Annotated in this window: 44 protein-coding genes, 2 tRNA genes and 1 pseudogene (1 of these 47 only partly in view); 20 read left to right on the forward strand and 27 right to left on the reverse strand. The window is 68.0% G+C overall.

Going from position 1 to position 53,763, the window contains the following annotated elements; translation table 11 throughout:
• The 8 genes from A9976_RS10925 to A9976_RS10960 all read right to left on the reverse strand — a co-directional run.
• Positions 1–1,123: the 5' portion of an alginate O-acetyltransferase AlgX-related protein gene (locus A9976_RS10925; RefSeq protein ID WP_183019026.1), read on the reverse strand. It extends 11 nt beyond the left edge of the window; the window shows 1,123 of its 1,134 coding nt (coding positions 1–1,123); its start codon is at positions 1,121–1,123; its stop codon lies beyond the left edge, outside the window.
• Positions 1,124–1,127: 4 nt separating this feature from the next.
• Positions 1,128–2,162 carry an alginate O-acetyltransferase AlgX-related protein gene (locus A9976_RS10930; RefSeq protein ID WP_183019027.1) on the reverse strand — a complete coding sequence of 345 codons (1,035 nt, stop codon included), beginning with the start codon at positions 2,160–2,162 and terminating at the stop codon, positions 1,128–1,130.
• A 54-nt stretch (positions 2,163–2,216) separates the two neighbouring features.
• Positions 2,217–5,087 (reverse strand): NfrA family protein, encoded by a 2,871-nt coding sequence (locus A9976_RS10935; protein WP_183019028.1) that lies wholly within the window; start codon positions 5,085–5,087, stop codon positions 2,217–2,219.
• Entirely contained in the window at positions 5,084–6,805 is a 1,722-nt protein-coding gene (locus tag A9976_RS10940) for a glycosyl transferase family protein (RefSeq protein WP_183019029.1), read from the reverse strand. Before A9976_RS10940 ends, A9976_RS10935 begins: the two co-directional genes overlap by 4 nt.
• A 42-nt stretch (positions 6,806–6,847) precedes the next feature.
• The gene (locus tag A9976_RS10945) at positions 6,848–9,073 is read right to left on the reverse strand and encodes a hypothetical protein (protein WP_183019030.1); all 2,226 of its coding nucleotides are present in this window, start codon (positions 9,071–9,073) and stop codon (positions 6,848–6,850) included.
• 79 nt (positions 9,074–9,152) lie between these two features.
• The gene (gene wecB, locus A9976_RS10950; RefSeq protein WP_183019031.1) at positions 9,153–10,355 is read right to left on the reverse strand and encodes a non-hydrolyzing UDP-N-acetylglucosamine 2-epimerase; all 1,203 of its coding nucleotides are present in this window, start codon (positions 10,353–10,355) and stop codon (positions 9,153–9,155) included.
• Between the two features lie 81 nt (positions 10,356–10,436).
• On the reverse strand, positions 10,437–10,601 hold the full coding sequence (locus A9976_RS10955) for a hypothetical protein (protein WP_183019032.1): 165 nt from the start codon (positions 10,599–10,601) through the stop codon (positions 10,437–10,439).
• Positions 10,602–10,974: 373 nt separating this feature from the next.
• A tRNA-Ser gene (locus A9976_RS10960) sits at positions 10,975–11,064 on the reverse strand.
• A gap of 485 nt (positions 11,065–11,549) precedes the next feature.
• On the opposite strand from A9976_RS10960, the gene A9976_RS10965 reads away from it, so the two are divergent.
• Complete coding sequence (locus tag A9976_RS10965; protein WP_183019033.1) at positions 11,550–12,593, forward strand: hypothetical protein; 1,044 nt, start codon at positions 11,550–11,552, stop codon at positions 12,591–12,593.
• Between the two features lie 70 nt (positions 12,594–12,663).
• Here A9976_RS10965 and A9976_RS10970 read toward each other — a convergent pair whose 3' ends face one another.
• Positions 12,664–13,881: an MFS transporter gene (locus A9976_RS10970; RefSeq protein ID WP_183019034.1), complete on the reverse strand. Its 1,218-nt coding sequence runs from the start codon at positions 13,879–13,881 to the stop codon at positions 12,664–12,666.
• A 106-nt stretch (positions 13,882–13,987) separates the two neighbouring features.
• On the opposite strand from A9976_RS10970, the gene A9976_RS10975 reads away from it, so the two are divergent.
• The 4 genes from A9976_RS10975 (at position 13,988) to A9976_RS10990 (ending at position 19,153) form a co-directional block, all read left to right on the forward strand.
• Positions 13,988–14,944, forward strand: coding sequence for a LysR family transcriptional regulator (locus A9976_RS10975; RefSeq protein WP_183019035.1), 957 nt, complete (start codon positions 13,988–13,990; stop codon positions 14,942–14,944).
• 120 nt (positions 14,945–15,064) lie between these two features.
• A complete protein-coding gene (locus tag A9976_RS10980; protein WP_183019036.1) occupies positions 15,065–15,613 on the forward strand; it encodes an RNA polymerase sigma factor in 549 nt (182 codons plus the stop codon).
• Positions 15,603–16,562: a FecR family protein gene (locus A9976_RS10985; protein ID WP_183019037.1), complete on the forward strand. Its 960-nt coding sequence runs from the start codon at positions 15,603–15,605 to the stop codon at positions 16,560–16,562. Before A9976_RS10980 ends, A9976_RS10985 begins: the two co-directional genes overlap by 11 nt.
• A gap of 212 nt (positions 16,563–16,774) precedes the next feature.
• Entirely contained in the window at positions 16,775–19,153 is a 2,379-nt protein-coding gene (locus A9976_RS10990) for a TonB-dependent siderophore receptor (protein WP_183019038.1), read from the forward strand.
• A gap of 80 nt (positions 19,154–19,233) precedes the next feature.
• Here A9976_RS10990 and A9976_RS10995 read toward each other — a convergent pair whose 3' ends face one another.
• Positions 19,234–19,497: a hypothetical protein gene (locus A9976_RS10995; protein WP_063327954.1), complete on the reverse strand. Its 264-nt coding sequence runs from the start codon at positions 19,495–19,497 to the stop codon at positions 19,234–19,236.
• Between the two features lie 206 nt (positions 19,498–19,703).
• Here A9976_RS10995 and A9976_RS11000 point away from each other — a divergent pair, with 206 nt between their 5' ends.
• Together A9976_RS11000 and A9976_RS11005 are read left to right on the forward strand one after the other, a co-directional pair.
• Positions 19,704–19,997 (forward strand): DUF2789 domain-containing protein, encoded by a 294-nt coding sequence (locus A9976_RS11000; RefSeq protein ID WP_183019039.1) that lies wholly within the window; start codon positions 19,704–19,706, stop codon positions 19,995–19,997.
• An 86-nt stretch (positions 19,998–20,083) separates the two neighbouring features.
• Positions 20,084–22,030, forward strand: a complete 1,947-nt coding sequence (locus A9976_RS11005; RefSeq protein WP_183019040.1) for a PAS domain-containing sensor histidine kinase — start codon at positions 20,084–20,086, stop codon at positions 22,028–22,030.
• Positions 22,031–22,034: 4 nt separating this feature from the next.
• Here A9976_RS11005 and A9976_RS11010 read toward each other — a convergent pair whose 3' ends face one another.
• The 3 genes from A9976_RS11010 to A9976_RS11015 form a co-directional block, all read right to left on the reverse strand.
• Positions 22,035–23,138, reverse strand: a complete 1,104-nt coding sequence (locus tag A9976_RS11010) for a GGDEF domain-containing protein (protein ID WP_259649177.1) — start codon at positions 23,136–23,138, stop codon at positions 22,035–22,037.
• Positions 23,139–23,367: 229 nt separating this feature from the next.
• Positions 23,368–23,490: a hypothetical protein gene (locus A9976_RS31375; RefSeq protein WP_013803059.1), complete on the reverse strand. Its 123-nt coding sequence runs from the start codon at positions 23,488–23,490 to the stop codon at positions 23,368–23,370.
• A 108-nt stretch (positions 23,491–23,598) separates the two neighbouring features.
• Positions 23,599–25,548 carry a sigma-54-dependent Fis family transcriptional regulator gene (locus tag A9976_RS11015; RefSeq protein ID WP_183019042.1) on the reverse strand — a complete coding sequence of 650 codons (1,950 nt, stop codon included), beginning with the start codon at positions 25,546–25,548 and terminating at the stop codon, positions 23,599–23,601.
• 320 nt (positions 25,549–25,868) lie between these two features.
• On the opposite strand from A9976_RS11015, the gene A9976_RS11020 reads away from it, so the two are divergent.
• Together A9976_RS11020 and A9976_RS11025 are read left to right on the forward strand one after the other, a co-directional pair.
• Positions 25,869–27,671: an NAD(P)/FAD-dependent oxidoreductase gene (locus A9976_RS11020; protein WP_183019043.1), complete on the forward strand. Its 1,803-nt coding sequence runs from the start codon at positions 25,869–25,871 to the stop codon at positions 27,669–27,671.
• Positions 27,672–27,740: 69 nt separating this feature from the next.
• Positions 27,741–28,808: a 2,3-butanediol dehydrogenase gene (locus tag A9976_RS11025; RefSeq protein WP_183019044.1), complete on the forward strand. Its 1,068-nt coding sequence runs from the start codon at positions 27,741–27,743 to the stop codon at positions 28,806–28,808.
• 128 nt (positions 28,809–28,936) lie between these two features.
• Here the strand turns inward: A9976_RS11025 and A9976_RS11030 are convergent.
• Both A9976_RS11030 and A9976_RS11035 read right to left on the reverse strand, forming a co-directional pair.
• Positions 28,937–29,026 (reverse strand) — tRNA-Ser (locus A9976_RS11030).
• 13 nt (positions 29,027–29,039) lie between these two features.
• The gene (locus tag A9976_RS11035) at positions 29,040–30,017 is read right to left on the reverse strand and encodes a LysR substrate-binding domain-containing protein (RefSeq protein WP_183019045.1); all 978 of its coding nucleotides are present in this window, start codon (positions 30,015–30,017) and stop codon (positions 29,040–29,042) included.
• Positions 30,018–30,190: 173 nt separating this feature from the next.
• Between A9976_RS11035 and A9976_RS11040 the strand changes: the two genes are divergently transcribed.
• On the forward strand, positions 30,191–30,595 hold the full coding sequence (locus A9976_RS11040; protein WP_183019046.1) for a tautomerase family protein: 405 nt from the start codon (positions 30,191–30,193) through the stop codon (positions 30,593–30,595).
• A gap of 45 nt (positions 30,596–30,640) precedes the next feature.
• Here the strand turns inward: A9976_RS11040 and A9976_RS11045 are convergent, their stop codons facing one another.
• Together A9976_RS11045 and A9976_RS11050 are read right to left on the reverse strand one after the other, a co-directional pair.
• Complete coding sequence (locus A9976_RS11045) at positions 30,641–31,558, reverse strand: SPFH domain-containing protein (RefSeq protein WP_183019047.1); 918 nt, start codon at positions 31,556–31,558, stop codon at positions 30,641–30,643.
• 100 nt (positions 31,559–31,658) lie between these two features.
• Positions 31,659–32,084, reverse strand: a complete 426-nt coding sequence (locus tag A9976_RS11050; RefSeq protein WP_183019048.1) for an NfeD family protein — start codon at positions 32,082–32,084, stop codon at positions 31,659–31,661.
• Between the two features lie 150 nt (positions 32,085–32,234).
• On the opposite strand from A9976_RS11050, the gene A9976_RS11055 reads away from it, so the two are divergent.
• Entirely contained in the window at positions 32,235–34,826 is a 2,592-nt protein-coding gene (locus A9976_RS11055) for an arginine/lysine/ornithine decarboxylase (RefSeq protein WP_183019049.1), read from the forward strand.
• Between the two features lie 96 nt (positions 34,827–34,922).
• Here A9976_RS11055 and A9976_RS11060 read toward each other — a convergent pair whose 3' ends face one another.
• The 3 genes from A9976_RS11060 to A9976_RS11070 form a co-directional block, all read right to left on the reverse strand.
• Entirely contained in the window at positions 34,923–35,978 is a 1,056-nt protein-coding gene (locus A9976_RS11060) for a tripartite tricarboxylate transporter substrate binding protein (protein ID WP_183019050.1), read from the reverse strand.
• A 145-nt stretch (positions 35,979–36,123) separates the two neighbouring features.
• Entirely contained in the window at positions 36,124–37,380 is a 1,257-nt protein-coding gene (locus tag A9976_RS11065; RefSeq protein WP_183019051.1) for a CaiB/BaiF CoA-transferase family protein, read from the reverse strand.
• Positions 37,381–37,419: 39 nt separating this feature from the next.
• Positions 37,420–38,373 (reverse strand): hydroxymethylglutaryl-CoA lyase, encoded by a 954-nt coding sequence (locus A9976_RS11070; RefSeq protein WP_183019052.1) that lies wholly within the window; start codon positions 38,371–38,373, stop codon positions 37,420–37,422.
• A gap of 158 nt (positions 38,374–38,531) precedes the next feature.
• Between A9976_RS11070 and A9976_RS11075 the strand changes: the two genes are divergently transcribed.
• Positions 38,532–39,263, forward strand: coding sequence for an IclR family transcriptional regulator (locus A9976_RS11075; protein ID WP_183019053.1), 732 nt, complete (start codon positions 38,532–38,534; stop codon positions 39,261–39,263).
• Between the two features lie 24 nt (positions 39,264–39,287).
• Here the strand turns inward: A9976_RS11075 and A9976_RS11080 are convergent, their stop codons facing one another.
• The 4 genes from A9976_RS11080 to fabI all read right to left on the reverse strand — a co-directional run bounded on the left by A9976_RS11080 (position 39,288) and on the right by fabI (position 42,470).
• On the reverse strand, positions 39,288–40,208 hold the full coding sequence (locus A9976_RS11080) for a ZIP family metal transporter (RefSeq protein WP_183019054.1): 921 nt from the start codon (positions 40,206–40,208) through the stop codon (positions 39,288–39,290).
• Between the two features lie 35 nt (positions 40,209–40,243).
• Positions 40,244–40,879, reverse strand: a complete 636-nt coding sequence (locus A9976_RS11085; protein WP_183019055.1) for a superoxide dismutase — start codon at positions 40,877–40,879, stop codon at positions 40,244–40,246.
• Positions 40,880–40,941: 62 nt separating this feature from the next.
• A complete protein-coding gene (locus A9976_RS11090; protein WP_259649178.1) occupies positions 40,942–41,394 on the reverse strand; it encodes a hypothetical protein in 453 nt (150 codons plus the stop codon).
• A gap of 275 nt (positions 41,395–41,669) precedes the next feature.
• Positions 41,670–42,470: an enoyl-ACP reductase FabI gene (fabI, locus tag A9976_RS11095; protein ID WP_012204820.1), complete on the reverse strand. Its 801-nt coding sequence runs from the start codon at positions 42,468–42,470 to the stop codon at positions 41,670–41,672.
• A gap of 124 nt (positions 42,471–42,594) precedes the next feature.
• Here fabI and A9976_RS11100 point away from each other — a divergent pair, with 124 nt between their 5' ends.
• The 4 genes from A9976_RS11100 to A9976_RS11115 all read left to right on the forward strand — a co-directional run bounded on the left by A9976_RS11100 (position 42,595) and on the right by A9976_RS11115 (position 48,493).
• Positions 42,595–44,412 (forward strand): extracellular solute-binding protein, encoded by a 1,818-nt coding sequence (locus A9976_RS11100; protein WP_183019057.1) that lies wholly within the window; start codon positions 42,595–42,597, stop codon positions 44,410–44,412.
• A gap of 96 nt (positions 44,413–44,508) precedes the next feature.
• Positions 44,509–45,537, forward strand: coding sequence for a microcin C ABC transporter permease YejB (locus A9976_RS11105; RefSeq protein WP_183019058.1), 1,029 nt, complete (start codon positions 44,509–44,511; stop codon positions 45,535–45,537).
• A 143-nt stretch (positions 45,538–45,680) separates the two neighbouring features.
• Entirely contained in the window at positions 45,681–46,808 is a 1,128-nt protein-coding gene (locus A9976_RS11110; protein ID WP_259649179.1) for an ABC transporter permease, read from the forward strand.
• Positions 46,805–48,493, forward strand: coding sequence for an ABC transporter ATP-binding protein (locus tag A9976_RS11115; protein WP_183019060.1), 1,689 nt, complete (start codon positions 46,805–46,807; stop codon positions 48,491–48,493). Before A9976_RS11110 ends, A9976_RS11115 begins: the two co-directional genes overlap by 4 nt.
• A gap of 18 nt (positions 48,494–48,511) precedes the next feature.
• On the opposite strand, the gene A9976_RS11120 is transcribed toward A9976_RS11115, so the two are convergent.
• Positions 48,512–49,138 carry a lipocalin family protein gene (locus tag A9976_RS11120; RefSeq protein WP_183019061.1) on the reverse strand — a complete coding sequence of 209 codons (627 nt, stop codon included), beginning with the start codon at positions 49,136–49,138 and terminating at the stop codon, positions 48,512–48,514.
• Positions 49,139–49,383: 245 nt separating this feature from the next.
• Between A9976_RS11120 and A9976_RS11125 the strand changes: the two genes are divergently transcribed.
• Positions 49,384–49,545 (forward strand): hypothetical protein, encoded by a 162-nt coding sequence (locus tag A9976_RS11125; RefSeq protein WP_012204826.1) that lies wholly within the window; start codon positions 49,384–49,386, stop codon positions 49,543–49,545.
• Between the two features lie 88 nt (positions 49,546–49,633).
• On the opposite strand, the gene A9976_RS11130 is transcribed toward A9976_RS11125, so the two are convergent.
• Positions 49,634–49,969, reverse strand: a complete 336-nt coding sequence (locus A9976_RS11130) for a chaperone modulator CbpM (protein ID WP_183019062.1) — start codon at positions 49,967–49,969, stop codon at positions 49,634–49,636.
• Positions 49,966–50,961: a DnaJ C-terminal domain-containing protein gene (locus A9976_RS11135; protein WP_183019063.1), complete on the reverse strand. Its 996-nt coding sequence runs from the start codon at positions 50,959–50,961 to the stop codon at positions 49,966–49,968. The genes A9976_RS11130 and A9976_RS11135 overlap by 4 nt, the downstream gene beginning before the upstream one ends.
• 168 nt (positions 50,962–51,129) lie before the next feature.
• Here A9976_RS11135 and A9976_RS11140 point away from each other — a divergent pair, with 168 nt between their 5' ends.
• The 3 genes and pseudogenes from A9976_RS11140 to A9976_RS11150 all read left to right on the forward strand — a co-directional run.
• The gene (locus A9976_RS11140; protein WP_183019064.1) at positions 51,130–51,966 is read left to right on the forward strand and encodes a c-type cytochrome; all 837 of its coding nucleotides are present in this window, start codon (positions 51,130–51,132) and stop codon (positions 51,964–51,966) included.
• Positions 51,963–53,306, forward strand: a complete 1,344-nt coding sequence (locus A9976_RS11145; protein ID WP_183019065.1) for a cytochrome c — start codon at positions 51,963–51,965, stop codon at positions 53,304–53,306. Before A9976_RS11140 ends, A9976_RS11145 begins: the two co-directional genes overlap by 4 nt.
• Positions 53,307–53,315: 9 nt before the next feature.
• Positions 53,316–53,621, forward strand: a pseudogene (locus A9976_RS11150) (thioredoxin family protein); the annotation flags it as partial.
• Positions 53,622–53,763 lie beyond the last annotated feature (142 nt).

Consider the following 53,763-nt stretch of genomic DNA (forward strand, 5'->3'; position numbering starts at 1 on the left):
GGGAGGCGGCGTCCATCTCCTTGAGCGCCGCTTTTTCATCGTCCGTCAGGGGCAGGGACAGGGTGTTTTCCGAGAACTCCCAGATCACCAGCCGCAGGCTGGCCGGCCAGGAGGCGCGGCGCTTGAGCGCTGCCACCATGGCACCGCTGAACTGGCCGCCATCCATGCTGAGGTTCCAGACTTCCTGGCCCAGCGCGCGGCCCAGCTGCGGCGCGAAATTGCTGCGCAGTCCGTTGGAGCTGCCGGCCAGCAGCACCTGCACGGGCGGCGTCTCGTCCAGCAGGCCGCCGCCGCGCACGGGGGCAATGGTCTGCGGGCGCACCTGGTCGCGCCGTGGGCGCCAGCCGGCCGGGGCATCGGCCAGGCCGGCCAGGGCCAGCAGGTCGCCGGGCAGCGGCTGCAGCGGCCCGGGCGCTGATTCCTCGAAGGCCTGGGCACCGCGCTGCCCGCCCAGCAGCGGCAGCGCGGCCTGGGCCACGGCCAGGGCGGCGGTGCGCGCGCCCTCGGCATTCATGTGCACGTCGGTGCGAAAGAAAACGGGTTGCGCCTGCTCCTGTACCTGCAGGGCGGGACGCAGATCCGCGAAGGCAATGCCGTCGGCCTGCAGGCGCTGCTGCCACAGGTCCAGGCGCTGCAGCATCACGGGTGCCACGGGCAGGCCGCACAGATGGGCGGCCTCGATGCGCGACTTGTCGGGCACGGCCACCACCAGGGTGGCAATGCCTTTGTCCTGCAACTGCCGGGTCCAGTGGCGCAGCAGGCGCTGGCGCGCCTCGAAGGGCGCGGCGCCCGTGCCGGGCTGGGGCCGCAGGCCGTCGCGGTAGAACATCCACTGCGGGCAGCCCAGGGCCACCTGCGCTCCCGTATCGCCCAGCAGGCGATAGCGCAGCGCGGCTTGGCCGGTTTCCAGCGAGGACTGCGCAGGCAGGCGCAGGCCCTTGTTCAGCGCCGCGCCCGCGCGGCCATCCAGCCAGGCGGTCAGTTGCAGCTCGCCGGCCTTGGGGCCTTGGCGGGCCAGCGTCCAGCCGCCCCAGGCCAGGCCCGACAGCAGCAGGGCGCCCCAGATCCAGGCGTTGCGCCGGTGTCCTTTGTCGGTTTGCAGTTCTTGCGCGGTGGGGTCCACGGTGTCAGCCCTTGAGCGCGGCCCGCAGCCGCTCCAGCCAGGTGGCGTTGGGCATGAGCGAGGCGTTGTCCCACTGGCCGGCCGCGTTGGGGCCGTAGCTGTAGGTGGGCTCGAACATCTGCCACACCAGCACCTGGGGCTTGTGGGACTTGAAGGCCGGCGACTCCAGGTACTCCAGCAGCATGGTCCACTGGCCCACGTTGCCGGGCTTCCAGTTCAGCGAGACCGGGCGGTCCAGCAGGTTGGAGAGCTTTTGCGGAAAGCCGAAGTAGGGCTGGACCATGCTGTGGCCGGTGACATGGACGGGGGCGGGCTCATCGTCGAGCAGGCCCTTGGCCGGAGCCTGGCGGCGCACGGTGTAGACCTCGCGGCCGATCTGCTTGCGCTCCTCGGCAGTCAGAAACAGCTCGGCCAGGTCGCCATAGCGGCGCTCGGTGACGGTGTCGCCCAGGGCCAGGCCGCTGCCGGCGCTGCCGGCCAGCTGGGGCACCTCGCCCTGGACCATGCGGGCGGTGGCCTCGGCCGTGGCGTCGGCTGCCGCCTGGGTCCAGTGCTGGTCGGTGCGGTAGAACACGTCCTTGCCGCTGTCGCGCACGGTGCGCAGCACGGCCTCGTCGTCAAAGCTGGGAAGGCCGGCGGCCTGCAGCGCCTGCAGCACCTGCTTGTAGCGGCCCTGGACATCGGCGCTCATGGCCTTGCCGTCGGGCATCTTGTCGGCATAGAAGCGCACCTTGTCGGGCAGCAGCAGCACCTGCAGCTTCACGCCGCGCGCGGCCAGCAGGTTGCGCGCCTCGGTGATCAGCCGCGTGGATTCCGTGATGCCGGCGCGGTCCACCTGGGTCAGGCTGCCCCAGCCCGGAAACAGCCAGCCGTCCTTGCCCCTGAGAACGATGGAGGAGCTGTCCTGTGCCTGTGCCGTACCCTGCGCTGCCAGCGCGCCCAGCACCAGGGCGCAGCCAGCCAGCCCGCGTGCGGCGCGCGCCATGCCCGAGCGCAGTCCGTGCAGGGCGGGGCGGGGTGCTTGCTTGGTCGAATCCATGGGAGCTTTCTCCTTTTCTCTTGTCTGTGTGGTGGCGGCGGCGGGGCAGGGCTTTCAATAGGACAGCGTCAGCGTCATGAACAGGCCCTTGGCGCGGTCGGCCTGGCCGCCGCCGATGTTGAAGCGGTACTGCATGGACCAGTCCAGATAGGACTGGGCCGTGCTGTAGTGGCTTTCGCGGAACCATTGGCGCAGGCTGACGCCCACGCCGGCGCTGGCCGACCAGCTGCTGCCATTGCCTTGCAGGGCCAGCGTCTGCCCCTGCTGGGCGGCCAACTGGGCTGCGGTGGGCGTGGCGCCCGGGGCGGCCTGCAGGGAGCGCACATCGACGCGGTTCCTCTGCTTGATCCAGTCGGCCGCGACCACGCCGAACGGAAAGATCACCAGCCCCTGGTTGATGCCATCGGCACGGAAGCTGCGGCCGATGCGGGCCTCGGTGGAGAAGAACCATTGCTCGCGCTTGTAGCGGCCCGAGCCGTCGCCCACCAGGGCGCCATTGGTCTGGTCGGTCAACGTGAAGCGCGAGGCCATGCTCTGGTTGGCATAGCCGGCCTGGCTGTAGCCCTCCATGGTGAACCAGCTGGAGCGGTCCGTGCGCCGGCCCGTTCCCTCGTAGAAGCCGTGGGTGACATAGGCCAGCCAGCCGCCCTGGCCCGCGCCCGCGCTGTATTTGGCCGATATCGGGTTGCCCAGCGCCGGTCCCGTGGGGTTGAGCGGATCGCGCCCGCTCATCAGGCAGCGCAGCTGGGGCGATTCAGGCGTGATGAAGCCCGAGCGCGTGGCCGTGCCCAGGTTGAACTGGCGCTCTATGCCGAAGGTCAGCGCGTACTTGGTGGACGGCGTGAAGCGCATGCCCAGTGATCCCGTGGTGGTGGGCAGGCCAGAGATGCCCCGGTTGTCGCCCGCCTGCACGTTGATGGGCAGGCCGGTACAGGGGTCGATGGCGCTCTGGCCCAGCGTGGTGCCGCCGCCGTCATGCAAGGTGCTGCCCAGTCGCCCGTAGACATCGAAGATGCGGGTGGACGAGTTCAGGAAGTTGGACGGGCGCCAGTAGGCTTCGGCCGTGCCGAAGACCGCATCGCCCGCCTGCGTGAGGATGCCGTCCGAGAACGCGCGCCCCGCAGGCCGCGCACCCCGGTAGCCCATGGAGACGATGGCGCCCCATTCGCGCGCGTAGCCGGAGACGGCGCTGCGTGCGTTTTCGCGCTGGCCGGGCGTGAGTTTGGCGGTGCCGGCGTCGTCCAGGTCGATGGCTTCCTTGAAGGTGCGCACGGCGCCCCGGCTGTCGCCGGTGCCGGCCAGCGCATAGCCTTCGTCCAGCATGGCGCCCGCTGGCGCCTCGCCCGTGGCGCGGGCGGCGCGAAAGTCCTGCAGCGCCTTGGCCGGTTCTTCCAGGCGTGAGTACAGGTAGCCGCGCTGCATCAGCAACTGGGCATCGTCGGGGGCCAGCGACAGGGATTTGTCCAGCCGCAGCAGGGCCTGGCCCTGCTGGTCGCGGTTGCCGGCTGCCAGCGTGGTGGTCAGCAGCTTTTGCAACTGCGGGTTGTCGGGGTCCTGTTCCACCGCCATGCGTGCCTGGTCGATGGCGGCCTTGTAGTCCTGGCGTGCGTAGGCTGCATAGGCCTGTGCGCTGGGGCCGCCCGCACCCTGGGCGTCGGAGGGCTGCAGCTCGCAAACCGTGCCATAGGGCGTGTCGCGGCAGTCCTGCAGCGGGGGCGGGTAGTCGGCCATGGCCAGGGTCTGCGAGGCGCCGCGCGTATCGGCCACCATGGGCGTGTCGCGGCCGGGGCGCAGGTCATCGGCTTGCTTGAGGCGGCGGGCCACGGCTTCATCCTGTGCCGGCATGGGCGCCAGCAGTGCGCGGGCGCGCGCCGCGTCGCCAGCGGCCAGGGCTGCGTCGGCCGCGATCAGGCGCAGGTTGGCGGACTGCTTGTCGTCCAGCCAGTCCTGCTTGAGCACGGCGTCGAAGTCCTCGTTGGCCTGCGCGGTCTTGCCCTGGCGCTGGCGGATGTAGCCACGCATGCCCAGCGCGGCCGTGTCCTCGTTGTCCTGCGCCAGCGCCTCGTCTGCGGCTTTTTCCGCATCGGGCAATTGCTCGGCCAGCAGCAGCGAGGTGATCAGCAGCAGGCGGTGCGATGCCGTTCCCGGCGCCAGCGCCACCGCTTCGCGCGCAAAGGGCACGGCCTGCGCCGGGTTGTTGGCGATCAGCGCCTGGTAGGCCTTTTGCGCCGGCAGCACGGCCTGGCTGCGGCGCAGGGTCTGGCGCTTGGCCACCAGGTCGCTTTTGTTGGGAGGGTCCAGGGCCAGGGCGGCGTCTGCGGCCTCGATGGCGGCGCCCAGCTGCTCCTGCGCCTCCAGCGCGCCTATCCACAGCAGCGCCCACTGGCCCTGGCTGGGGTCCAGGCGAAAGGCCTGCTCGGCCCTGCGTGCGCTGTCCGCGTAGCTCTTGGCGTTGTAGTCGGTGTAGGCCTGCGTGGCGATGGGAAAAGCCTTGTTGTAGGCCTCGGAAGCCGTGGCCCCGGCGGGCCCGCCCGCCGCCGCCCCGCCTGCGGCCGCCGCCCGCACATTGGCTTCGGCCTGCTGCAGCGTGGCCTCGTCCAGCCCGGCGGCACGGGCCGAGGCGATGGCCTTGAGCGCTTCCTCGTTCTTGCCCTGCTTTTGCAGCGAGTAGACCAGCAGCATGCGCAGGCGCAGCAGGTCGGGGCGCAGCTGTACGGCCGATGCGGCGGCGGACGCGGCCCGCGCAAAGCGGCCGGCCTGGTAGTGGGCATAGGCCTGGTTGGCCAGTTGCCACGCGCGCCCCCTGAGGGGCGCCTCGGCCTTGACGGCCGCCACGGCCTGCGGCCAGGCCGGCGGCGTGCTCCAGCCGGCGCCCAGCAGCGCGGCCAGCGTGAGAGGGCGAACGAGGGGAGCGAGATGCTTCATGTGCCGGCCCTTGGAGTGCTTGGAATGCCTTGTGCGGGAATGTCGGGATGCACCGTGGGGTCGGTGGGCTCCCCCTGCTGGAAGCTGATGGCCTCGTGCAGCGTGGCTTCGTCCAGCCAGCCCTGCTCCATGAGAATGGCGCCCAGCGGGCGGCGTTCGCGCCGCTGGATCTCCAGCGCGCTGGCCAGCCGGGTTTCGTCGATGGCCTGCCAGGACAGCAGCAGCTCGCCCAGGCGCTGGCGCTGGTGGCTCAGCTGGTCGGTGGAGGGGAAGTCGTGCATGGTCTTGTCCCAGGCCAGCCGCTTGCCCGTGACCAGGTGGACGATGAACAGTTTCCAGGCGCGCGCTGCCGCCATGGCATTGATGAAGTTGCCGATGACCATGCGCGGGATGGACAGCAAGGCGTGCTCCCAGCCGTACAGGCGAGAGACGAACCAGGCGCGCTGCACCACTCGCAGCAGCAGGGCGATGACGTTGACGCTCATCAGCGTCACCAGCCAGCCATTGGGAGCGAACAGGGACGGGTAGTACACCGTCCACCAGCCCATGTGGTCGGCCAGCAGGAAGAGCAGAAAGTTCAGCAGCAGCAGATAGGCGAGGATGGCCACGAAGGAGGTCACCAGCCCCTTGCGGTCCCGGAACAGCAGGTACTTGGTGGACAGCGGTCCGGCCCAGCCGACCTGGCTCCAGCCCTGCAGGCCGATGCCCAGCGTCCAGCGCGCCTTTTGCCTGTAGGCGGTCTTGAAGGTGTTGGGAAAGAACTCGCGTATGCCCAGCGGCATGGTCAGCGTGGAGACCTTTTCCTTGCCCAGGCCGAACAGCGGCTTGCGCCGTATCACGTAGTCCACGGGGAACTTGCCGAAGATCTGCTTCATGCCCCGGCGTGCCAGCCGTGCGCCGATGTCGTAGTCCTCGGTCAGCGTGTCGGTGTTGAAGGGCTGGTTGTGGGTCTCGGCGGCCAGCTCCTCCATCGCCTTGCGCGAAAAGCAGGTGCCCACGCCGGCCGAGGGCACCATGTGCGACATGCTCTCGCGCACCACCAGGTCCTTGGTGTGCCATTCGGCGAATTCGTCCATGTAGGTGCCGGCCACCAGCTCGTACCACTCGCGCTCCAGCGAGGTCACGGGCAGCTGGATGAAGTCCATGCGCGGCAGCAGGTAGTTGTAGTATTTGAGCTCCAGCGGATGCAGCACGTCCTCGCTGTCGTGCAGGATCACGCCGGCAAAGGGCTCGGGCTGCAGCGTGTTCTGCTGGAAGATGGCCTGCACGATCCAGTTGAGGCAGTCGGCCTTGCAGGTGGGGCCGTCGTGGGGCACCTCCACGCGGATCAGTTGGCGGTAGCGCCGGCGCATGCGCTCGACCTCGTTCTTGGTGCGTTCGTCGTTGCGGTAGGTGCCGACGAAGATCATGTAGTTCTTGTAGTCCAGCGTGCCCACCATGCTCTCCAGCATGGGCGCGATCACGTCGTACTCCAGCCAGGCCGGCACCATGATGGCCAGCGGCTTTTCCTCGACCTCCAGCAGCTGCTGCGTCTTCAGCGGCTGGTAGCGCCGCTTCACGGTCAGCGCGCGCCAGGCTTCGCGCACCCAGTACCAGGCGTCGATGAACAGGTCGTCGATGCTGGACAGCAGGATGACGACGGCCACCACGGCGCTGACGATCTCCAGCGCGTGGTAGTAGTCGGCCACCAGGTAGGGCCAGTAGAGGGAAGAGATCATGGCGATCGCCTCATGCCGTCGTCGTCGTGGCCCAGGCCGGGCTCAGTGCTTGGACTGCTTGCTGCGCGCCACCGCCCAGGCCAGCACCACCAGCAGCAGCACCACGAACAGCGCGATGGCGATGCCCGGCACGCTCCAGGACAGGAAGTTGCGCCATTCGTGGAAGGCGCTTTCGTGCGGGCCGGACGGAATGCCGGTTTCGGGATTGCTGCTGTCCACCCAGGCCAGCGGGCCGTCGCCGCCGATCACGGCGATGTTGCCGCGATTGAGCAGGAAGGGCTCGCCCAGGCCGCCCGTCCATTCGCCGATGGCATGCCACAGAATGCCCTGCTGGCCGCCTGCTGTGACCACTTCGGCCGAGGACAATTGCTTGAGTCCCTTGATGTCCAGCCAGTCCACCGACTTGCCGCGAATGCGCAACTGCTGCCGGTCCGTCACCGTCACCAGGGGCTTGGCGCCGTCCACCGGCACTTCCATGGCGACAAAGGGCCTGGAGGGCCTGGCCGTTGCATCGGCCTGGGCCACGACCAGCTCGGCCTGCGAAGCCGACAGGCCGCTGGCGGCCGCCAGGTTGGCCATGCGCTCCAGCGCGGCCGGCGCCGCCGACAGATAGCTGGCCGGCACCAGCAACTGCGACTTGGCGCCCAGCAGCGGCAGCAGGCCGATGAAGCTGCCGTTGGGCTCGGCCTTGCCGGGCGTCACGTAGCTGATGGCCGGCAGCACGCTGGCGGGGTAGGGCTGGGGAATCTCGTTGCAGTCGGCCGAGTAGGGCTGGCGCTGCACGGACACCCGCAAGGTGTTGTTGATGCCCAGCGCATAGCCGGGCACACGGGCGCTCAGGCGTTCGGGCTGGCCGTTGGCCTCCAGCTGGCGGGCCGACAGCAGCATGCCGTTCCAGAACAGCGTGGCCACGGGGCGCGTGGCCGAGGCGCCGGGGGCGGCGGCCAAGTACAGCGTGATCTCGCCCGGCATCTGGCCCTGCGAGGCCACGGCGCTCAGCGGGAAGTTCATCGTCCAGTCGCCGCGCGACAGCACGTCGAAGCTGTCGGGGCTGCCGCCCAGGCTGGACAGGCGTATGCCCTTGGCCTCGTCCCATTGCGGGGGCTGGGCCGCGGCCACGGTCACGTTGTCGCTGACCAGCAGGCGCTGCAGGGCGGCCTCTTGCAGGCCGGCCACGCGCGCACCCGCGTCGGCGGCCACGGCCAGCACCATCTGGCGGCCCATGGGCAGGGCGCGCAACTGCTGCGAGGCCAGCGCCTCGTTGGCCAGCGGTGCGCGCCGGGCGCGCCATTGCTGCAGGGCCTGGCCCGCATCGGGGTCGGCCGCCAGCTGGGCCTGCAGGGCCGCGAAGGCGGAGGTCAGGCGCTGCTGCAGTGCCTTGTCGGCCACCACGATGTCTCCGCTGACCTGGGCGGCGCCCAGCATGAGCAGCGCGCCCAGTTCGGCCTCACTGGCCAGCTTGTGCCGGGGCTCGGCGCCGCGCAGTGCGGCAAAGGCGGGCACGCCGGCCAGGGCGGCGGGAACCTCCAGGCCGCGCAGGTCGAGCGTTTCCCCCACGGCGGGCAATGCGTTCACCGTCATGCGCCTGTTGTTGCGCTGCAGGCTGGCGCCAATGCGCCAGGCGCTGTCGAACGAGGCCTGCTCCAGCTGCCGGCCCGCCACCAGCACGGTGGTGCGCACGGGCAGGGTGTTCCAGACATCTTCGATGCTGCGCACATCGCGCGGGTCCACGCGGTAGCTCAGCCGTGTCTGCGGCGAGATGGTCAGGGAGTTGGCCAGGGAATGGTTGTCATCGCATCGCACCTGTCCGTTGCGACTGCGCCAGTTCACGCCCAGCCGCACGAAATCGCTGGCGCGGGCCTGCTGGGCGACGGGCAGCGTGCGCTGCAGCATGCCGTCGCCATCGGGCACGGTCTGCGACACGGCGGGCGTGCCGTTGAGCGAGATCACCACGGTCGAGACACCGGGCTCGCCCTTGAGGTAGCGGCTATCGAAGGCAATGCTGGCATCGCCCAGCGGCAGGCCGCGCGGCACGGGCAGGTAGAAGTCCTGGGTGGCCGTGCCGGCCAGCACCACGGGATCGACGATGCCCAGCTCCTTGAGCGTGACGCTGCGCTGCAGCCCGTCGCTGGCGCCCAGCTGGCGTATGGCGTCACCCAGCGCCGAGGCCGATGCCGTCTGCGCGAACAGGGCGCCCAGTCCCAGCAGCGAACCCAGCGCCCAGCGGGCCCTGGTGCGGGAAAGCGATTGGCGGATGGTCGGTTGCATGGGGGCCTCTTTTCTCACTTCGGTGCTCGATTCGTAATGCGCTTCGTGGACGTGGTGCGCGGGGTGGTGCGTGCGTGGTTCAGGCCGGCGCCATTCCCTTGGTCACGGCCGCCGCGATGCCCGGGACGGCCGCGCCGCCTGTGTGGCCGGCGGCAAACTCGTCGAAGGGCTGTCCCAGCAGGGCATGCACGATGCGCTGCGAGGCCTGGCCATCGCCATAGGGATTGATGCGGCGCGCAAACGAGGCGTGGTGCCCCTCATCGGCCAGCAGCCGGTTGACCTCGGCCACGATGCGCGCGCGCTGCGTGCCCACCAGCAGCACGGTGCCGGCCGATACGGCCTCGGGCCGCTCGGTCACGTCGCGCATCACCAGCACGGGCTTGCCCAGGTAGGGCGCCTCTTCCTGCACGCCACCGGAGTCGGTCAGGATGATGTGGGCGCGCTGCATGAACCAGACGAAGTCCACATAGTCCAGCGGATCGATGAGGCGGATGTTGTCCATGCCGCCCAGCGTGCGCATGACCACTTCGCGCACGGCGGGGTTGAAGTGCACGGGGTAGACGATGAGCAGGTCCGGATGGCGCTGCGCCAGCTCGGCCAGCGCAGCGCAGATGTTCTGGAAGCCTTCGCCGAAATTCTCGCGCCGGTGTCCCGTGACCAGCAGCAGCGGGCGCTGCGCATCCACCCAGGGATGGCGCTGGGCAATGGCGCGGGCCAGCTCGGGCTGGGCATCGAGCCGGTCGCACAGCGTGGCCAGCGCATCGATGACGGTGTTGCCCGTCACGGCGATGCGGCCCTGCAGGTTCTCGCCCAGCAGGTTGGCGCGCGACGTCGGCGTGGGCGCAAACATCCACTGGCTGACCACATCGACCACGCGGCGGTTCATCTCTTCGGGAAAGGGCTGGGCCAGATCGCCGGTGCGCAGGCCGGCTTCCACGTGGCCCACCGGAATGCGGCGGTGAAACGCCGCCAGCGCGCAGGCCGTGGCCGTGCTGGTGTCGCCGTGCACCAGCACGTAGTCGGGCCTTTCCTGCTCCAGCACGCCATCGGCACCTGCCACCACGCGGGAGAACAGGCCGTTGAGCGTCTGGCTGGGCTGCATGACGGCGAGATCGTGCTGCGCCCGCAGGCCGAACAGATCCATCACCTGGTCCAGCATCTGCCGGTGCTGGCCGGTGACGCACACCACGCTCTCGATGCCCCGCGTCTGCGACAGGGCCGTGACCAGTGGCGCCATCTTGATGGCCTCGGGACGGGTCCCGAAAAACGAAAGAATCTTCATGCCAACCCCTTTTGCGTTTTCCCGTGCTCTTCGCTTGTGCGTTCTTGTGCTGCGCTGTACCCGGCAGGGACGGGACCCGTCTCAGCCCGAAGACGGGCCGGGCAGGCTGCAAAGCGGTGTGAAATATACGGCGGGTTTTTGGAATTCTCGATCGATTGGGTGCAGTCGATTGAAAACTATCGTCAATTGAGAGAAATTGACGGAAGTTAAGAGGACTTGAGGGAGCTTGATGACCTTGCTTTCCATTGGGAACCTCCGTCGAATCTCAAGCGCCGCAAGCCATGCGCGCCATGGGGCTGGATGCACTTTCGCGCTCCGGTGCTGTTGCACAAAGCTGCGCGCCTGGGTGCTTTGTTGCAGCTAGTACATCACCGAAACAAGGGTGTGCTTGTCAGACGCTTGCCTATTGCTGCCAACTGCTGCCTATTGCAAGCCCTGCCGCGGGTCTGCGCAAGGCTTGGAGCGGGCGCCTGTCCTGTCGCTTTCCCTGATGTGCGGCCGGTGCGCGAGGCAGGGGCAGGGGTGGGCGCGGCGGGCGCAAGCCTGGGCATGAACCTTGCCGCAAGCAGGCCCGGAAACGAAAACGGGCCCCGTGTAGGGGCCCGTTTTGCTGGGTGCATGGCGGAGAGGGCGGGATTCGAACCCGCGGTGGGGATTAGCCCACACACGCTTTCCAGGCGTGCGACTTAAACCGCTCATCCACCTCTCCGAAGCCAGCGATTGTAGCAGTGATTTCGGGTGGCCTCGGTAAGAAGCTGGAACCGGCTGCGATGGGGGGCGCCCGGGTGCGCCTCGCAGGTGCAACCGGGCAAGGCAGTGCCCGGTCGTTCAGCGGGGAGTCAATTGGGGTGGTGAATGGTTGCAATATCGTGAAATCCGGCGGGCTTGTGATGCGGGTCCATCAAGAAACTACTCTGTGCACACTATTGGCACTTGGCAAACCATGGCGTATCCGCATTGATTCAGCTTTTCCTCAGCCCGTGCATTCGATGGATGCAGATGCCGGGGGCCGCCATGTATACAAGAAGGTATTTTCCTTGCGCTGTGGAATTGGGGTAAATTTCATGTAAGTCATTGATATGATTGATTTTTGTGCAAATGAATTTATCTCCGGCTGATCCCTCCCGTATTGCGGCGTATCGACAGCCCAGCCCCAATCCATAGAAACCCGCTATCACCATGGCTCACCATTCAATGCGCTCCGATTTTCCCAGCGGCGGGGCGCTGCCATGGCGGGCACCGGCCTTCAGCCTTGTGGCTGTGCTGGGCGCCGCGGCGGCGCTCGCTGCCGGGCCGCAGCGGCAGGTGCTGGAAAGCCTGCCTTCGGGCACGGCCAAGGGAGCGCCTGCCTATGAGTTGTCGCTGCCCGCCTGCGCGGCGGCGCCTTGTCCCTTTGAGCTGAGGCTGGTGCGTGCCGGTGTGCAGCAGGGCCAGCCAGCGGCGCTGTCCTGGCCTGCGTCCAGGGGGCCGGCGCAATTGGCGCAGCCCGATCCGCTGTACGGCGTGGGTGATCCGCTGTCTGCGGCAGCAGGGGTCCAGCACCTCGAGCGCGTGTGGACGACTGGAGAGGAAGAAGACACCGTCACCGCTGCCGTGCGCAGCTTGCGCCTGCCCGCAGTGCAGGGCGGCTCGCGTGCGCTGCTGGTCACGCAGATGGGGGGCTTTGACCACCCCAAGCGCCGCCATGCGCTGTATGTCGCCACCGCCCAGGGCCCGCACCTGGCCTGGCAGTACGACGAGCCCCAGGGCAACTACCAAAGCTGGGTGCTGGCGCCCACGGGCCGGATTCCGGTGTTGCTGGTGCGCTATGCATCACCGCAGGACGATGCGCCCGACCAGATCGAGACCCGCAGCCTGCGCTGGAACAAGGGCCGGCAGGTGTTTGCCGAGCAGGCCTCGGCACCACCGGCCGCCGTGCAGGCCGTGGTGGCGGCGCGCTATGCCAGCGTGGCCGCAGCGCGTGCCGCACGCGCGCAGCAGTCCGACTGCCTGGGCGCCTATTCGGTCGTGCGCACACGCCCCGCAGGCGCTGCGCCCCACCACGCCCTGGTGCAGGTGGCGGCGGATATGGCGCAGGCGCATGCCGAATCACTGCGGCTGCGTGCCTGCTCGGCCAGTCTGCAGCCGCGCACCGTGCCATTGGTGCACCTGCTGCCGGATGCCGGCCTGAAGCCCGGCAACAAACCCGACCGCAAACCCGACCGCAAACCCGACCGCAAACCCGAGCCCGCCCGCTGAGCCGGTGCTGCGGCCCACATCGACAACCGGAAAGAGGGGAGCTACATGCCTGCCAACGGCCCGCAGAAGTTCAGCGGTTGCGGCCCGCCAGCCGCACGGCCAGTGCTGCCGCCGAAGCCGCGCAGGCCAGGGCCACCACCCCGCTCCAGCCCCACTGTCCCAGGGCCAGGGTGCCCAGCGCCGAGCCCGAGGCCATGCCGATGAACACGCCCGTGAACAGCAGCGCATTGAGCCGGCTGCGGGCAGCCGGGTCCAGGCCATACACCAGGGTCTGGTGCGCCACCAGCGTCGCCTGGATGCCGAAGTCGAAACCGATGGCGCTGGCCACCAGCAGCGGCAGCCGGGCCGCAGCCGGCAGCCAGGGCGACAGTGCCAGCAGGGCAAACGACGCCAGGGCCAGGCCTGCACCCAGGCAGGTCACGCGCTGCGGACCGCTGCGGTCGGCCAGCCGGCCTGCCAGCGGCGCGGCCAGCGCACCGGCGGCGCCCGCCAGGCCCAGAGCGCCGGCTGCGGCGCTGCCCATGTGGAACTGCTGGTGCAGCATCACGGCCAGCGTGGACCAGAAGGCGCTGAAGGCCACCGACAGCAGGCCCTGGGCCAGGGCCGCACGGCGCAGCGCGGGCTGGCCGCGCCACAGCTGCACCATGGAGCCCAGCAGCGCGCCATAGCCCAGTTGCGTGGTGGGCCTGAAACTGGGCAGCCCGCGCCACAGGGCTGCCCCCAGCACAGCCATGGCAGCGGCTGCCAGCAGGTAGACGCTGCGCCAGCCGCCATGCTCGGCCAGCAGCCCGCTGACCACGCGCGACAGCAAAATGCCCAGCAGCAGCCCCGTCATCACCGTGCCCACCACCTTGCCACGCTGGTGCTCGGGCGCCAGCGTGGCGGCGGCCGGCACCACATCCTGCGCCAGGGTGGCGGCCAGGCCCACGGCCAGGCTGGCGGCCAGCAGCGGCGCCAGGCCCGGGGCCAGCCCGCTGGCCAGCAGGGCCAGCATCAGCGCGGCGGTCTTGGCCAGGATGATGCGCCGGCGGTCCATGCGGTCGCCCAGCGGGGCCAGCAGCAAAATGCCCAGCGCATAGCCCAGCTGGGTCAGCGTGGGCACGAAGCCCACGGCGCGCTCGCCCGCGTCCAGGTCGGGGCCGAGCACGCCCAGCATGGGCTGGCTGTAGTAGAGCGAGGCCACGCCCACGCCCGCCGTGGTCGCCATCAGCAGCACCAGCGAGCGGGGCACGCCGGACGCCTTTTCGCCGTTGGCCGCTTGGTTATGCGTAGATTGAATGCAAGACATGTTGATCCGCCGATACGGCGTGTTTGAGAAGCGATGGCCGTAGTGTGGTGCGATGCAGCAACCCACGGTAGTGGCTGCGTCCGCAGAATCGATATACGCTTTGCGTATGACAATCGCCGACCTCTCCCTGCCTTCGGGCGCAGACCGCATCGAACTGCTGCAGACCTTTGTGCGCATCGTCGAAAGCGGCAGTCTCTCGGCCGCCGCGCAGCAGATGTCCACCACCCAGCCCACGGTCAGCCGGCGTCTGCAGACGCTGGAGCGTGCGCTGGGCCTGCGCCTGCTGCGGCGCTCCACCCACGCCATGGCGCTGACCGACGACGGCGAGCGCTGCCTGGCGCACGCACGCGAACTGCTCGATACATGGCGGGCGCTGGAGTCCGACCTGCGCGGCGCCCAGGACACGCCGCGCGGCCTGCTGCGCGTGGTCGCGCCCCACGCCTTCGGCCAGGACCAGCTCATGGCGCCGCTGCTGCAGTTCCTGGGCCGCCATCCGGCCGTCAAGGTCGAGTGGCTGCTGCATGACCGCCAGCCGGACTTCATTGCCGAGGGCATCGACTGCGCCGTGCAGGTGGGCGCCGTGGTCGATCCATCGGTGGTCGCGCTGCGCGTGGCCGAGGTGCCGCGCATTGCCGTGGCCGCGCCTGCCTTGCTGGGGCAGGGCAGCGTGCCCCAGCACCCGCGCGAGCTGCATGGGCTGCCCTGGATTGCGCTGCGCACTTTCTACCAGCGCGAGCTGGAACTGCACCGCGTGGGCGATGAGCGGGTGTGCAAATCCTGGCGCCTGCAGTTCGAGCCCCGGCTCAGCACCGACAGCCTTTATGCGCTGCGCAACGCTGCCCTGGGCGGGCTGGGTGCGGCCCTGGCATCGGCCTGGATCGTGCGCGACGATCTGGAGGCGGGCCGCCTGGTGCACCTGGCCCCGGACTGGCAGGCCGCGCCGCTGCCCGTGCACCTGGTGTATCCGCCGGCGCGCCACCAGCCGGCGCGGCTGCGCGCCTTCATCGCGGCCATGCGGGAGGTCATGCCGGGACTCACCGGAATGCGCGCGCCGCTGCCCTGAGCCGTTCGCCCGCCGCTGTTGCGGCGGCGCGTCACCGCCCGGTTTGCCAACGGTAAGCATGGCAACTGCATAGGATAATAAGAATCATTTGCGATCTTCTTCGCGATTGGCTTTTCCTCCATGCCGTCCCCCTCCACGCTACAACCGCCCGCCGAGCCCCTGCTGGCCCAGCTGGTGCAGCACTATGACGAACTGGTCGGTTTCCTGCGCCACCGCTTCGGCGATGAATGCCAGCCCCGTGAAATCGTCAACGAGCTGTGCCTGCGGTTGATGGAGCGGCCCGTTCCCCAGGGCATTGCCAACCCTCTGGCCTTTCTGCGCCATCTGGCGCGCGACCTGGCCATAGACCGCCATCGGGCCCAGGCGCGCCGGCCCGAAACGCCCTTCGATGGCGCCGAGCTGGAAGAGCGCCTTGCCCCCACCGCAGCCATGCCGCTGTCCCCGCCCGAGCTGGCCGTGGCCGCCGCCCAGCGCCAGCGCGCGCTGCTGGTGGCCATAGAGCAGCTGCCCCAGGCCAGCCGCGAGGCCTTCATCCTCACCAAGCTCTACGGCATGCCGCAGGAAGAGGCCGCACAGCGCATGGGCATCTCGCGCGGCATGGTGGCCCGCCATCTGGCGCGTGCACTGCGCGATGTGCAGCCCGTGCTCACGGCCGACCATGCCGCCTGAGATCACGCGCAGCACAGGCGGCACGCGCAGCGCGCGCCAGGGTGCTTCTGCGCAGTCTTCGGGGCGCAGCGCCCATCTTCCTGTCGATGACGCCCTGGCCCCCTTTGCCGACATGCTGCGCCGGCACCTGCCCACGCCCGAGGAAATCGAGCAGGCCGCCGCCCAGCGCCAGAAACTGCGCCAGCGCAGGGCGCTGCGCGCAGGCACGGCTGCGGCCCTGGCGGCGCTGGCGCTGCTGCTCTGGGTCGACCCCGCGCTGCAGCGCCAGACCCTGGCCACGGCCATGGGCCAGCGCCAGAGCTGGCAACTGGCCGATGGCAGCGAGGTGCGGCTGAACACCGGCTCGCGCGTGCAAGTGGCGCAGCACCTGCGCTCTCGCCGCCTGGTGCTGGACCAGGGGGAGGCGTCCTTCGAGGTATCCCATGCCTTCTGGCACGGCTGGCTGCCCTGGCTGCAGCGGCCCTTCACCGTGCAGGCCGGCGGCGTGGTGGTGCAGGACATCGGCACCGTGTTCGGCGTGCACCGCCATGACGATGGTGCCGACATCACCGTGCTGCAGGGCAGGGTGCGCGTGCATTCCATGGATGGTGGCGGCGCGCCCGTGCAGCTGTCCACCGGCCAGCACCTGCGCACGCGCGCCGGCCGGCCGCTGCCGCAGCTCGTGCTGGCAGAGGCGGGCGACGGCGCCGCTGCCCTGGCCGCCCTGGCCTGGCGGGAGGGCCGCCTGGTGCTGGACGGCACGCCGCTGTCCGAGGCCGTGGCGCAGATGCAGCGCTACCGCAGCGCACCCATCGTGCTGGCCGACCGGCATGCGGCGCAGCTGCGCATCTCGGGGCAGTTCGACCTGGACCGTATCGACCAGTTGCTGGACCTGCTGCCCCGCCTTGCCCCCGTGCAGGTGCGGCATGAGGACGACGGCCGCGTGCTGATCTCCACGCGCCACAGGTAGGCGCAGGTAGGCGCAGGTAGGCCGCCCGGCAGTTGTCCCTGCAGCCGCTGGCCTGATCCAGAAATTTTCCGTGGCCATGTGTACAAACCTGCGCGCCGCAGCGGCTTACAGGCAGACCGGCATTGCGCCCGGGGCCGATCAGGCCCTGGAGGGGCCTGCCGCCACCGCCGTACCCCGTATTCCGTACCCAACGCCTCAGGAGAGATGTCGCCATGAACCCTTCCGCTACCGTCACCGGCCTGCCGCGCCTTCGCATGGCGGCCCTGGCCGCCGCACTGTGCATTGCCGGCCTGGCCCATGCCCAGCCCCTGGCCGTGGACCTGCCGGCCCAGCCGCTGGCCCAGTCGCTGAACGCGCTGGCGCGCCAAAGCGGCGCCCAGATCATCTTCCTCACCGATGTGGCCCAGGGCCTGCAGGCGCCCGCGCTGCGCGGCACGCTGGAAGTGCGCGAGGCCCTGCAGCGCCTGCTGGCCGGCAGCGGCCTGCAGGTGCGTGCGCAGGATGAGCGCACCTTCACCGTGGAGCGCAGCGGCGGCCCGGCTGCCGGCTCCGGCGCGGCGGGCGCCGTCATGGCAGAAGTGCGCGTGCTGGCCTCGCGCGCGGAGGACACGGCCTACTACGCCCCCTCGGCCGCCAGTGGCACCAAGACCGAGGCGCCGCTGCGCGACGTGCCCCAGACCATCAATGTGATCCCCCAGCAGGTCATGCGCGACCAGGCCGCCACCTCGCTGCAGGACACGCTGCGCAACGTGGCCGGCGTCGGCCTGTCGCACGGCGACGGCCAGCGCGACCAGGTCAGCATCCGCGGCTTCACCAGCATCGGCGACCAGTTCGTGGATGGCTTCCGCGACGATGCGCTGTATTTCCGCGACCTCTCCAACATCGAGCGCGTGGAAGTCGTCAAGGGCCCGGCCGCCGTGCTCTATGGCCGGGGTTCCTCGGGCGGCCTGGTCAACCGCGTGACCAAGAAGCCGGGCGTCAATGTCTCCGACGTGGCCGTCAGCGTGGGAAGCTGGGCCGACAAGCGTGCCGAATTCGACGTGGGCCGCGCGCCCGAGGGCAGCGACTGGTCCTGGCGCGTCACCGGCGCCGCCGAAGACGCCAACAGCTACCGCAGCCAGCAGTTCCTCAAGCGCGAGACCATCGCCCCCTCCGTCATGTGGAAGCCGGACGGCAACACCTCGCTGACGCTGCAGGCCGAGCTGCTGCGCGACAAGCGCGTCACCGACTTCGGCATTCCCGCCTACCGCGGCCGCCCCGTGGATGTGGCGCCCGGCACCTACTACGGCTCGGCCAATGCGCGCGATGCGGACACCTCCGAATCCACCGTGGGCTCCTTCACCGCCACCTTCAACCACCGTTTCTCGGACACGCTGCGCGTGCGCAACGCGCTGCGCTACTACCACTACGAGCTGGACCGCCAGAACACCTTGCCGGCCGGCACCACCAACGAGGCGGCCGGCACCGTGGCGCTGACCCGCTCGGGCGTGGACCGCAACGAGCACGGCATCTTCAACCAGACCGAGCTGATCCAGAATTTCAGCACCGGCAGCGTGCAGCATGAAGTGCTCTACGGCCTGGAGCTGGGCCAGCAGAACAAGGATGCGCTGTCCTACAGCGGCGGCACCCTGGCCAACGTGAACCTCTGGAACCCCGTGCTGCCCGTGGCCCCGCTCAACGGCGGCGGCACCTTGAGCGGCAGCACGCTCAACCGCTACCTCACGCGGGCCCTGTACCTGCAGGACCAGGTCACGCTGTCGCCGCAGTGGAAGCTGCTGGTGGGCCTGCGCCATGACCGCTTCGGCCAGGAAACCGACAACCGCCTGGCCGGCCAGAGCGACTTCAACCGCACGGACTCCACCTGGAGCCCACGCGCCGGCCTGGTGTGGCAGCCCGATGCCGTGCAGTCCTATTACCTGTCGGTCAGCCGCTCCTACCAGCCTTCGGCCGAGATGTTTGCGCTGTCGGCCATCAATGCCGCCATCAAACCGGAAAGCACCACCAACTATGAAGTGGGCGGCAAATGGGACCTGATGGACGGCAAGGCCATGGCGACGGCATCGCTGTTCCAGCTGGAGCGCACCGACATCAAGACCACCAACCCGGCCCAGCCCACCCAACTGATTCCCATCGGCACGCAGCGCACGCGCGGCCTGGAGCTGTCGCTGTCCGGCGAACTGCGCCCCGGCACCCAGGCCACCTTCAGCTACGCCTACCTGGATGCCGTGGTCACCGAATCCACCACCGTGGACGCCGGCCAGCCCGTGCAGGGCAAGCGAGCCACCATCACGCCCAGGAACTCCCTGTCTGTCTGGCTGACCCAGCGCCTGGGCGATGCCTGGACCGTGGGCGGCGGCCTCAACTACGTGGGCGACCGCTTTGCCAACCCCGGCAACACCGTCACGCTGCCCGCCTACACGGTGGTGGACGCCATGGCCCAGTACCGCATCGGCCGTGCCACCACGGTGCAGCTGAACCTGCGCAACCTGTTCGACCGCCGCTACATCGTCTCGGCCCACGGCACCAGCCCCAACCTGAACCTGCCGGGTGCGCCGCGCAATGTGATGGTGACGCTGCGGCACAGCTTCTGAGGCCGCGCCGGCAGCGCCGGCCTCTGCAAAAAGACAAAGGCCCACGCAAGTGGGCCTTTGTCCATCTGGGGCGTTGCCGTTTACTCGGTCGCCTTCTTCAGCGATTCCTTGGCGTTGTCTGCCGACTGCTTGGAGCGCTTCTTGTGGTAGTCCGACTTGACGTTGTTCACGGCCTTGCCGACCGGCCCGCTGTCCTTGGCCTTGGCGTCGGCCTGCTTTTCCTTCACCTTGTGGTCCGCGGCGTCGGCGGCTTCGGAGGCGGCCTTTCCCACCTGGGCATGGGCGGGCGACAGGCCTGCGGCGAAGGCAAGGGAAATGGCGGTGGCAAGCAGCAGTTTTTTCATGGAATAGGTGTCCTGTGATGAGGTGGCTGCATGGTGCGCCAGTCCGCTGGTGCCGCCTTGTAGGAGCAGGGCTGTGCTGCGCGCGGGCACTGCGGCCCAAGCGCAGAAGGGCTTCCGACGGCAGCTTGCTTCGGTGTCCGACATGGGGCTGCCGGCCGAGCTTCTAGCCTTGGAGCAACCCACGCCACACCCAAGAAGGACACACCATGATCACAGCCGAACCCACCATGACCAACCTCTTCGATCAGCTGGGACTGGACTCCAGCCCGGAGGGCATCCGTCAGTTCATTCTTTCGCACCGCCTCGAGAAAAACACGCTGCTGGTGGACGCTCCGTTCTGGACCGATGCGCAACGCGCCCTGTTCTCGCAGCAGTGGCATGCCGACGCGACCTGGGCGCTGGTGGTGGACCAGCTCAGCGAGGCCTTGCATTCCGAGCCCGACCTGGACGCCGTGCCTGTCCCAGCGGCTTCCGAGCACGAGCAGGAAGCGCGTCCCTGATCCTGTGATGCAACCGCTTGCGATGAATCCGTGCTGCTTACAATTTTCGCGGCGCATTCAACCCATTTGCCTACGGAGTCGCTCACATGCTGACCTCGAATGGTCTGGCGTCTGCCTCTCCAGGCTCCGACGCTCTCTTGCCCCTTGACCCGGGCCACGCCGTTCTGGATGCGTTTCCCGATGCCGTCTTTGTCGTTGGGCTCGATGGTCGCCTGGCCCACTGCAACCGCCAGGCCCGCAGCCTGCTGGACCACTCGGGAGATGCGCTGGAGGGCTGCGTTTTCGAGGAGCGTTTCGTTGCCCAGGCTGCGCGTGCAGGCTGGGCAAGCCGCCAGTGGGAGCCGGCCCAGGCCGCACAGCCCCGGCAGGCCAACTGCTGGCCGCTGCTGACCTGTTCAGGGCACGAGCGGCCCGTGGCTTCGAGCGCATCGCGCATACGGCTGCTGGACGGCAGCCCGGCGTTGCTTTTGTGCGTGCGCGAGGCCGATGCGCACCGGCCTGCAGCGCCGCCGTCCTCCCCGCCGTCCTCCCCGTTGCCCAGCCCGCTTTCCAGCGCCGAGCGCAGCTTTGCCTTGCTGGTGCAAAGCGTGACCGACTATGCGATCTACATGCTCGACCCCGAAGGCCGCATCGTGAGCTGGAACCTGGGCGCCAAGCGCATCAAGGGCTATGAAGAGGACGAGGTCCTCAACACCCATTTCTCGCGCTTTTACACGCCGGAAGACCGGCAGGCCGGCCTGCCGCAGGCGGGGCTGCGCACGGCGGTCAGCGCGGGCCGCATGGAGGCCGAAGGCCTGCGCGTGCGCAAGGATGGTTCGCGCTTCTGGGCCTCGGTGGTCATCGATGCCATCTACGATGACGGCCGGCTGACCGGCTTTGCCAAGGTCACCCGCGATGTGACCGAGCGCAAGGCTGCCGAGGCCCAGCTGCGCCAGGCCTTGAAAATGGAGGCCATTGGCCGCTTCACGGGTGGCGTGGCCCATGACTTCAACAACCTGCTGATGGCGGTGCTCAGCAGCCTGGAGCTGCTGCGCAAGCGCATGCCGCCCGACGAGCGGCTGCGCGCGCTGGTGGAGACCGCCACGCGCGGCGCCCAGCGTGGCGCCTCGCTGACCCAGCGCATGATGGCTTTTGCGAGGCAGCAGGAATTGAAGACGGAGGCCGTGGATGTCGCCGTGCTGCTGACCGGCCTGCAAGGCCTGCTGCAGCAGGCAGCGGGCCCGCATATCTTTCTCAAGATGGCCCTGGCCGCCAACCTGCCGCGCATCCTCACCGACCCCGGCCAGTTCGAGAGCAGCCTCCTCAATCTGGTGGGCAATTCGCGCGATGCCATGCCGGGCGGCGGTGTCATCAAGATCACGGCTGCCGTGGAAACGACGCTGCCGCGCCAGCTTGCGGGCCTTGCCGCAGGCTCGTATGTCTGCGTGCGCGTGGAGGACACCGGCGAGGGCATGGACGAGCAGACGCTGTCCCGCGTGGTCGAGCCCTTCTTCACCACCAAGGGCGTGGGCAAGGGCACCGGCCTGGGCCTGGCCATGGTGGACGGGCTGGTGGCCCAATCCGGCGGCAAGCTCGTGCTGCACAGCACACCGGGCAACGGCACCACGGTGGAGATGTGGATGCCCGTCTCCAAGGACGAGAGCACGGCCTGCCACCTGGGCTCCCAGCGCATGCAGGACGTGGGGCCCATGCACGTGCTGCTGGTGGACGACGACCCGCTGGTGCTGGCCAACGCCTCGGCCCTGCTGGAGGACCTGGGCCACCATGTCACGGCCCTCAGCGCCGGGCAGGAGGCCGTCGACCTGCTCGCCCGCCAGGCACGCTTTGACGTGGTCATCTCCGACTACGCCATGCCGGGCATGAATGGCGTCGAGCTGGCCGAACACATTGCGCAGCGGTACCCGGGCTTGAATTTCATCCTGGCCAGCGGCTTTGCAGACATCCCGGCGCTGCCCCCTGGAATGGCGCGGCTGGCCAAGCCGTATTCGCAGGAAGATCTGAGCCAGTTGCTGCATCAGTTGGTGAGGGCGTGAGCCTTCAGCCGACATGAACCCGGTTGCGGCCCTTCGCCTTGGCGGCGTACAGGGCCGCATCCGCCTGCGATATCAGTTCATCCACCGTGGTGTCGCCGGGCTGGATGGTGGTCACTCCGATGCTGACGGTGCAATGCGGCATATCCGAGGACGCGGGCGATGCGTCCAGCGCGGCCCGCATGCGTTCTGCCAGGGCGCTGGCACCTTCGGCATCGGTCTCGGGAAGCAGCACGATGAATTCCTCGCCGCCGTAACGCCCGAGCCGGTCCGCCGATCGCAGTTGCGATTGCATGAGTCTGACGAAATGGGACAGAACGCGGTCTCCCGTCAAATGCCCATGCCCGTCGTTGATGCGCTTGAAGTGGTCGATATCGAGCATCAACAGTGAAAAGGGCTTGCCATAGCGGTTCCAGCGGGCCAGTTCCTCGGAGCAGGCCGCCAGTGTCGATCGACGCGTCTGCGCCCCTGTCAGTGCGTCGTGCGTGGCCAGGTACTCGAACTCGGCGCGCACCCGTTCACCGGCCATCAGCAAGGCACCGATGCTCACCAGCAGGACCGAGAAGCTGAAAGTGGCAATGTAGAGGGTCTGGACCGTGGACTGCGCAAACCTGTGGGTATCCGCCTGATCCAGCCAAAGGGTGGAAACGGCCCGGCCCATCAGCACCAGGGCCTGCACCCACAGCACTGCGGCGGTGAAGCGTGTGGCGAATCCCTTGCCATGCTGCCCCAGCAGGCGTGCGTGCTCGATGACGATGGCGGCCAGGCAACCGCTGAAAATCAGCACGCGCACGCGGTAGTCCGGGTAGACATGGGTGAGCAGGGCCAGCAGCACCAGGACTCCGGCAATCACCGCGGTCCATTTGCGTGCCGAAGAGGGGCGGCCCAGCGAACGCTCGCTTCCAAGCAGGAAGAGGGTGACGCCCGCCAGCAGCAGCCCGTTGCCGACAGAAGCCACCAGTGCGGTCGGCAGTACGCCATCCAGACCGTAGAAGAGGGTGGAGGCCGCACACAGCAAGGGTGCCGCACCCCAAAGGCCCATGCCTCTTATCGATGGCGGGTAGGTCCGGCGCAGACCCAGGAGCACAACACCCATGACCATGCCGATCATTCCCGCCATGACGGCCAGGGAGCGAAGGTCAAGATGGGGCATCGAGCTCCTCTGGCTTGTGTGTGCGCCTGCGTGGGGTGCCTGTGGGTCTTGGGGCGCGCGGGCTGGGCGATCGGCTCCCCGTCCACGCTGGTCTGTTGCGATTCTAGTGGTGTGCCGAACGGCCGCGATGCCGTCCGCGGGTCAAGGCAACGGCGCCGCGCATGCCGGGCGCGGCGATCTGTCTGGCTCAGACACCTGCCTTCTCGAACAGCCGGCGCAATACCTGCATGGGCAGGAACCTGACCTTTCGCCGTTTCAGTTCCCGCCGGAACAGGCGCTCGCGTTCAATGAAGTTGATCTTGGGTTTCATCTTGTTTTGGGGCTGCAATGGACGAAGCGCAACAATCTACTGGCGAACGCCACCGCTGCTGTAACACCGTGTCAGCGATGCGGCGGGCTTTCCGGTTGCCGCTCGGCCCTATGGCCCGCGCCATTGGGCATGCCGCACGCCAAGCTGCAGCTGCTGGATGCGGCGGTGGATGGTGGAGCGGCTGACGCCGAGCTGGCGTGCGGCCTCTGAGACGTTGCCCTGGCATTGGGCAAGCAGTTGCTCCAGCGCCTGTGCGGCGGGCTCGCTGGTGTTGTGGGCCAGGGTGGCGGTGCAGGGCGGGGTGCCGTGCAGCGCATCGGGCAGGTGGTCGGGCTCGATGCTGCCGTCGCCATCGTGCCCGCACAGGGCTGCGGCGTAGCGCAGCGCGTTGTGCAGCTCGCGCAGGTTGCCGGGCCAGGCGTGCGCGGCCAGCAGGGCGCGGGCCGCATCGCCCAGGTGCAGATGGCTGGCCAGTGTGGCCAGCATCTGGTCGGCAATGGCCTGCAGGTCGCTGCGCTGGCGCAGCGCGGGCAGGTGCAGCTCGGCGGCGTTGAGGCGGTAGAGCAGGTCTTCGCGGAAGCTTGCGCGCCGCACCAGCTCTGCCAGCGGCCGGTGCGAGGCGGAGATGAAGCGCACGGACACCGCGCGTGGCGCGCGGGCGCCCAGCGGGGTGATTTCGGATTCGGACAGGACACGCAGCAGCTTGGCCTGCAGGGCCAGTGGCATGTCGCCGATCTCGTCGAGGAACAGCGTGCCTTCGTGCGCCGCTGCGATCAGCCCTTCGCGGCCCTTGCTGGCGCCGCCGGTCCAGGTGCCGGGCAGGTAGCCGAACAGCTCGCTTTCCAGCAGTGCCTCGGGAATGGCTGCGCAGTTGATGGCGACGAAGGCACCGCTGCGGCCGCTGCAGGCATGCAGCGCGCGGGCCAGGTATTCCTTGCCTGCGCCGGTCTCCCCCTGCACCAGGATGGGCAGCGTTTGCGGTGCGAGCCGTGCGGCCTTGCGCAGCAGCGTCTGCAGCTTGGCATCGCCCGTGTCCAGCGCCTGCAGTGCTGCCGGCAGCGGAGGCTGCGCCGGCGTTGCCTGCGCGCGCAGGCGGCGCGTCGGGTGCTGTGGCTCCATGGCATGGGCGAAGAGGATGCTGCCGTCGCGGGCGCGGATGATGCGCTCCTGCGCCGGGCGATGGCGGCGCAGCTCGGGCAGGTGGCGCAGGTCCACGTCGAAGAAGCGCTCCAGCGGCTGGCCGATGAGCTTCTGGCGCTGGCGCCAGTCCAGCTGCGCTGCGGCCACCAGCAGGCGGGCGCCCGCGTGGGTCATGGCGCGAATGCGGCCCCGTGCGTCCACGCTGATGGAGGCGTCGGGATCGACGTCGAGGAAATCGGGCGACTGCGCCAGGCGCACCACCCAGTCCTGGCCGGACTGGGCCATCAGGTTGGCCTGCTCCACGCGCCGTGCGGCGGCCACGACGAGGTTCAGCGCCAGGTTCTGGCTGGCCCGCTCGGCGGGCGAGCGCAGCAGCGACAGGTCCAGCACCGCTGCGAGTTCACCGTGCATGTCGTAGATGGGCGCGGCCGTGCAGGACAGGCCGGTGTGGGTGAAGTCGAAATGATCGCTCTGGTGCACGGTCAGCGCCTCGCCCGTTTCCAGGCAGGCCCCCACGGCCGAGGTACCCGAGTGGTCCTCACGCCACTGCGCGCCCAGGTACAGGCCTGCGCGGCGCAGGTCGCCGGCGTCGGCCTCGTGCCCGAGGAAGTCCACGGCCACGCCGTGCCGGTCTGCCAGCAGCAGCACGTAGTCCAGGCCCTTGAGCTGCTGGTACAGCCGCTCCAGCGCATGGCGGGCAATGTGGATCAGCGGCTCGGATTCCTCGCGGTGCGCGCGCAACTGGCCATCGGTGACGATGTGGGCTTCGCTGGTATGCGCCGGGTCGAGCCGGTGGGAGTCGATGCAGCGGCGCCAGCTGCGCAGCACGGCGCGGTCGCGCTCTTGCCCGCGGTTGGAGTAGCCCAGGCCGAAGGCTTCGATTTCCTGGATGTGCGAGGCGTAGGACTGCAGGGGCATGGCGTGGAGTCGATGCGGGCTTTGAACGTGCCGCAGACGATTCTGTGCCCTGTGCGGTGCAGCGCCAATCAAGACTTACCCACTGCTCCTGTTGCGCTGCAGCACGCCTGGTGCGACAGGTGTCGCATGGCTGCCCCACCTGTCGCGGGCGGCAACGCCGGGCAGCGGGGCGCAAGGCGCAGGGTTTGTACCGGAGGGACGCCGGCAACCCCTTGATTTGTCTGGCGCCTCCTGCCGCCAGGTCTGTCTGGCATGGTGATTGCGTAAGAGCGCCTGCCCGAAGAAAAACCAGCGGGCATGACCGCATCAAGGAGACAACCATGACCGATACGACAGCCAACGCCCGCGCCCAGGCGCTGCTTGACCAACTCAACCATGCCCTGGGGGACCGCGACTTCGCGGCCGCCAGCGGCCTGTTCGCCGACGAGTGCTACTGGCGCGATCTGGTGCTGCTGACCTGGAACATCAAGACCATGGAAGGGCGCAGCCAGATCGCCGACATGCTGGCCGCGCAACTGGATGCCGCGGCGCCCGTGCGCTTTTCGCTGGACGAGCGCGAAGCGGTGGAGGAGGCCGATGGCGTGGTGTCCGCCTGGATCGTGATCGACACGCGCCATGCGCGCGGCGGCGGCCATGTGCGCATCAGGGACGGGCGCATCTGGACGCTGCTGACGGCCGCCCAGGAGCTCAAGGGCCATGAGGAACCCATGGGCACGCGCCGCCCGATGGGTGCCGAGCACGGCATCCGGCGCGGCCGCCAGACCTGGCTTGAGCGCCGCCAGCAGGAGGCCGAGGAGCTGGGCCGCGACAGCCAGCCTTTCGTGCTCGTCATCGGCGGTGGCCAGGGCGGCATTGCGCTGGGTGCGCGACTGCGCCAGCTGGGGGTGTCGCACATCGTCATCGACCGCCAGGCGCGCCCTGGCGACCAGTGGCGCAACCGCTATAAATCGCTGTGCCTGCACGATCCGGTCTGGTACGACCACCTGCCGTACATGCCATTCCCGGACAACTGGCCCGTGTTCGCGCCCAAGGACAAGATCGGCGACTGGCTGGAGATGTACACCAAGGTGATGGAGGTCAACTACTGGCCCTCCACCGATTGCCTGAATGCCCGCTTCGATGAGGACAGGCAGGAATGGGAAGTCACCGTGGAGCGCAACGGCGAGACGCAGGTGCTGCGCCCCAGGCATGTGGTGTTCGCCACCGGCATGTCGGGCAAGGCGAATGTGCCCAAGATCAAGGGCCAGGACGTCTTCAAGGGCGAGCAGCAGCACTCGTCCCAGCACCATGGCCCGGACGCCTACGCGGGCAAGAAGGTGGTGGTGATAGGCGCCAACAATTCAGCGCACGACATCTGCGCGGCGCTGTGGGAGCACGGCGCCGATGTGACCATGGTGCAGCGCTCGTCCACGCACATCGTGCGCTCCGATTCGCTGATGGACATCGGCCTGGGCGACCTGTATTCGGAGCGCGCCGTGGCCAGCGGCGTGACGACCAGGAAGGCGGACCTGATCTTCGCCTCGCTGCCCTACCGCATCATGGCCGACTTCCAGGTGCCGGTGTACGACCGCATCCGCGAGCGCGACGCGGACTTCTACCGCAAGCTGGAGGCGACGGGCTTCATGCTGGACTTCGGTGATGACGACTCGGGCCTTTTCATGAAGTACCTGCGCCGCGCCTCGGGCTACTACATCGACGTGGGGGCCTGCGATCTGGTGATCGATGGCAGCATCAAGCTGCAGGCGGGCAAGCAGATCAGCCACCTGTCGGAAAACGCGGTGGTGCTGGCCGATGGCACCGAGCTGCCGGCGGACCTGGTGGTCTACGCGACCGGCTATGGCTCCATGAACGGCTGGGTGGCCGACCTGATCAGCCAGGAGGTGGCAGACAAGGTGGGCAAGGTCTGGGGCCTGGGCTCGGACACGACCAAGGACCCGGGACCGTGGGAGGGCGAGCAGCGCAACATGTGGAAGCCCACGCAGCAAGAGGCGCTGTGGTTCCACGGCGGCAACCTGCACCAGTCGCGCCACTATTCGCTGTACCTGGCGCTGCAGCTCAAGGCGCGCCAGGAAGGCCTGCCAGTGCGTGTCTATGACCTGCAGCAAGTTCATCACCTGCGGTAAGGCCGAATAATCGCCATGGGGCGGCTGTGCCGCCCGCCAACCCAGCCTTGCAAAACAGAAAGTTCAATCATGAAAGCAGCACGTTTCTACGACCGGGGCGATATCCGCATCGAAGACATACCCGAACCCGTGGTGGAGCCCGGCACCGTGGGCATCGAGGTGGCCTGGTGCGGCATCTGCGGCACGGATTTGCATGAGTTCATGGAAGGGCCGATCTTCATTCCGCCCTGCGGCCATCCGCACCCCATCTCGGGCGAGTCCGCACCCATCACCATGGGGCACGAGTTCTCCGGCGTGGTGTACGCCGTGGGCGCGGGCGTCGACGATATCGAGGTCGGCCAGCACGTCGTGGTGGAGCCCTACATCGTGGCCGACGACGTGCCCACGGGTCCGGGCGACCACTACCACCTGTCCAAGGACATGAATTTCATCGGCCTGGGCGGGCGTGGCGGCGGGTTGTCCGAGCGGATTGCGGTCAAGCGCCGCTGGGTGCACCCGATCTCCAATGCCATTCCGCTGGACCAGGCCGCGCTGATCGAGCCGCTGTCCGTGGGCCACCATGCCTATACCCGCAGCGGAGCGAAGGCGGGTGATGTGGCGCTGGTCGGCGGCGCAGGCCCCATCGGCCTGCTGCTGTCGGCCATCCTGAAGGCCAAGGGCCTGACCGTCGTCATCACCGAACTGAGCGCCAAGCGCAAGCAGAAGGCGCGTGAATCGGGCGTGGCCGATCACATCCTGGACCCCTCCGAAGTGGATGTGGTGGCCGAAGTGATGAAGCTCACCGGCGGCAAGGGCGTGGATGTGTCGTTCGAATGCTCCAGCGTGAACAAGGTGCTGGACACGCTGGTGGCCGTGACGAAGGCCACGGGCGTGGTGGTGATCGTGTCCATCTGGAGCCACCCGGCCACCATCAACGTGCACAGCGTGGTCATGAAGGAGCTGGACGTGCGCGGCACCATTGCCTACTGCAACGACCACCAGGAAACCATCAAGCTGGTCGAGGAGGGCAAGATCAACCTCGAGCCCTTCATCACCCAGCGCATCCAGCTCGATGACCTGGTGGCGCAGGGCTTTGACACGCTGATTCACAACAACGAATCGGCGGTGAAGATCATCGTGCAGCCACGGCTCAGGTAGGCCGGGCGGCAGGCCTGAGGAATCGAACCCGCTGCGATCACGCGCGGGTTCGCCTGATGCCTGCCAGGTGGTCACGCTGTACAAAGAAAAAAGCCCTTGATTGAATCAATCAAGGGCTTAGATCATTTTGGCGGAGAGGGCGGGATTCGAACCCGCGGTGGGGATTAGCCCACACACGCTTTCCAGGCGTGCGACTTAAACCGCTCATCCACCTCTCCGAAGACCGCGATTCTAGCATCGATTTTCGGGGGTGGCGGCGAAGTTTCCTGCCTGCGTGAGCGGCACGCCTTGGACGGCTGGCACTTGCGGCATGGCCCGCACCTGCGCCTGCAGCCACGTGCAAAGGGTGTCGAGCCGGGCAGGCGCGGCGGTGCTGCGGCGCAGTGCCAGGTAGCGGTAGCCGGAGGCCGTGAAGCCGAAGGGTGCCAGCAGGCGGCCGGCCTGCACGTCGTCCATCACCAGGTGCCAGGGAGCAACGGCTGCACCCAGGCCGCGCAGCGCCGCTTCCAGCGTGAAGTAGTAGTGCTCGTAGACGGGGCCGGCCGCTGCGGGCGGGGCCATGTCCATGGAGGCGGCCCACAGGTCCCAGGCGTTGCGCCGGCCGCGCGTGTGCAGCAAGGGGAGGCTGGCCAGGTCCTGGGGCCGCGCGACAAGCCCGGCCATTGCGGGGGACATCACGGGGCCCAGGTATTCGTCGAAAAGCGGCAGGGCCATCTCGTCGTCTGCAATGGCCTGGCCGCTGTTGCCGCTGCTGCCGCAGTCGGTGGGGATGGCCGTGATGAGCAGGTCGCAGCCTTCGCGTGCAGCGTCGGTGCCGGTGTCCGTGGTGCGCAGGCGCACTTCGATGCCGGGATGGTGCGCGTGGAAGTCGAACAGCCGGGGGATCAGCCATTTGACGGTGAAGGTGCTGAAGCAGGCCACGTCCAGCGGGCCCTCGTGGGCGTCGCCCAGGCTGCGCACCGCCTCCTGGATCTGCTCGAAGGCCTGGGTGAGCGCGGGCTGCAGGGTGCGCGCCGCTGCGGTGAGCGTGGGGCGGGCCTTGGTGCCCGCGAACAGCGCCAGGCCCAGGTGCTGCTCCAGCTGCCGTACCTGGCGGCTGACGGCGCCGGGCGAGACGCACAGCTCGTCTGCCGCCGCCGTCATGCGGCCCAGGCGTGCGGCAGCTTCAAAGGCGCGCAGGGCGGCCAGCGGGGGCAGGCGGCGGGTCATGGGTCGGGTCACGGGGCGGGTGGAGGCTATGTGAGTTCCAGGTACATAGAACCGGCCAAATCATCGCTTTTCAGGCAATGGGCCGGTGGATAGATTTGCCGCTTCGGCCGGCAATCCTGCGTGGATTCTGGCCGGACTCCCCCTCTCCATTCGATCCTAAAGCACATAGCACCATGCCCTTCGTCCACACCTATCTGCCCCAGTCCACCTCCACTTCCCAGCGCGATGCCGTCGTGCAGGGCATCCACCAGGCGCTGGTGCAAGGCATTGGCATGCCCGAGGACGAGCTGTTCAACATGGTGCACCCGTACGCTCCCGGGCAGTTCGCGTTCAGCCGCAGTTTCAACGGGGTGGCGCGTTCGGATGCGCTGGTGGTGGTCGAGATCACCATGCGGCGCGGACGCAGCGATGCGATGAAGAAGGCCTTGTATGCGGCCATTGCGCGCAACCTGCACGAGGGGGCCGGGGTTGAGCCGGCCGATGTGTTCATCTTCATGCATGAGAACGACTACTCGGACTGGTCCGTGGGCCATGGGCGCTTCGCCATGGCACTGGTGCAGCAGACCGGCGCGCAATGAAGAACGGGCCGCGATGGCCCGTTCTTCGTGGGGTTGCGGCGGATCTCAGCTGGTGCGCTGCCCGGTCTGGATCATCTTCATGGCCGAGGTGATCAGGCTCGATACCTCGGTCATGTTGCTGGGAACGATCAAGGTGGTGGTGGCGTCCGATGCCACCTGGCTGTAGGCCTCGACGGCCTTTTCGGCCACCTTGAGCTGCACGGCCTGTTCGCCGCCGGGCTGGCGGATGGCGTTGGCCACGCGTTCGATGGCCTGGGCCGTGGCGTCTGCCACGGCCTTGATGGATTCGGCCTCGCCCTGGGCCTTGTTGATGACGGCCTGCTTCTCGCCTTCGGAGCGTGCGATGAAGGCTTCGCGCTCGCCGGTGGCGATGTTGATCTGTTCCTGGCGGCGGCCTTCGGAGGCTGCGATCAGGGCGCGCTTTTCGCGCTCGGCCGTGATCTGGGCCTGCATGGAGCGCAGGATTTCGGCGGGCGGCGTCAGGTCCTTGATTTCATAGCGCAGCACCTTCACGCCCCAGTTGAGCGCGGCCTCGTCGATGGCCGAGACGATCTGGGCGTTGATCATGTCGCGCTCCTCGAAGGTCTTGTCCAGTTCGAGCTTGCCGATCACGCTGCGCAGCGAGGTCTGGGCCAGCTGGGTGACGGCCATGATGTAGTTGGACGAGCCGTAGCTGGCGCGCATGGGATCGGTGACCTGGAAGTAGAGGATGCCGTCCACCTGCAGCTGGGTGTTGTCGCGCGTGATGCAGACCTGGCTGGGCACGTCCAGCGGGATTTCCTTGAGGCTGTGCTTGTAGGCCACGCGGTCCACGAAGGGCACGAGGAAGTTCAGGCCCGGGGTCAGCGTGCCGGCGTACTTGCCAAGGCGTTCCTTGACCCAGGCGTGCTGCTGGGGCACGACCTTGACGGAGCGTGCGATGAAGATGGCCGCGATGACGGCGATGACGATGGCGATTTCCATGGTGTCTCCAAGCCCGGAGGGCATTCAGTGAAACAAGAGGGTGAGGCGAAGGGGCGCGAGGACTGCATCCCCAGGTGTGCGCAAGAGGCGGGGCGGTGGCTCAGAGCTTGTCCACGAGCAGCCGGTTGCCGACGACCTCGGCCACGCGGTGCATGCCGGCCGAGGGCAGGTTGCCCGGGCGGCCGATCACGGTCCATTGGGCGCCACGGTAGCGGACCTGGGCCGTGCCGTCGGAATTCCATTGCTCGACCATGACGGACTCGCCTATGTCGAGGTTGACATCGCGGTTGCTCGATGCCGGCTGGCGGCTGGGCTGGCGGCGGCGCACCAGATGGCAGGCCAGCACGAAGGCGCTGCCCAGCGCGGCGGCGGCGATGATCTGTGCAATGGGCGCCAGGCCCGCATGCGCGCACAGTGCGCCGACGATGGCGCCCAGCGCCAGCATCAGCAGATAGAAGCTGCCGGTCAGCAGCTCGGCGATGACCAAGGCGCCGGCGACTAGCCACCAGATGGTGGAATATTCCATGCGAGAGACTCCCTTTGTGACAGTTGCTTGTGTTTAGTGCAGCCCATTCTGGGTGAAAATCCGCACGCTTCAAAGGCGCAATAAGGATATTCCTTACACTTCGCGCCTGTTTCGTTTTTTAGGCCCGCTCAGGTTACGGAGGCTGCCCCCATGAAGTTTCGCTTTCCCATCGTCATCATCGACGAGGACTACCGCTCCGAGAACACCTCGGGCCTGGGCATCCGCGCCCTGGCCCAGGCCATCGAGGAAGAAGGTTTCGAGGTGCTGGGCGTGACCAGCTACGGCGACCTGTCGCAATTCGCGCAGCAGCAAAGCCGGGCCAGTGCCTTCATTCTGTCCATCGATGACGAGGAGTTCTCGCTGGGCGATGGCGGAACCGATCCCGTGATCCACAGCCTGCGCAGCTTCATCGGCGAAGTGCGCCGCAAGAACGCCGATGTGCCGATCTACATCTACGGCGAGACCAAGACCAGCCGCCACCTGCCCAACGACATCCTGCGCGAGCTGCACGGCTTCATCCACATGTTCGAGGACACGCCGGAGTTCGTGGCCAAGCACATCATCCGCGAGGCCAAGAGCTACCTGGAAGGCGTGCAGCCGCCGTTCTTCAAGGCGCTGCTGGACTATGCGGAAGACGGCTCCTACAGCTGGCACTGCCCCGGTCACTCGGGCGGCGTGGCCTTCCTGAAAAGCCCCGTGGGCCAGATGTACCACCAGTTCTACGGCGAGAACATGCTGCGCGCCGACGTGTGCAACGCGGTGGAGGAACTGGGCCAGCTGCTGGACCACAACGGGGCCATCGGCGAGAGCGAGCGCAATGCCGCCCGCATCTTCAATGCCGACCATTGCTACTTCGTGACCAACGGCACGTCCACGTCGAACAAGATCGTGTGGCACCACGCCGTGGCGCCCGGCGACGTGGTCGTGGTGGACCGCAACTGCCACAAGTCCATCCTGCACTCCATCATCATGACGGGTGCGATTCCGGTGTTCCTCAAGCCCACGCGCAACCACTTCGGCATCATCGGCCCGATCCCGCAAAGCGAGTTCTCGGTGGAGTCCATCCAGGCCAAGATCGCGGCCAATCCGCTGCTCAAGGGCGTGGATGCCAAGACGGTCAAGCCGCGCGTGCTGACGCTGACGCAGTCCACCTACGACGGCGTGCTCTACAACACCGAGACGATCAAGAGCATGCTGGACGGCTATGTGGCCAACCTGCACTTCGACGAGGCCTGGCTGCCGCACGCTGCCTTCCACCCGTTCTATGGCAGCTACCACGCCATGGGCAAGAAGCGCGCGCGCCCCAAGCACTCGGTGGTGTATGCCACGCAGTCCATCCACAAGCTGCTGGCCGGCATCAGCCAGGCCTCGCATGTGCTGGTGCAGGACAGCCAGACCGAAAAGCTGGACCACCACCTGTTCAACGAGGCGTACCTGATGCACACCTCGACCAGCCCGCAGTACAGCATCATCGCCAGCTGCGACGTGGCCGCCGCGATGATGGAGCCGCCCGGCGGCACGGCCCTGGTGGAGGAGTCCATTCTGGAAGCGCTGGACTTCCGCCGCGCCATGCGCAAGGTGGAGGACGAGTTCGGCGACGACGACTGGTGGTTCGAGGTCTGGGGCCCCGAGAAGCTGGCCGATGAAGGCGTGGGCTCGGCCCAGGACTGGATCATCCGCGGCCATGACGCGGCACCCAAGCGCTCCAAGGCCAAGAACGGCAAGGAGTTCGACAACTGGCACGGCTTCGGCGAGCTGGCCGACGGCTTCAACATGCTGGACCCGATCAAGTCCACCATCGTGACGCCGGGCCTGGACCTGGACGGCGATTTCTCGGACACGGGCATCCCCGCCTCCATCGTGACCAAGTACCTGGCCGAGCACGGCGTGGTGGTGGAGAAGACGGGCCTGTACTCGTTCTTCATCATGTTCACCATCGGCATCACCAAGGGCCGCTGGAACACCATGCTGACGGCGCTGCAGCAGTTCAAGGACGACTACGACCGCAATCAGCCGCTGGCGCGCATCCTGCCCGAGTTCTGCCAGCAGCACCGCCGCTACGAGCGCATGGGCCTGCGCGACCTGTGCCAGCACGTGCACCAGCTGTACGCCAAGTACGACATCGCCCGCCTGACGACCGAGATGTACCTGTCGGACCTGCAGCCCGCCATGAAGCCCACCGATGCCTACGCCCACATCGCGCAGCGCAAGACCGAGCGCGTGGAGATCGATCACCTGGAAGGCCGCATCACCGTGGGCCTGGTCACGCCGTACCCGCCCGGCATTCCGCTGCTGATTCCCGGCGAAGTGTTCAACCGCAAGATCGTTGACTACCTGCTGTTTGCGCGCGAGTTCGCCAAGGAGTGCCCGGGCTTCGAGACCGACATCCACGGCCTGGTGGAACTGCAAGGCGAAGATGGCGAAGTGCGCTACTACGCCGACTGCGTGGCCGGGACCGCGCCGGCCCGCAAGACGCCGGCAGGTGGCAAGCCTGCTGCGAAGAAGGCCGTGAAGACCGCGGCCAAGACAGCCGCCAAGACAGTTGCCAAGGCAGCCGCGAAACCGGCAGCCAAGCCGGCCGCCAAGGTTGCCAAGGCCGCCGCGGTCAAGGCGCCTGCCAAGCGCCCCGCAGCGCGCAAGGCGCAGCCCGCAGCGCCTGAAGTCGGCACCGCAGCCAAGCCTGCGCGCGGCCGCAAGATGGTGCAGGTGGGGGACGATGGTCCCTTCGGCCGCACGATCTGATCGCCGGGCCGGCTGACGGTCCATCAAAAAGGCGCGGGTGCCGAAAGGGGTTCCGCGCCTTTTTCATTGCGCCGCTGCGGCGTCGTTATTCCGTGGTCACTCCAGGCGTATCTTTGCGTCGCGGATCAGCGCGGCCCAGTCCGTCTGTTCCTTGAGCAGGTATTGGGCGGCATCCTGGATGCTGCCGCCCAGGGCCGTGCTGCCCTCGGCCTGCAGCTGCTGCTGCACGGCGGGCTGCTGCAGGGCCGCGTTCACGGCGGTATTCATCTTCTGCACGATGGCAGCCGGCGTGCCCTTGGGCGCGACGATGAGCTTCCAGTCCACGGCCTCGAAGCCTGCATAGCCCGACTCGGCCACCGTGGGCACCTCGGGCAGGATGGGCAGGCGCTTGGCCGAGGTCACGGCCAGGGCGCGCAGCTTGCCGCCCTTGAGCAGCGGATAGACGGCCTGGGGCGTGCCGAACATGTAGTGCGTCTGCCTGCCCAGCAGGTCGGTCACGGCCGGCGCCGCACCCTTGTAGGGCACGTTGAGCACCTGGATGCCGGCCTTGAAGGCCAGCATCTCGCCGGCCAGGTGGCCTACCGTGCCCGTCGATGCCAGGCCCTGGCGGATGCCGCCCGGGTCGGCCTTGGCGGCCTTGACCAGGTCCTGCACCGACTTCCATGGCGAGTCCTGCGGCACGACCAGCACCGTGGGCTGGGCGGCGACCAGGGCCACGGGGATCAGGTCGGTGCGCGGGTTGAAGGGCATGCTGGGCAGCAGGGCGGGGTTGATGGCGAGGTTGGCGGTCTGGCCCATGCCGAAGGCATAGCCATCCGGCGCGGACTTGGCCACGGCATCCAGGCCGATGTTGCCGCCCGCGCCGGGCTTGTTGTCCACGACCACGGTCCATTTGTTCAGCGTACCCACGCGCTCGCTGATCTGGCGCGCGACCGCGTCCGTGCCGCCGCCCGGCGTGTAGGGCACGACCATGCGCACGGCGCGTGAGGGCCAGTGGTCAGGCTGGGCCCGGGCCGCCAGCGGGAGCAGGGCGGCAGCCAGTGCGGGCAGGACGCACAGCAGCCACTGGCGGCGCGGGGCGGAACGAGGGCTGGCCTGGGTCTGTGCCTGTGTCCGGTTTTGGGTGGCCGGGTTGCGGTGGATGGCGGGCATGGTGTTGTCTCCGGGAATTTTTGGGAAAAGGCCTCCCCGCCGGGCGCGCGGCAAGCGGCGTCCGGTGTGGGGTGGATGGGGTGCAAGGTTGCAGGGGCGCCGCGCGCCGGGTGGACGGCGGCGCCTTCAGTGGCTCAGCCTGGCTTCAGTGGGAAGCCTTGGCGTGGCTGTCGGTGGCGTCGCCCCGCGCCAGGGCCTGGGCCTGCTCGCTGCTGTAGCCCAGGGCGGTGAGGATCTCCAGGCTGTGCTCGCCCAGGCGCGGCGGCGACAGGCGCACATCCAGGCGCTTGCCGCCCAGCGTGAAGGGCAGCAGCACGGTCTTGGTCTCGCGGCCATCGGGCAGGGTGATGGGGGCCAGCGCGCCCGTGGCGTTCAGGTGCGGGTCTTCCAGCAGGTCCTGCGGGCGTGCGATGGGCGCGAAGGGCAGGCCGTTCTTCTCGAAGATCTCCGCAATGTGGGCGGCACTGTGCGGGGCCATCTTCTCGCGCAGCAGCGGCATCAGCCAGCTGCGCGCCAGCACGCGGTCGTTGTTGCTGCCAAGGCGCGGATCGTCGCGCAGCTCGCCCAGGCCGAAGGCGTCGCAGAACAGGCGCCAGGCGCCATCGCTGACCACGGCCAGGAAGATCTGCTCGCCGTCCCGGACTTCGAACACGTCGTAGATGGCCCAGGCCGAGATGCGTGCCGGCATGGGCGCGGCCGGCTTGCCGGTGACGGCGAACTGCATCATGTGCTGGGCGACCAGGAAGATGTTGTTCTCGAACAGCGCGCTTTGCACTTCCTGGCCGCGGCCGGTCTTCTCGCGCTGGGCCAGGGCGGCCATGGCGCCCATGGCGCCGAACATGCCACCCATGATGTCGTTGACGCTGGCACCTGCGCGCAGCGGGTCGCCGGGGCGGCCCGTCATGTAGGCCAGGCCGCCCATCATCTGCACCACTTCGTCCAGCGCCGTGCGGTGCTCGTAGGGGCCGGGCAGAAAGCCCTTGTGGCTCACGTAGATGAGGCGCTCGAAGCGGTCCTTGAGGCTGTCGTAGTCCAGGCCCAGCTTGCGCATGGTGCCGGGCTTGAAGTTCTCGCAGACCACGTCGGCCGTGGCGATCAGGCGCAGCGCGGCCTGCTTGCCCTCCTCGGTCTGCAGGTCCAGCGTCAGGCTTTTCTTGTTGCGGTTGAACAGCGGGAAAAAGCCCGAGCCCGAGCCCAGCAGCTTGCGCGTGGCATCGCCGTCGCGGCCGTGGCCCACGGGCTCGATCTTGATGACTTCGGCGCCCAGGTCGGCCAGCATCATGCCGCAGGACGGGCCCATGACCATGTGGGTGAACTCGACCACGCGGATGCCCGCGTAGGGCAGGGGCGCGGCCTGGCCTGCGGCGCTGTCAGGGGTGCCGGGGGAGGAATCTTGGCTCATGGGAAAACGGTGGATGAATGGGTGGGTGGGCGCTGCCGTTCAGGCCTGCGCGTAGTGGTGGGGCACAAAGCCCTTGGGGAGTCCGGCCAGCGGCGTCATGCCGTGCAGCTCCTCGCCGGGCAGGCCTGCGGCCAGCGGCTGGCGGGCGGCGACCAGGCGATCGATGTCCACGCCGGTGCGTATGCCCATGGCCTCGAACATGAAGACCAGGTCTTCGGTGACCACGTTGCCCGAGGCGCCGGGCGCGTACGGGCAGCCGCCCAGGCCGGCCAGCGAGGCATCGAAGGTGCGCACGCCGGCCTCGTAGGCGGCCAGGCAGTTGGCCAGGCCCAGGCCGCGCGTATTGTGCATGTGGGCCGCGCCTGCATGCCCGCCCAGCTCGGCGCGCAGCCGTGTGAACAGGCGCCGCACCTGGGTCGGGTTGGCCATGCCCGTGGTGTCGGACAGGCCCGATTCATCGGCGCCCGCCGCCACGCAGGCCAGGGCCAGTGCAATCACTTCGTCCTCGGGCACCAGCCCCTGCAGCGTGCAGCCGAAGGCCGTGGAGATGCCCGCCTCGATCAGGGCCTGCGGCGCGATCTCGTCGCGCAGCGCGGCAATCGCCCGCACCTCGTCCACCATCTGCATGGGCGTCTTGCGCACATTGGCCATGGAGTGCGCGGGGCTGGCCGAGACGGGCAGCGTGACCTTGTGGGCGCCGGCGCGCAGCGCGGCCTCGGCACCGCGCAGATTGGGGGCCAGGGCCATCACGGTGACGCCGGGCAGCGTGATGGCGTGGGCGACGACCTCGGCCGCGTCGGCCATCTGAGGCAGCAGCTTGGGCGAGACGAAGGAGCCGACCTCGATCTCCTGCAGGCCCGCATGGGCCAGGGCGGCGATCCAGGCCAGCTTGTGCGCCGTGGACATGGTGGAGGCCACGGACTGCAGGCCATCGCGCGGGCCGACTTCGCTGATGAGTACGTCAAAACGGTGGGAGGACATGGGCAGTTGCATCCGGTGGTGGGTGTCGATGGTGGCGAGATTCGCCTGTTGACATCGGGGCTCTATGTTGTTCTAATAGATAGAACTTTATTCTCTCTATTGAAATATTCTCTGCTGCACGCGCCATCGTCAAGCCTGCGTGCCTGGGGTTTTCCCTTGGATGCCTTTCTATGCCTCGCAAATCAGTGACGGAATCGGTGGCCGATGAGAATGCCGCGCCGGGCGGCGTGGCGGCCGTGGACAGGGCCTTGAGCCTGCTGGCAGCGTTCCGCGACGGTGATGACGGGCTGACGCTGGCCCAGTTGTCGGAGCGCACGCGCCTGTACAAGAGCACGGTGCTGCGGCTGCTGGCCTCTCTTGAGCATGGCGGCTGGGCGCTGCGCATGGATGACGGCCGCTACGCCGTGGGCCCGGCGGTGGCGCGGCTGAACACCGTCTATGCCCGGCATTTTTCGCTGGACAGCGTGGTCATGCCCGTGCTGCGTACCCTGGTGCAGGCCACGGGCGAGAGTGCGGCCTACCACGTGCGCCAGGGCCAGGACCGGCTGTGCCTGTACCGCGTGGATTCGCCCCATCCCGTGCGCGACCATGCACGCACGGGCGATCTGCTGCCGCTGGGCCAGGGCGCAGGCGGGCGCGTGCTGTCGGCTTTCGACACCGAACTGTATGCCGCATCGCGCGGCGGCAGCCGCACGCAGTTGGCCCGTGTGCGCGCCGATGGCTACTGCGCCATGGTGGGAGATCGGCACCGCGAGATCGCCGGGATTTCGGCCCCCGTGTTCAAGCGCGATGGGGAATTGGCAGCGGCACTGACACTGACCATGCCAGCCCACCGCTATGAAGAGCGCCACGCCCGCCATGTGCTGGCGGCGGCGCGGGAACTGGGGCTTTTGCTGCCCTGAGCCAGGAGTGCGCGGTGCGCGGCCTCAGCCCAGGGCCGTGTCCAGCACCATCATCAGCACGAAGCCCAGCATCAGGCCGCCCGTGGCAAAGGCTTCGTGGCCCTTGCGGTGCGACTCGGGAATGATTTCGTGGCTGATCACGAACAGCATGGCGCCCGCTGCAAAGCCCAGGCCCCAGGGCAGCATGGCTGCCGAGCCGCTCACGACGGCTGCACCCAGCACGGCGCCCACGGGCTCCACCAGGCCGGAGGCCATGCCCAGCAGCACGGCAAAGCTGCGCTTGTAGCCTGCGGCCAGCAGGGCCACGGCCACCACCAGGCCTTCGGGCACGTCCTGTATGGCGATGCCCGTGGCCAGCGCATTGGCGCGCAGTCCGTCGTTGCCCGCATAGCCCACGCCGATGGCCAGGCCTTCGGGCAGGTTGTGCAGGGTGATGGCAAAGACGAACAGCCAGGTGCGCTGCAGCTTGCGCGCGCCTTGCGGGTCCAGGCCTTCGCGGCCCTTGATGAAGTGCTCATGGGGCAGGAGCCTGTCCATGAGCATGAGGGCGGCACCGCCCATCAGGATGGCCGAACCTATGATCCCGCCAGCCGCCCAGCCGCCGCCGCCGAGCAGTTCCTGGGTGCGCACGGCCTCCAGTCCTGGCAGGATCAGCGAGAAGGCACAGGCGGCCAGCATGACGCCGGCGCCAAAGCCGAACAGGGTGTCCTGCGTGCGTTCGGACAGGCGCTGGGACAGCATCACGGGCACGGTGCCCAGTGCGGTCGCCAGCGCGGCGGCCGAGCCTCCGGCCAGGGCCTGGAAGACCACCGGATGGTTCTGCGCATAGGCCCAGAACTGGCTGGTGAGCGCCCAGGCGCCGGCCATCATGATGGCCAGGCCTATCCACAGGCGGATGTTGGACCGTACGCTGGTCTTGGAGCGGAAGCGTTGTGGCAGATCCATGCTGGTCGAGGTCAGAGGTTGGCGTTGCAGACCGTTCAGCCGCGTGCGGCGGCGTAGCGGCGGGCCACTTCGGCCCAGTTGACTACGTTGTAGAACGCCGCGATGTATTCAGGGCGGCGGTTCTGGTACTTGAGGTAGTAGGCGTGTTCCCACACGTCCAGGCCCAGGATGGGGGTGGCGCCGGAGCCGATGCCGACCATCAGCGGGCTGTCCTGGTTGCCGCTGCTTTCCACGGCCAGCTTGCCGTCCTTGCCCACCACCAGCCAGGCCCAGCCGCTGCCAAAGCGCGTGAGCGCGGCCTGGGTGAAGGCGGCCTTGAAGGCATCGAAGCCGCCCAGTTCCCGGTCAATGGCCTGTGCCAATTCGCCCGAGGGAGTACCGCCGCCGCCCTGGTCCACCGGGGCCATCACGGTCCAGAACAGGCTGTGGTTGGCGTGCCCGCCGCCGTTGTTGCGCACGGCACCGCGAACGCCTTCGGGCAGCAGGGGCAGGTCGGCGATCAACTGCTCCACGGGCTGGCTGCCGTGCGGCGTGTCCTTGAGCGCGGCATTCAGGTTGTTCACATAGGCCTGATGGTGCTTGGTGTAGTGGATCTCCATGGTCTGCGCATCGATATGGGGCTCCAGCGCGTCGTAGGCGTAGTTCAGGGGAGGCAGGGTGTAGTTGCTCATGTGGTTTCTTTCAGGGACTACGGGGAAAAAATCGGTGGGTTGCGATGTCTGTGCGGCGGCAATCAATGCGCCAGCCGGGGCGGCAGGGCCGTGGCTGTGCAGTCGAAGACGCGGGCCGAGGCCTGCAGCGCTGCATCGATCCGGGGCTGGCTGCCGTGCTGGCGCTGCCACTGCAGCAGGGCTGAATGGGTTTCGCGCATATGGCGCCAGGCGGCGCTGCACACGGCGGCCGCATGGTGGCGCGCATCCCCCAGGGCCAGCAGGCCCTGGTGCGCCTCGCACAGATATTCGATGGCCAATGCGGGCTGCTGGCGCAATGCCAGCAGCTCGGCCAGGTTGTGGTGGGAGACCACCCAGGCGGCCATGCAGTGATCGGCATGTTCCGCCGGCAGCGGGCCGGCGATGAGGCGCTGCGCCACATGCAGGGCCTTCATCTGCATGGCGAGCGCGCTTTCGATCTGGCCGGCATGGAAATGCCCATGGGCGCGGCGCGCCAGCTGCTCCCATTGATTCAAGGATGCTTCGGAGGGTGCCGGGACGGGAGAGGGCAGACTGAGGTCAGAGGTTGCTTGCATATCTGCTGGCTCCGAGTTTTCCAGAGGTTCTTTGATATTGATCTGAGAATTGTATTATTCATGAGAATCATTCTCATTCAAAACGGAAATGACCGTATGCAAGCCGATGTGTATTTCCTTTCGCGCATCTGCAGGATGCGGATGCGCGGATTCCAGGCGAAAAAAAGCCCCGCAGGCGGCAATGCCTGCAGGGCGGGGCGGGGACTGGCGGTGACTTAGACCTGGTCGGCCGACAGGCCAGCGGTCTGGCTGAAGCCGCCGTCCACGTAGGTGATCTCGGCCGTCACGCCCGAGGCGAGGTCCGACAGCAGGAAGGCGGCCACATTGCCCACGTCCTCGATGGTCACGTTGCGGCGCAGCGGCGATGCATCGGCCACGCGGCCCAGCAGCTTGCCGAAGTCCTTGATGCCCGAGGCGGCCAGGGTCTTGATGGGACCGGCCGAGATGCCGTTGGCGCGGATGGCGCGGCCGTCGGCCGTGCGGCCCACGGCCTCGGCCAGGTAGCGCACCGAGGCTTCCAGCGATGCCTTGGCCAGGCCCATGGTGTTGTAGTTGGGGATGGAGCGCAGGGCGCCCAGGTACGACAGGGTCAGCAGCGAGGACTTGTCGTTGAGATAGGGCAGGGCCGCCTTGGCCATCGCGGGGAAGCTGTAGGCGCTGATGTCGTGCGCGATCTTGAAGCCTTCGCGCGACAGGCCGTCCAGGAAGTTGCCTGCGATGGCCTCGCGCGGTGCGAAGCCGATGCTGTGCACGAAGCCGTCGAACTTGCCCCAGGTCGCGCCCAGGTCGGCGAACAGCTTGTCGATCTGGGCGTCGTCGGCCACGTCGCAGTCAAAGATCAGCTTGGAGTCGAATTCGGCGGCGAATTCGGTGATGCGGTCCTTGAAGCGCTCGCCCACATAGCTGAAGGCCAGCTCCGCGCCCTGTGCATGGCAGGCCTTGGCGATGCCGTAGGCGATGGAGCGGTTGGACAGAACGCCCGTGATCAGCAGTTTTTTACCGGCGAGAAAGCCCATTGTTGTTCTCCAGAGAAAGTGAGTGGAAGTGCGCACCAGCTGGCGGCGATGGCCGGGGCCCGCGTCAGCGTTTGCCAGCGGAAGGGCTGGCTGCGTGGTGCAGAATTGTCGCATGCGCCATTGGATGATTTCTTCGCTGCTGCTGGCCTCGGCGTGTGTGCCGGCCTGGGGCTCGCATGCCTATGCCCTGTGGGGCGAGCCTCGCTACGCCGAGGGCTTCAGCCATTTCGACTATGTCAACGCCAAGGCCCCCAAGGGCGGCGAGCTGCGCCTGGTGAGCAATCTGCGCATCTCCACCTTTGACAAATACAACCCGTTCACCATCAAGGGGTCGTCGCCCGCCTATCTGGCGGAGCTGATGTTCGACACCCTGCTGTGGCCCTCGCTGGACGAGACCGCCACCGGCTACGGATTGCTGGCCGAGGATGTGCAGGCCGCGGCCGACGGCCTGTCCGCCACATTCCGGCTGCGGCCCCAGGCACGTTTTCACAACGGAAAGCCCGTGCTGGCCGCCGATGTCAAGTTCAGCTATGACACGCTGGTGGGCCCGCATGCACTGCCCGGCTACAGAACGCTGTTCTTCGATGTGGCGGGCGTCGATGTGCTGGACGAGCGCACCGTGCGCTTTCGCTTCAAGCAGCCGAACCGGGAATTGCCGCTGACCGTGGGGGCCATTCCGGTGTTCAGCCGCGACTGGGGCGTGGAAAACGGCAAGGCCAAGCCCTTCGATCAGGTGGTGACGGACACGCCCATCGGCAGCGGGCCCTACAAGATAGGTCCCGTGCGATTCGGCAAGGACATCACCTATGTGCGTGACCCGGACTACTGGGGCCGCGATCTGCCTGTGCGCGTGGGCACGGCCAATTTCGATCGCATCTCCGTCAAGATCTACCGCGACAACACGGCGAGGCTGGAGGCGCTGAAGGCCGGGGAGTTCGACCTCATGCGCTTTTACAGCGCAGGCGACTGGGCGCGGCGCCTGTACGGCAAGCGCTTCGACCGCGGTGAACTGGTCAAGGGCGAGTTCAGCAACAAGCTGCCATCGGGATTCCAGAGCTATGTGCTCAACGTGCGCCGGCCTGTGCTGCAGGACGTCCGGGTGCGCCGCGCCCTGGGCCTGGCCATGGACTACGAGTGGATGAACCGGCAGATGTTCTACGGTTCCTACCAGCGCGTGCGAGGGCTGTTCGGCAACACGGCCTGCGAGACCCATGGCGAGCCCTCGCCCGAGGAGCTGGCGCTGATGGAGCCCTTGCGCAAGAGCATTCCGCCAGAGGCGTTCGGCCCGATGGCGGAGCCGCCACGCACCGATGGCGACAGCTCGCTGCGCGGAAATCTGCGCCAGGCGCGGCAATTGCTGGCCGATGCCGGCTGGACCATTCAGGATGGCGTGCTGCGCAACGCGCGGGGCCAGGCCATGGAGCTGGAGTACCTGGACAGCAGCGAGTCGGGCATACGCCAGGTCTCGCCCTGGATACGCAATCTGGAAAAGCTGGGCATCCGGCTGCGCTTTCGCTCGGCGGACTATGCGCTGTACCAGCAGCGCGTGGAGAAGTTCGACTACGACATCATCTCCATCGCCTACCAGGGCACGAACAATCCGGGCCAGGAATTCGCCGACCTGTTCGGCAGCCAGGCGGCGGCAACCGAGGGTTCCGGCAATTTCCCCGGCGTGAAGAACCCGGCGGTCGACGCCATGATCCGCCGCATGACCGAGGCCAAGACAGAGGCGCAACTGTTGCCTGCCTGCCACGCGCTCGAGCGCATCATCACGCACGGCCACTACCTGATTCCGCAGTGGAGCGCCGGCACGCACCGCATGGTCTACGACTCCTGGCGCCTGGTGCGACCGGCCGTGGTTCCGGCCTACGCGAAGGGCGAGAGCTGGGCCATGGACACCTGGTGGGCCCGCATGCCGGTGCTGACCGCGCCGCCTCCATGAGCCGGCGTTGCGGCTGTGTCGTTGCGATCCGTTGCATGATGGGGACGTCCCCGGGCCGGGGCCCCTCCCCGCAATGGACATAATGCAAGACTTCTTATGTGGGCCTACATACTCAAACGCTTGCTGCTGATGGTGCCGACCCTGTTGGGCGTGCTGCTGCTGACCTTTGTGGTCGTGCAGTTCGTGCCCGGTGGCCCGGTCGAGCAGTATCTGGCCGAGGCCAAGGCCAGCGTGGGCCGTGGCGGCGAGGGCGGTGGCCTGGCCTACCGTGGCAACCAGGGGGTGGATCCCCAGCGCATAGAGCAGATCAAGGCCCTCTACGGCTTTGACAAGCCGGCCCATGAGCGCTTTTTCCAGATGCTGGGGCAGTTCGCGCGGTTCGACCTGGGACGCAGTTTCTTCCAGAACAAGGATGTCTGGCAGTTGATCAAGGAGAAGCTGCCGGTCTCGGCCAGCCTGGGGCTGTGGACCTTTTTCATCAGCTACCTCGTTGCCGTGCCGCTGGGCATTGCCAAGGCCGTGCGGGCCGGCTCGCGGTTCGACTTCGTCACCACGCTGCTGATCCTGGTCGGCTATGCGATTCCCGGTTTCGTGCTGGGCGTGGCGCTGCTGGTGATCTTTGGCGGCCAGTTGCAGTGGTTTCCGCTGCGCGGGCTGACTTCCTCCAACTGGGACGAGCTGTCCTGGGGCGCGCGCATCGTGGACTATCTCTGGCATATCGCGCTGCCGGTCACGGCCATGGTGGCGGGCAGCTTCGCCATCACGGCCATGCTGACCAAGAACGCCTTCCTGGAAGAGATTCGCAAGCAGTACGTGCTGACTGCGCGTGCCAAGGGCTTGTCCGAGCGGCAGGTGCTCTACCGCCACGTGCTGCGCAATGCGCTGATCCCCATCGTCACCGGATTTCCGGCCGCCTTCATCGGGGCCTTCTTCACGGGCTCGCTGCTGATAGAGACGCTGTTCTCGCTGGACGGCCTGGGCCTGCTCAGCTATGACAGCGTGATTCGGCGCGACTATCCCGTGGTGCTGGGCACGCTGTATCTGTTCACGCTGATCGGCCTGGTGACCAAGCTGGTCAGTGACCTTTGTTATGTGTGGGTGGATCCGCGTGTACGGTTTGATTGAGCGCTCCCCGAACGGCTGCGCCGCTTCCCCTTCTTGCTTTGCGGGGGGAGCGTTCGGGCCATTGGCGGCTGGCGCAGGCCCTTATCTTGTGTCCCTGACTTTGGGCGGTCGCGCCACTGTGATGCAGCAACATGGAAACTGAGATGCACTCCCTTGCCGCTCCAGGCGCAGGGCTGCCCGGGGCAGCGCCTGTACCACTGGCTGTGGTGGCGGTGTCGCCGGCGCGGCGCGCCTGGATGCGGTTCAGGCGCAATCGGCTGGGGTATTGGAGCCTGGTGGCTTTTTGCGTGATGGTGGTGCTGAGCCTGGGGGCCGAACTGATCAGCAACGACCGGCCCCTGGTGGTGCGCTACGAGGGCCAGACCTACTGGCCGCTGTGGAACGATTATTCCGAGAAGACTTTCGGCGGCGACTTCGAGACGGCCACCGACTACCTGGACCCCTTCATCCGCGACCGGCTGCGCCAGGGCGACAACTGGGCGCTGTATACGCTCAATCCCTATGGGCCGCAGGCGCTGAACTACTTTGCGACCTCGCCCAATCCGGCGCCGCCCTCGCGCGACAACCTTCTGGGTACCGATGACCGGGGGCGCGATCTGCTGGCCCAGCTGATCTACGGGTTTCGCGTCAGCGTGCTGTTTGCGCTGGCGCTGACGGTGTCGGGCGTGGTGCTGGGCGTGGTGACGGGGGCCGTCCAGGGTTTTTTCGGCGGCAGGACCGATCTGGCATTCCAGCGCTTCATCGAGATCTGGGGTTCCATGCCCGAGCTGTATCTGCTGATCATCTTCAGCGCGGTGCTGGCGCCCAGCGTCTCGCTGCTGCTGGTGCTGCTGTCGCTGTTCGGCTGGATGGGGCTGTCGGACTACGTGCGTGCCGAGTTCCTGCGCAACCGCCAGCTGGACTATGTGAAGTCGGCGCGGGCGCTGGGCGTGGGCAATGGCGCGCTGATCTGGCGCCATCTGCTGCCCAACAGCATGACGCCCGTGGTGACTTTTTTGCCGTTTCGCATGAGTGCGGCCATCCTGGCCCTGACCTCGCTGGACTTCCTGGGGCTGGGCGTGCCGCCTGACACCCCCAGCCTGGGCGAGCTGCTGAACCAGGGCAAGAACAGCATCGATGCCTGGTGGATCTCGCTGTCCACCTTTGCCGTGCTGGTGGTGACGCTGCTGCTGCTGACCTTCATGGGCGATGCGCTGCGCGATGCGCTGGACCCGCGCAAGGCCGCTGCCAGCGATGCCGCCCCCGGTGTCGATGCAAAGGACGCCGCATGAACGCAGAGCAGCCGGCAATGGAAATACCTTCGCCCCCCGGCCGTGGCCGCACATTGCTGTCCGTGCGCAACCTGCGCGTGCGCTTCGGCAGCAAGGACGTGGTGCACGGCGTGAGCTTCGACCTGGCGGCCGGCGAGAAGCTGGCGCTGGTGGGCGAGTCCGGCTCGGGCAAGACCATCACGGCGCTGTCGCTGCTGCGGCTGGCTGGGGATGCCCAGCTGGGCGGCCAGGCCCTGTTCGACGGCCGCGACCTGCTGCGCCTGCCCGAGCGCGAGATGCGCGCCGTGCGTGGTGGCGACGTGGCCATGATTTTCCAGGAGCCCATGACGGCGCTCAACCCGCTGATGACCGTCGGCGAGCAGGTGGGCGAGGTGCTGCGCCTCAAGCAGGGGCTGACGCGAGCGCAATCCCTGGTCCAGGCTGCCGAATTGCTGGCGACCACCGGCATCGCCGAGCCTGTGCGCCGCGCCCGCGCCTTTCCCCACCAGCTCAGTGGCGGGCAGCGCCAGCGCGCCATGATCGCCATGGCGCTGGCCAGCAGCCCGCGCCTGCTCCTGGCCGATGAGCCGACGACGGCACTCGATGTCACGCTGCGCGGCCAGATCCTGCAGTTGCTCGATGACCTGCAGCGCCAGACCGGCATGGCCGTGCTGATGATCACGCACGACCTGCACCTGGTGCGGCGCTTTGCCGACCGCGTGGCGGTGATGGAGCGCGGGCAACTGGTGGAGCAGGGCGGGGTGTCGGCGGTCATGGCGGCCCCGCGCCATGCCTATACGCGCAAGCTGCTGGCCAGCGTGCCGCGACGCGACCTGATCGAGGTGGAGGCAGGCGCCGACGCCACGGCTGGCGAGCCGCTGGTGCAGGCACAGGGTCTCAAGGTCAGCTATCCGGTGCCGCTGGCAGGCATGCGCGGATGGTTCGGCCAGGGGCGCTTCGTCGCCGTGCAGTCCGCAGACCTGGAACTGTTGCCAGGGCGTACCGTGGGCGTGGTCGGGGAGTCGGGATCGGGCAAGTCCACGCTGGCGCAGGCCGTGCTGGGGCTGCTGCCCCATGAAGGCCGGCTGCGCATTGCCGGCCATGCCTGGCAGCAGCCAGCCACGCGCAACTCGCCCGCCAACCGTGCGCTGCGGCGCAAGGTGCAGGTGGTGTTCCAGGACCCGTATTCATCGCTGTCGCCGCGGCTGACGCTGGAGCAGATCGTTGGCGAGGGCCTGCGCGTGCATGCGCCGGCGCTGGCGGCGACGCAGCAACGCGACCGCATCGTGGAGATGCTGTCGTCCGTGGGCCTGACGCAGGAACAGTTTCCCGGCCTGCTCGACCGCTATCCCCATGAATTCTCGGGAGGCCAGCGCCAGCGCATCGCCATTGCTCGCGCCCTGGTGCTGGAGCCCGAGGTGCTGGTGCTCGACGAGCCCACCAGCGCGCTGGATGTGACCATTCAGCAGCAGGTGCTGGGCCTGCTGCAGCGGCTTCAGCGCGAGCGGGGCCTGGCCTATCTGCTGATCACGCATGACGTGGACGTGATCCGCGCCATGGCCCATGACGTGGTGGTCATGAAGGATGGCGCCATCGTCGAATCCGGCCCCGTCGCCCAGGTGCTGGGCGCGCCGCGCCAGGCGTACACGCAGCGGCTGGTGGAGGCCGCGGGCTTCTCGGGCGATGGCATGCCCGAGGGGTTCTGAGGCAGTTGCCGGACCGCGCTACCAGCTGCCCGTGGGATTGACCCCGTCCTGCAGGATCCACTGGACCTTGTCCACGGGCACGCCCAGCAGCCGGGCCTGTGCCAGCAGGCGTGCCGCCACGCCGTCGGCCAGCTCGGGCGTGCGCGAAAGAATCCAGAAATAGCGCAGGTCCGATCCCACCACCATGGCCCAGCGGTACTCGGCATCAAGAGCCACCACGTTGTAGCCGCCGTAGAACGGGCCGAAGAAAGAGACCTTGAGTGCCGCAACGTCCGGGCCGTGCACCGTGCGGGCCTTGCCCTCGGCCGATTTCCAGCGCCGGTGGCGGGCGTCGTAGCCCCGGTTCAGCACGTGCACAGTGCCGTCGGGAAGCGGTGTGTACTCGGCCTGGGTGCGCTCCAGGCCTTTTTCGAAACTATGGTCGATGCGGGCCACTTCATACCAGCGGCCCATGTAGCGCTCGATGTCCCAGCCGCGCACCGGCTCCACGGTAGGGGGGATGGGTGGGTTGCGCAGGCCCTTCCACAGCAATGCTGCTGCGGCGGCGCCAACGGCAAGCCCTGCCAGGCCGGCCGTTGGCAGAACCCAGGCGGGGCGGGGAGTGGATCGGGCAGTTGACTCTGTATCTGGTTGGCGGGGTGACATGGTGCGGAACTCCGTGTTCAGGCAGGCGTGCATGCCAGGGGTCTTGCGCGCTTGGCAGCATGCTCCTACTTTAGGACAGAAAACCGGGTCGCAGTGTAGGCCGGCGCTGCCTGCGCCGGTGCTGTGCGGACCGCGCAACGCTGGAACTTTCCCTATGCCAGAGCAGGCCATGTGTTTTTTTGTGCGCGGTCATGCAGGTCTATGGCCTAATTGCGCGTTCTCATTTTTTTGAAGAAGGAAATGCCATGGGCAACAAGATCGTTACCGAAGCCGACCGCAAGTTCACTCCCCAGCCTCCCCTGCCCAACGGCGTCACCCTGCCCACGCCCGGCCGTGGCCAGCGCGTGAGCCGCGCCCGTGGCGCGCACACCCACACCAAGAAGAACCCCGGCAAGCGTCACCGCTGAGCACGGCGGTCCGCATGCACGCCTGCTGCGGCCACGTTCTGAAAGCAAAAGCCCTCGAAAGAGGGCTTTTGCTTTTGAGGCACCGTGCTCAGTGCTGCAGTGCCTGTAGCTTGCGGCGCAGCATCTGCACTTCCTCGATCAGGTCCGCCGTCAGCGCGGCCAGCTGAGGGTCGGCATCGAAGCTGTGCTCCAGGTGGGCTATGCGGCGCGCGCGCACCAGTGTCTGGCTGCTGAAGCGCCACTGTGCCTGTGGCGCGTCCGCTTCACCGGCTTGCTCGTTTTCGCAGTACAGCACGCCGGTCTGCACACGCTCCACCACCCAGGCGGTGTTGCGCCGGCAGTGGCGGGCCAGATCCTGCAGGTCCAGAGCGCCTTCGCCCAGCAGTTCTGCCGGCTCGTAGAAGGGGTACAGCGGCGTGCTCATCGCGTGGCTCCTTGGCCCGCTGCGTGCTGGCGGGCATCGAACGAGGGAAAGGCCTGGGCCAGTGCCGCATAGGCCTGGCGCTGGGCGTCGGTCTGGGGCTCGGGCAGGGCGATGCCCAGCACCAGGTACAGGTCGCCCGGCGTGGCGGCAGGCAAGCCCTTGCCCTTGATGCGCAGCTTGCGGCCGGCGCGGCTGCCTGCGGGTACGCTGACCTCGAATTCACCGGCAATGGTGGCCACGCGGACCGGGCCGCCCAGTGCGGCTTCCCAGGGGGCCAGGGACACGGGCTGGTAGACATCCTTGCCCTCGGCCCACCAGCGCGGGTCATGGCGCAGATGCACTTCCAGCAGCAGATCGCCTGCCGGGCCGTTGCCCAGGCCCGGGCCTCCCTGGCCGGCCAGGCGGATCATCTGGCCTTCGCGCACGCCCTTGGGAATGCTGACCTGCAATTCCTTGTCGCGCGCCACCGGGTGGCCGTCCTCGTCCAGCACCGTGGTGCGCAGGTGCAGGCTGCGCTGCGCGCCCTGGTAGCTGTCCAGCAGGTCCAGCTCGATGCTGGCGTGCTGGTCCTGCCCGCGCAGGTCAGGCGCACGGCGATGCTGGCCACCTCCGCCCGCATGGCGGGCACGTGCGCCCTGGCCGAACATCTGTGAGAAGAACTCGCTGAAGTCCGCGTCGCCTTCCGGCATGGCGCCGTCGCCGCTGCGAAAGTGAAAGTCCTGCCCTTCCCAGCCGGGCGGTGGCTGGAAGCCGCCGGCGCCAGGCCCGCTGCGGCGCGGCGCATCGGCCAGGGCGTCATAGGCGGCGCGCTTTTCGGGGTCCGACAGCACGGCATTGGCTTCGTTGACTTCGGCCATGCGCTCGGAGGCGTCCGCCTCCTTGCTGACATCGGGGTGGTACTTGCGCGCCAGCTTGCGGTAGGCCTTCTTGATGTCATCGGCACTGGCCTGCCTGTCCACGGCCAGGATGCGGTAGTAGTCCTTGTAATCCATGAATTTCCGTCCTCCGGCCCTTGCGGGCGATGTTCTGGACAAAACCGGATGCAGCATAGCCCGGTCATGGCAGGGTCTCAACCGATGGGCCTTTTCCTGCTTGACTGGCATCTTGTGACGGGTTCATTACATTCGCGCGTCGGCAGGACGGAACAGGAGGCGTCGGACATGGCACATGGCAGTCGATGGCGGGCTGGGCGGGGGCGTACAGGCTCCAGGGGATGGAGGGCCCTGCTGGGCGCATGGCTGGTGGCCGGCGCGTGTGGAGCCTGCGCGGTGATGGCGCAGACCATGCAGCCAGCACCGGGCGTGCCCATGGCAGACCTGCCGCCGGCCGTGGTCAGCGCCCCGCTGCCCGATGTGGGCTCCATGGCCGCCAGGGTGCTGGCCTGCACGGCCTGCCATGGTCCCGAGGGCCGGGCCACGCCCAGCGGCTACTTTCCGCGCATTGCGGGCAAGCCTGCGGGCTATCTGTACCGCCAGCTCAAGAACTTCCAGCAAGGGCGCCGCAGCTATCCCGCCATGAACCGGCTGATCGAATTCATGTCGGACGACTATCTGCGCCAGATCGCCACGCACTTCGCTGGCCTGGAGCTTCCCTATGCCGCGCCTGTACCGGTGCAACTGCCGCCCGCTGAACTCGCCCGTGGCGAGCAACTGGCCTTGCGCGGCGACGCGCAGCGCAGCCTGCCCGCCTGCGCTGCCTGCCATGGTGAGCGGCTCATGGGTGCCGGGGACGACATCCCGGGCCTGCTGGGCCTGTCGCGCGACTATCTGAACAGCCAGATCGGTGCCTGGCGCTCCGGCCAGCGCAAGGCGGCGGCGCCCGATTGCATGGACCAGGTGGCCAAGGCGCTGACGGCGCAGGAGGTCGTGGCCGTCACGGCCTGGCTGTCATCGCGCCCTGCGCTGGCGGCGCCGGGTGGACACGAAGCCCTGGCCCTGCCCATGCCGCTGCGCTGCGGCGCCGTGGCCGCCATTGCTGGCCAGGAGGGCAAGCCATGAACACCCTGGCAGAAAACGCGGCAAGCGGGAGCACACGCGGGCGACGGCGGCTGGCCAGGGCGGCAGGGCTGGCGTTGCTGATCATCGCCCTGCTGGGCGCGCTCCTGGTCTGGTTCAACCTGCGCGGCGAGCAGGGCGTGCACGCCTATGGCCATGGCGGCTGGTCAGGCGCGCGCGAAACGCCAACTGCCTTGATCGAGCGCGGTGCCTACCTGGCCCGCGTGGGCAACTGCGCAGGCTGCCATACGGCGGCTGGCGGCGCCGAGTATGCGGGCGGGCGGGGCCTGCCCACCTCGTTCGGCACGCTGTACACCAGCAATCTCACGCCTGACAAGGAAAGTGGCCTGGGGCTGTGGACGGCCCAGGACTTCTGGCGTGCAATGCATAACGGGCGGTCACGGGAAGGGCGCCTGCTGTATCCGGCCTTTCCATATGACAGCTACACCCATGTGACGCGTGCCGACTCGGACGCGTTGTTTGCCTATCTGCAAAGCCTGCCCGCCGTGCGCGCGCAGGCGCCCCGGCATGCGCTGGACTTTCCCTATGGCTGGCAGGGCTCGCTGGCCGTCTGGCGCGCGCTGTTCTTCACCCCGCAGGATTGGCAGGACCGGCCGCAGAAGGCGGCTGCCTGGAATCGCGGCGCCTATCTTGCCCAGGGCCTGGGGCACTGCGCGGCGTGCCACGCGCCGCGCAACGGCATGGGCGCCTCGTCCCAGGCCATGTCCGGTGGCTTTGTGTCAGGGCAGGCCTGGTATGCGCCGTCGCTGCTTGATCCGGGCGAAGCCGGCGTGCGCGCGGGCCAGGAGTCCGCCTGGGTGCAGTTGCTGCAGACGGGTTCGGGTCCTTCGGGATCGGCGCTGGGCCCCATGGCCGAAGTCGTGGCGCGCAGCACCCAGCACTGGCAACCGCAGGATCTGCAGGCCCTCGCTTCCTACCTGCAGGAGCAGGGCGCGGCAGCAGGCCCGCCCAGGAGCAGGCCTGCTGCCGCACCCGTGCCATCCGGGCAAATGGCCTTGGGGCGGGCCATCTACGAGCGGCAATGCGCGGTTTGCCACGGTGCCGAGGGCCAGGGAACGCCGGGCGCGTTTCCCGCGCTTGCGGGCAATGCCTCCGTGACCCTGGCCGAGCCGCGCAACCTGTTGCTGGTGTTGTTGGAGGGGGGCTACCCACCCTCCACCCGGCAGCAGCCGCAGCCGCACGGCATGCCGCCTTTCGGCCATGTGCTGTCCGACGCACAGGTGGCCGCCGTGGCCAGCTATGTGCGCAACGCCTGGGGCAACAAGGCGGCGGAAATCGGTAACATGGAGGTTTATCGCGCCCGGGAAGGGCGTGGTTTCTGAGAGGCTTTCATGGATTCAATGGCCGGCAAGCTGCCGGACGACAGCGACGCCACCCGCCCCTGGTGGGTGGTTTGCCTGTGCGCGCAATGGTGCGGCGTTTGCAACCAATACCGAAGCACGTTTGCGGAACTGGCAAGCCAATTCCCGCAGATGCGCTTTGTCTGGCTTGATGTCGAGGACCGCGAGGATGTGGCCGGTGACCTGGACATCGAAACCTTCCCCTCGCTGCTGGTGGCCGATGGCGAGCGTGCACGTTTTCTGGGGCCGGTGCTGCCCCAGGCGGGGGTTGTGGCGCGCATGCTGCAGCTGCAGCCACGGCGGCCACCTGTGCGTCGGACAGCACATGGCCGAAAGGCGGCATGCCGTGCGGCTGCGGCTGCTGCCGGGTGGAGGGTGGGTAGCCCCCCTCCAACAACACCAGCAACAGGTTGCGCGGCTCGGCCAGGGTCACGGAGGC

Origin of the sequence: Delftia sp. UME58 (genome assembly GCF_014170385.1) — a bacterium.
GTDB classification, from domain to species: domain Bacteria; phylum Pseudomonadota; class Gammaproteobacteria; order Burkholderiales; family Burkholderiaceae_C; genus Comamonas; species Comamonas acidovorans.

Excerpts from the sequence above, each read along its gene's own strand:
- A9976_RS10930 (WP_183019027.1), bottom strand. The coding sequence starts at position 2,162 with ATGGATTCGACCAAGCAAGCACCCCGCCCCGCCCTGCACGGACTGCGC.
- A9976_RS10935 (WP_183019028.1), bottom strand. The coding sequence starts at position 5,087 with ATGAAGCATCTCGCTCCCCTCGTTCGCCCTCTCACGCTGGCCGCGCTG.
- A9976_RS10940 (WP_183019029.1), bottom strand. The coding sequence starts at position 6,805 with ATGATCTCTTCCCTCTACTGGCCCTACCTGGTGGCCGACTACTACCAC.
- A9976_RS10945 (WP_183019030.1), bottom strand. The coding sequence starts at position 9,073 with ATGCAACCGACCATCCGCCAATCGCTTTCCCGCACCAGGGCCCGCTGG.
- wecB (WP_183019031.1), bottom strand. The coding sequence starts at position 10,355 with ATGAAGATTCTTTCGTTTTTCGGGACCCGTCCCGAGGCCATCAAGATG.
- A9976_RS10955 (WP_183019032.1), bottom strand. The coding sequence starts at position 10,601 with ATGGAAAGCAAGGTCATCAAGCTCCCTCAAGTCCTCTTAACTTCCGTC.
- A9976_RS10965 (WP_183019033.1), top strand. The coding sequence starts at position 11,550 with ATGCGCTCCGATTTTCCCAGCGGCGGGGCGCTGCCATGGCGGGCACCG.
- A9976_RS10970 (WP_183019034.1), bottom strand. The coding sequence starts at position 13,881 with ATGTCTTGCATTCAATCTACGCATAACCAAGCGGCCAACGGCGAAAAG.
- A9976_RS10975 (WP_183019035.1), top strand. The coding sequence starts at position 13,988 with ATGACAATCGCCGACCTCTCCCTGCCTTCGGGCGCAGACCGCATCGAA.
- A9976_RS10980 (WP_183019036.1), top strand. The coding sequence starts at position 15,065 with ATGCCGTCCCCCTCCACGCTACAACCGCCCGCCGAGCCCCTGCTGGCC.
- A9976_RS10985 (WP_183019037.1), top strand. The coding sequence starts at position 15,603 with ATGCCGCCTGAGATCACGCGCAGCACAGGCGGCACGCGCAGCGCGCGC.
- A9976_RS10990 (WP_183019038.1), top strand. The coding sequence starts at position 16,775 with ATGAACCCTTCCGCTACCGTCACCGGCCTGCCGCGCCTTCGCATGGCG.
- A9976_RS10995 (WP_063327954.1), bottom strand. The coding sequence starts at position 19,497 with ATGAAAAAACTGCTGCTTGCCACCGCCATTTCCCTTGCCTTCGCCGCA.
- A9976_RS11000 (WP_183019039.1), top strand. The coding sequence starts at position 19,704 with ATGATCACAGCCGAACCCACCATGACCAACCTCTTCGATCAGCTGGGA.
- A9976_RS11005 (WP_183019040.1), top strand. The coding sequence starts at position 20,084 with ATGCTGACCTCGAATGGTCTGGCGTCTGCCTCTCCAGGCTCCGACGCT.
- A9976_RS11010 (WP_259649177.1), bottom strand. The coding sequence starts at position 23,138 with ATGATCGGCATGGTCATGGGTGTTGTGCTCCTGGGTCTGCGCCGGACC.
- A9976_RS31375 (WP_013803059.1), bottom strand. The coding sequence starts at position 23,490 with ATGAAACCCAAGATCAACTTCATTGAACGCGAGCGCCTGTTCCGGCGG.
- A9976_RS11015 (WP_183019042.1), bottom strand. The coding sequence starts at position 25,548 with ATGCCCCTGCAGTCCTACGCCTCGCACATCCAGGAAATCGAAGCCTTC.
- A9976_RS11020 (WP_183019043.1), top strand. The coding sequence starts at position 25,869 with ATGACCGATACGACAGCCAACGCCCGCGCCCAGGCGCTGCTTGACCAA.
- A9976_RS11025 (WP_183019044.1), top strand. The coding sequence starts at position 27,741 with ATGAAAGCAGCACGTTTCTACGACCGGGGCGATATCCGCATCGAAGAC.
- A9976_RS11035 (WP_183019045.1), bottom strand. The coding sequence starts at position 30,017 with ATGACCCGCCGCCTGCCCCCGCTGGCCGCCCTGCGCGCCTTTGAAGCT.
- A9976_RS11040 (WP_183019046.1), top strand. The coding sequence starts at position 30,191 with ATGCCCTTCGTCCACACCTATCTGCCCCAGTCCACCTCCACTTCCCAG.
- A9976_RS11045 (WP_183019047.1), bottom strand. The coding sequence starts at position 31,558 with ATGGAAATCGCCATCGTCATCGCCGTCATCGCGGCCATCTTCATCGCA.
- A9976_RS11050 (WP_183019048.1), bottom strand. The coding sequence starts at position 32,084 with ATGGAATATTCCACCATCTGGTGGCTAGTCGCCGGCGCCTTGGTCATC.
- A9976_RS11055 (WP_183019049.1), top strand. The coding sequence starts at position 32,235 with ATGAAGTTTCGCTTTCCCATCGTCATCATCGACGAGGACTACCGCTCC.
- A9976_RS11060 (WP_183019050.1), bottom strand. The coding sequence starts at position 35,978 with ATGCCCGCCATCCACCGCAACCCGGCCACCCAAAACCGGACACAGGCA.
- A9976_RS11065 (WP_183019051.1), bottom strand. The coding sequence starts at position 37,380 with ATGAGCCAAGATTCCTCCCCCGGCACCCCTGACAGCGCCGCAGGCCAG.
- A9976_RS11070 (WP_183019052.1), bottom strand. The coding sequence starts at position 38,373 with ATGCAACTGCCCATGTCCTCCCACCGTTTTGACGTACTCATCAGCGAA.
- A9976_RS11075 (WP_183019053.1), top strand. The coding sequence starts at position 38,532 with ATGCCTCGCAAATCAGTGACGGAATCGGTGGCCGATGAGAATGCCGCG.
- A9976_RS11080 (WP_183019054.1), bottom strand. The coding sequence starts at position 40,208 with ATGGATCTGCCACAACGCTTCCGCTCCAAGACCAGCGTACGGTCCAAC.
- A9976_RS11085 (WP_183019055.1), bottom strand. The coding sequence starts at position 40,879 with ATGAGCAACTACACCCTGCCTCCCCTGAACTACGCCTACGACGCGCTG.
- fabI (WP_012204820.1), bottom strand. The coding sequence starts at position 42,470 with ATGGGCTTTCTCGCCGGTAAAAAACTGCTGATCACGGGCGTTCTGTCC.
- A9976_RS11100 (WP_183019057.1), top strand. The coding sequence starts at position 42,595 with ATGATTTCTTCGCTGCTGCTGGCCTCGGCGTGTGTGCCGGCCTGGGGC.
- A9976_RS11105 (WP_183019058.1), top strand. The coding sequence starts at position 44,509 with ATGTGGGCCTACATACTCAAACGCTTGCTGCTGATGGTGCCGACCCTG.
- A9976_RS11110 (WP_259649179.1), top strand. The coding sequence starts at position 45,681 with ATGCACTCCCTTGCCGCTCCAGGCGCAGGGCTGCCCGGGGCAGCGCCT.
- A9976_RS11115 (WP_183019060.1), top strand. The coding sequence starts at position 46,805 with ATGAACGCAGAGCAGCCGGCAATGGAAATACCTTCGCCCCCCGGCCGT.
- A9976_RS11120 (WP_183019061.1), bottom strand. The coding sequence starts at position 49,138 with ATGTCACCCCGCCAACCAGATACAGAGTCAACTGCCCGATCCACTCCC.
- A9976_RS11125 (WP_012204826.1), top strand. The coding sequence starts at position 49,384 with ATGGGCAACAAGATCGTTACCGAAGCCGACCGCAAGTTCACTCCCCAG.
- A9976_RS11130 (WP_183019062.1), bottom strand. The coding sequence starts at position 49,969 with ATGAGCACGCCGCTGTACCCCTTCTACGAGCCGGCAGAACTGCTGGGC.
- A9976_RS11135 (WP_183019063.1), bottom strand. The coding sequence starts at position 50,961 with ATGGATTACAAGGACTACTACCGCATCCTGGCCGTGGACAGGCAGGCC.
- A9976_RS11140 (WP_183019064.1), top strand. The coding sequence starts at position 51,130 with ATGGCACATGGCAGTCGATGGCGGGCTGGGCGGGGGCGTACAGGCTCC.
- A9976_RS11145 (WP_183019065.1), top strand. The coding sequence starts at position 51,963 with ATGAACACCCTGGCAGAAAACGCGGCAAGCGGGAGCACACGCGGGCGA.